Source organism: Prevotellamassilia timonensis (assembly GCF_900106785.1).
GTDB classification, from domain to species: Bacteria; Bacteroidota; Bacteroidia; order Bacteroidales; family Bacteroidaceae; genus Alloprevotella; species Alloprevotella timonensis.
The window spans coordinates 1-57,671 of the sequence record NZ_LT629839.1; the positions used below are offsets into that span (position 1 = coordinate 1).

General features: G+C 55.1%; 30 protein-coding genes, 3 tRNA genes and 1 pseudogene (1 of these 34 running past the window's edge). 17 read left to right on the forward strand and 17 right to left on the reverse strand.

The genetic code is table 11. The annotated features are described in order from the left end of the window. Positions 1-590: 590 nt before the first annotated feature. The 3 genes from BQ5453_RS00865 to BQ5453_RS00875 all read left to right on the forward strand — a co-directional run bounded on the left by BQ5453_RS00865 (position 591) and on the right by BQ5453_RS00875 (position 6,690). Complete coding sequence (locus tag BQ5453_RS00865) at positions 591-1,499, forward strand: glycosyltransferase family 2 protein (RefSeq protein ID WP_071121749.1); 909 nt, start codon at positions 591-593, stop codon at positions 1,497-1,499. Between the two features lie 141 nt (positions 1,500-1,640). Next, positions 1,641-6,482 carry a M60 family metallopeptidase gene (locus tag BQ5453_RS00870; RefSeq protein WP_083361073.1) on the forward strand — a complete coding sequence of 1,614 codons (4,842 nt, stop codon included), beginning with the start codon at positions 1,641-1,643 and terminating at the stop codon, positions 6,480-6,482. A gap of 19 nt (positions 6,483-6,501) precedes the next feature. After that, positions 6,502-6,690, forward strand: coding sequence for a hypothetical protein (locus BQ5453_RS00875; RefSeq protein WP_071121751.1), 189 nt, complete (start codon positions 6,502-6,504; stop codon positions 6,688-6,690). 451 nt (positions 6,691-7,141) lie between these two features. Here the strand turns inward: BQ5453_RS00875 and BQ5453_RS00880 are convergent, their stop codons facing one another. From BQ5453_RS00880 to BQ5453_RS00910, 6 genes are all read right to left on the reverse strand, one after another. Beyond that, positions 7,142-8,575, reverse strand: a complete 1,434-nt coding sequence (locus BQ5453_RS00880) for a VapE domain-containing protein (RefSeq protein WP_071121752.1) — start codon at positions 8,573-8,575, stop codon at positions 7,142-7,144. 918 nt (positions 8,576-9,493) lie between these two features. Further along, positions 9,494-11,086: an ATP-binding protein gene (locus BQ5453_RS00890; protein ID WP_071121754.1), complete on the reverse strand. Its 1,593-nt coding sequence runs from the start codon at positions 11,084-11,086 to the stop codon at positions 9,494-9,496. A 47-nt stretch (positions 11,087-11,133) separates the two neighbouring features. Continuing rightward, a complete protein-coding gene (locus BQ5453_RS00895) occupies positions 11,134-12,726 on the reverse strand; it encodes an ATP-binding protein (RefSeq protein WP_071121755.1) in 1,593 nt (530 codons plus the stop codon). Positions 12,727-12,773: 47 nt separating this feature from the next. Beyond that, positions 12,774-14,366, reverse strand: coding sequence for an ATP-binding protein (locus BQ5453_RS00900; protein WP_071121756.1), 1,593 nt, complete (start codon positions 14,364-14,366; stop codon positions 12,774-12,776). Between the two features lie 164 nt (positions 14,367-14,530). Beyond that, positions 14,531-14,604 (reverse strand) — tRNA-Asn (locus BQ5453_RS00905). A gap of 34 nt (positions 14,605-14,638) precedes the next feature. Continuing rightward, positions 14,639-14,712 (reverse strand) — tRNA-Asn (locus BQ5453_RS00910). Positions 14,713-15,114: 402 nt separating this feature from the next. On the opposite strand from BQ5453_RS00910, the gene BQ5453_RS00915 reads away from it, so the two are divergent. From BQ5453_RS00915 to BQ5453_RS00925, 3 genes are all read left to right on the forward strand, one after another. Continuing rightward, the gene (locus tag BQ5453_RS00915; RefSeq protein WP_235860002.1) at positions 15,115-16,800 is read left to right on the forward strand and encodes a S41 family peptidase; all 1,686 of its coding nucleotides are present in this window, start codon (positions 15,115-15,117) and stop codon (positions 16,798-16,800) included. A gap of 165 nt (positions 16,801-16,965) precedes the next feature. Continuing rightward, positions 16,966-18,945 (forward strand): LTA synthase family protein, encoded by a 1,980-nt coding sequence (locus BQ5453_RS00920; RefSeq protein WP_071121757.1) that lies wholly within the window; start codon positions 16,966-16,968, stop codon positions 18,943-18,945. Positions 18,946-19,238: 293 nt separating this feature from the next. Further along, a complete protein-coding gene (locus tag BQ5453_RS00925) occupies positions 19,239-20,348 on the forward strand; it encodes a Fic family protein (protein ID WP_071121758.1) in 1,110 nt (369 codons plus the stop codon). A gap of 224 nt (positions 20,349-20,572) precedes the next feature. On the opposite strand, the gene BQ5453_RS00930 is transcribed toward BQ5453_RS00925, so the two are convergent. Beyond that, complete coding sequence (locus BQ5453_RS00930) at positions 20,573-21,211, reverse strand: DUF4294 domain-containing protein (protein WP_083361074.1); 639 nt, start codon at positions 21,209-21,211, stop codon at positions 20,573-20,575. Between the two features lie 165 nt (positions 21,212-21,376). Between BQ5453_RS00930 and rnr the strand changes: the two genes are divergently transcribed. Continuing rightward, the gene (gene rnr / locus BQ5453_RS00935) at positions 21,377-23,749 is read left to right on the forward strand and encodes a ribonuclease R (protein ID WP_074027631.1); all 2,373 of its coding nucleotides are present in this window, start codon (positions 21,377-21,379) and stop codon (positions 23,747-23,749) included. An 89-nt stretch (positions 23,750-23,838) separates the two neighbouring features. Next, a complete protein-coding gene (locus BQ5453_RS00940; protein WP_071121759.1) occupies positions 23,839-24,402 on the forward strand; it encodes a hypothetical protein in 564 nt (187 codons plus the stop codon). 1,240 nt (positions 24,403-25,642) lie between these two features. Here the strand turns inward: BQ5453_RS00940 and BQ5453_RS00945 are convergent. The 8 genes from BQ5453_RS00945 to BQ5453_RS00980 form a co-directional block, all read right to left on the reverse strand. Beyond that, a complete protein-coding gene (locus BQ5453_RS00945; RefSeq protein WP_071121760.1) occupies positions 25,643-26,929 on the reverse strand; it encodes a serine/threonine protein kinase in 1,287 nt (428 codons plus the stop codon). Positions 26,930-27,193: 264 nt separating this feature from the next. Further along, the gene (locus tag BQ5453_RS00950) at positions 27,194-28,600 is read right to left on the reverse strand and encodes a C1 family peptidase (RefSeq protein WP_071121835.1); all 1,407 of its coding nucleotides are present in this window, start codon (positions 28,598-28,600) and stop codon (positions 27,194-27,196) included. Between the two features lie 236 nt (positions 28,601-28,836). After that, on the reverse strand, positions 28,837-29,796 hold the full coding sequence (locus tag BQ5453_RS00955; protein ID WP_071121761.1) for a phosphatase PAP2 family protein: 960 nt from the start codon (positions 29,794-29,796) through the stop codon (positions 28,837-28,839). A gap of 170 nt (positions 29,797-29,966) precedes the next feature. Then, positions 29,967-30,974, reverse strand: a complete 1,008-nt coding sequence (locus BQ5453_RS00960) for an NAD-dependent epimerase/dehydratase family protein (protein ID WP_071121762.1) — start codon at positions 30,972-30,974, stop codon at positions 29,967-29,969. A 410-nt stretch (positions 30,975-31,384) separates the two neighbouring features. Next, on the reverse strand, positions 31,385-33,283 hold the full coding sequence (locus BQ5453_RS00965) for an LTA synthase family protein (protein ID WP_083361076.1): 1,899 nt from the start codon (positions 33,281-33,283) through the stop codon (positions 31,385-31,387). A gap of 202 nt (positions 33,284-33,485) precedes the next feature. Further along, a complete protein-coding gene (locus BQ5453_RS00970) occupies positions 33,486-35,321 on the reverse strand; it encodes an ABC transporter ATP-binding protein (protein ID WP_022101527.1) in 1,836 nt (611 codons plus the stop codon). A 423-nt stretch (positions 35,322-35,744) separates the two neighbouring features. Further along, entirely contained in the window at positions 35,745-38,357 is a 2,613-nt protein-coding gene (gene mutS / locus BQ5453_RS00975; protein WP_071121763.1) for a DNA mismatch repair protein MutS, read from the reverse strand. A gap of 359 nt (positions 38,358-38,716) precedes the next feature. Beyond that, positions 38,717-38,788 (reverse strand) — tRNA-Arg (locus BQ5453_RS00980). Between the two features lie 192 nt (positions 38,789-38,980). Here BQ5453_RS00980 and BQ5453_RS00985 point away from each other — a divergent pair. The 7 genes and pseudogenes from BQ5453_RS00985 to BQ5453_RS01015 all read left to right on the forward strand — a co-directional run bounded on the left by BQ5453_RS00985 (position 38,981) and on the right by BQ5453_RS01015 (position 49,816). Next, entirely contained in the window at positions 38,981-39,892 is a 912-nt protein-coding gene (locus tag BQ5453_RS00985) for a phosphate acyltransferase (protein ID WP_071121764.1), read from the forward strand. A gap of 49 nt (positions 39,893-39,941) precedes the next feature. Continuing rightward, positions 39,942-41,015: a butyrate kinase gene (buk, locus tag BQ5453_RS00990; protein ID WP_071121837.1), complete on the forward strand. Its 1,074-nt coding sequence runs from the start codon at positions 39,942-39,944 to the stop codon at positions 41,013-41,015. Between the two features lie 180 nt (positions 41,016-41,195). Further along, complete coding sequence (locus tag BQ5453_RS00995; protein ID WP_071121765.1) at positions 41,196-42,176, forward strand: IS982 family transposase; 981 nt, start codon at positions 41,196-41,198, stop codon at positions 42,174-42,176. Between the two features lie 20 nt (positions 42,177-42,196). Continuing rightward, positions 42,197-42,592, forward strand: a pseudogene (locus BQ5453_RS01000) (IS982-like element IS1187 family transposase); the annotation flags it as partial. 41 nt (positions 42,593-42,633) lie between these two features. After that, positions 42,634-43,470: a DUF4595 domain-containing protein gene (locus BQ5453_RS01005; RefSeq protein WP_071121766.1), complete on the forward strand. Its 837-nt coding sequence runs from the start codon at positions 42,634-42,636 to the stop codon at positions 43,468-43,470. A gap of 1,219 nt (positions 43,471-44,689) precedes the next feature. Then, the gene (locus BQ5453_RS01010; RefSeq protein WP_071121767.1) at positions 44,690-45,937 is read left to right on the forward strand and encodes an exonuclease SbcCD subunit D; all 1,248 of its coding nucleotides are present in this window, start codon (positions 44,690-44,692) and stop codon (positions 45,935-45,937) included. Positions 45,938-45,997: 60 nt separating this feature from the next. Then, positions 45,998-49,816 carry an AAA family ATPase gene (locus tag BQ5453_RS01015; RefSeq protein ID WP_071121768.1) on the forward strand — a complete coding sequence of 1,273 codons (3,819 nt, stop codon included), beginning with the start codon at positions 45,998-46,000 and terminating at the stop codon, positions 49,814-49,816. 391 nt (positions 49,817-50,207) lie between these two features. Here the strand turns inward: BQ5453_RS01015 and metG are convergent, their stop codons facing one another. After that, on the reverse strand, positions 50,208-52,247 hold the full coding sequence (metG, locus tag BQ5453_RS01020; RefSeq protein ID WP_071121769.1) for a methionine--tRNA ligase: 2,040 nt from the start codon (positions 52,245-52,247) through the stop codon (positions 50,208-50,210). Positions 52,248-52,854: 607 nt separating this feature from the next. On the opposite strand from metG, the gene secDF reads away from it, so the two are divergent. Further along, a complete protein-coding gene (gene secDF / locus BQ5453_RS01025; protein ID WP_071121770.1) occupies positions 52,855-55,785 on the forward strand; it encodes a protein translocase subunit SecDF in 2,931 nt (976 codons plus the stop codon). A 546-nt stretch (positions 55,786-56,331) separates the two neighbouring features. Here the strand turns inward: secDF and prmC are convergent. Beyond that, entirely contained in the window at positions 56,332-57,201 is an 870-nt protein-coding gene (gene prmC / locus BQ5453_RS01030; protein WP_071121771.1) for a peptide chain release factor N(5)-glutamine methyltransferase, read from the reverse strand. A 25-nt stretch (positions 57,202-57,226) separates the two neighbouring features. Between prmC and ribD the strand changes: the two genes are divergently transcribed. Then, positions 57,227-57,671, forward strand: partial view of a bifunctional diaminohydroxyphosphoribosylaminopyrimidine deaminase/5-amino-6-(5-phosphoribosylamino)uracil reductase RibD gene (gene ribD, locus BQ5453_RS01035; RefSeq protein WP_071121772.1) — the 5' end (the start) only. 527 nt of this gene lie beyond the right edge of the window; the window shows 445 of its 972 coding nt (coding positions 1-445); it begins with the start codon at positions 57,227-57,229; its stop codon lies off the right edge, out of view.

Genomic DNA, 57,671 nt, shown 5'->3' on the forward strand with positions numbered 1-57,671 from the left:
GAAGTTAAGCCCAACCGCGCCGATGGTACTGCACACCCGCGGGAGAGTAGGTCGCCGCCAACTTTATTTTCACAGCCTCTTTCAGTGTCACAACTGAGAGAGGCTTTTTATTGTCCCAACATCTCTGCGCGTTTGCACATCTGCATATTTGCACACGTATTTGCACATCATCTCCTGCACTTCCCCAAGCACAAAACGCAAGCACTAATGGGGGCGACGCGTCTCGCGTCGGGACAGAGAAAGGAAGGTAAAATGAACTCTACTAAATAATAGCTGCATCTTTTTCCGACGCGAGACGCGTCGCCCCCATTAGAGCTAGCGTTTTGAGCTAACGTTTAGAGTTAGCGTTTAGAGTTAGCGTTTGGTGATAGCGTTTAGTGCTTGCGCTTTCATTCAGATTGACAGGTTGAAAAGTGGATTAAGGACGCAAGCATTGCCTATCTGTACATCAGCACATCAGCTCGCGATAACGAGCATGAGTGTCTGACCATTAGCATATTACACACATTGTCATATTAGCCATTCGTACCTCTGCACATTTGCGAGCGATAGCGAGCGTTACCACAATTATTTTTATTAACTTTGCACTCATGATAGCTACGCTTTCAATAGTCATTCCAACTTATAACCGCGAATGCACAACATTGGTGCGTTCACTTCAGCTGCAGGCCGAGAATATAGACGGCTTGCACTATGAGGTATTGGTAGCCGACGACGGGTCGACCGACAGTGCGGTGAAGCAAGCCAACCGCATGATACGCGATTGGGACAACTGCCGTATGATAGAGTTGGAACAGAACATTGGAAGGGCATGTATACGCAATTATTTGGCACGCGAGGCCAAGTACCCCTACTTGTTGTTCCTCGACAGCGATGTGCAGGTTGTCGTGCCCGACTACCTGTCGCGTTATTTGCGCTGCAAGGGCGATGACGTAGTGTATGGTGGCGTGTGCATTGTGCCCAATGCCGAGCTTGCCGCACACAACTTGCGCTACCGCTATGAGTTGGCTTGTGAGCCACGCCACAGCGTAGAGCGCCGCAAGGTGTCACCCTATCAAGGCTTTCGTACGAGCAATTTCCTCATGCGTCGTGACGTGCTGCTTTCGCACCCCTTCGACGAGCGCATAAGGCATTACGGCTATGAGGACGTGCTCTTTGGTCGCACACTGTTGGCCGAGGGCATACCCGTCAAGCACATTGACAACCCTGTGGCCGTTGATGACTTTGAATCAAACGAGGCATTTCTCAACAAAACCGATGAAGGCCTGCGCACACTCTTGACGTTAGCCCCCGAAATGCGCGACTACACCAACATATTGCGTTGTGCAGACAAATTGCACCGCTGGCATGTGGTGACGCCCCTCCTGCTGTATTACCGCATCTTTGGCGGCTGCATGCGTCGCAACCTGACTGGCACACAACCCAGTGTCCGGCTTTACAACCTGTACAGGCTCTGCAATTACCTGTTGTTGCAGCAAAGTAAGAGCCGCGAAGCATGAAGTTGTAAACCTATTGTATAATAATCACATAATTATATTATCGTCAGCACATTACCTAATCGTAGTGTGCTGTTTTCTCGTTTATATATCCTACCTTTGTGGGTGGTTATTGTATAGAGAAGGAAAACAAATATAAACAATATGAACAAATCCCCATTCTTAACGATGTTACAGTCCGTGCTCTTATTGTGTATAGGGCTGTGCATGAGCTTGCCCGTCAGTGCGCAACTCAAGCAAGTGACCCAGCTCAAGAGCGGTACCTATTACCGCATCAAGACGGGTAATCACAATTCTGGGCAAACTGCGCAGCAAACCCCGTATCTGGCCGATGTGGCAGGTGTTGTCAAGACACAGGCGCTCAACACCACCTCGGGCGATGCCGACGCACAACTGTGGCTGGTGAAAGCCGTAGCCGGAAAGTCCGATTACTACACTGTACAGAACAAGCAGACGCTGAAATATCTGCAAGGCACCAACGACAACGCTTCGCAGATAACGACCGTTGACGCCGCGACCGAAGTCTATGTGCCCAAAAACACCAAAACGGGCGACGCCCGCACATGGTTCAACATCATGACCAGTGCCAGTGCCACTTACAGCTATAATTGGCGCGGCGACAACACCGTGCGCGGTTGGCAGCCAAATGACGGCGGAACGACGGGTTTGACAGGTTCGGAGTGGGGCTTTATGTACGACTATACCGAGGCTGAAATCGACGAGGAACTTGCCGCTTTAGGCCAAGTGCGCCCCGTGGCAGGTGACAAAGTGTACCGCATATTCAACTATTCGAGCAAGTTCGCCACAAATACACTCTATGAGTACAACGGCATGCTGGGCAGTGTGACCGATGGCACCGAAACCGATGCGCAGTATTGGCAACTCATTGACCAAGGTGACGGCACCATAGCCTTGCAAAACCTTATGACGGGCCACTATGTGCAGTCGCTCAATGGTACGAAAGACGTGCAGTTCCAAATGGGTACCCAGGCTTATGGCTTCAGCATAGGCATGAACATGAAAGTTTTTGCCACAGGATATGCATACGACATAGCCGATACGGAATCGGGTGGCAGCATGTTAGGTCTGAATTGTACAGACAAGCCCAATGGTGCCATATATAGCTGGACATTGAGTGATGGTAATACTGACCTCAACTCGCTGTGGGTGTTCAAGCCTGCGGAGCTGACAGACGCCCAGATAGCCACCATCAAGGCCAAGCGCACCAACTATGTAAAGGACGACTATCTGACCGATTTGCTGCAATATGGCAAGATGCGCATCAAGTCGCGCCGTGCTGTAGATGCTTCGTTAATGCCTTATGTAACAGACATAACAGGTTTGACAACCGACGATACCTCAAACGGCACCTGCCGCATGCGCGCTGCCCTGACTGATGCCAGTGAGGCCAACCGCCAGGTGTGGATAGCCGAAAAGACCAGTGACGGGGGCTACACCTTCCGCAATTACTATACGGGCAAGTACCTCAACTATACCAATACGGGCGAAGCCCGCACCTTCTACATACGCTACAATCCCGACAATGCCGACAGCCAGTACTACGTACACCTGTCTGATAAAGCCGATTTTTCAGACAAAGGCCTGCACTATCAAGTGTATGGTGATGTGGTGATGGGTTGGAATGTCAATGAAGTCAAAGACTATGCGGGCTGCGACTGGTTGTTCGAAAAGGTAGACGACTTGACAGACGATGTAGTGCGCAATCACTTTGATGCGCAGAACGACCGCTTGACAGCAGTGCCCGACGCCAACCAATGGGTGACTCTGCGCGATATATATGGCACCGTGATGGCCGAAAACCTTGCTACGGGCCAGGGTGACGCCGCCACGTATAATGCAGCGAAATTTGCCCAATATTGGCGTTTCGTGCCAGTTGAGGGCAAGGAAGGCCATTATCAGTTGCAAAATGCCTTGACGCAGCACTACATGAATGCTGCGGCCTTCAACGCGCGCAACTATGTGACGGAGAATGAAACCGATGGTGGCTTCAAGGTGGCCCAGGTAAGCAGCTTCTCGCGCTTCTCTACCCACTTCGACATAACCCTCAATCAGCAGCCCACGCATGCACTGCACAGTTCGCAGGGGCGTATCGTGGTGTGGAACAGTTATGCCCATGACCGCTCAAGTGCTTCGGTGTGGAGCATTGAGGCAACCAGCTTTACAGATGACGAACTGGCTGCCGCACGCCAGGAGTATCTTGCCAACAATGGCGAATTGGGCAATGCCGATACTTATAACACAGCTCTCGCCACCTTCTTTACCGATGCCGCATGCACCCAGTTGGCCAGCGCATACCAAAGCATGACCGACAACGAGCTCAAGCAGGCCATGAACACGGCCGGCATTACCTCATCAGTACTGCAGGACATGGCGCTCAAGGTAAAGAACAACTCGTGGGCCAAGTGGGAGAAAATATTCCGCGTGCGCAACATTGAGCCATACACCAATCCCGACACATGGAACAGCATTCTTAAGATAGGCTATCCCTACAGCTACCTCAGCAACCCGACGGGCATTTGGGGCAAACTCAATCAATTGGTTTACGTGTTTGTGGGAGCCGACATTCCCGAAGGCAGCACCGTCAACCTGCGTGCTGTGACCAAAACCGACAGCCAGGGCAACAGCACTCAGCTCAAAAAGGGACTCAACATTGTGCGCCTCGACGATGCCTCGGCCCTGTACGTACACTACGAGGTAGCCACGAGCGATGCCGCCAACTCAAAGAAGTGGCGCGACTATCCCGACATTCCCGTCCACATCGAGGGTGGTGAGGTAGACGGCTACTTTGATGCCACACGTGCCGGCATCGACACCGACGAGGCCTGGCAGCAGATGGTGAAGGACGGCCTCTTTGTCAAGCCTTTTGCCATGATGAAGGGCACCAACGTCATTTACCAAATGAACTGCGATTTGACCAAAAATATCATTCCCGTAAAGATGCGTGAGATAGTAGACTTTTGGGACTGGATGGTGGGCGTGCAGCACAGCATGATGGCTGTAAACGAGTATAAAGACCGCTGGCGCAACATGCTCGGTTTCTACTCAGTTACTTACAACTACATGTTCGCCTCAAGCTATGGCACCTATTACAATGAGAGCACGCTTGGCGAAATTCTCAACTACGACAAAATGTCTGTGGGCGGCGGTTCGCTCTGGGGTCCGGCCCACGAGGTGGGACACAACCACCAGGGGCTGATCAACATGATTGGCTGTACCGAAATATCAAACAACCTCTTTGCACAAGCCGTGGTACACCAAAACGGCAGGACCTCAACCCGCCTCCAGCATCGCAAATTCCGTGATGTGGCTAACCTCTACGCCGCAGGCACAAGCTGGCACGACTACAATCTGTGGGACCGCAACACCATGTACCTCAAGCTCTACCTCTACTACGAGGTGGCAGGCCACTATCCCGGCTTCTGCAGCGAACTCTTCCGCCAGCTGCGCAAGGACCCCCTCAACCACGGCAGAGGCTCGCAGCAAAATCCCATACCGGCCTCGGAGGACTTTCTGAAATTCGCCGTCAAGGTGTCAGACATAGTGAAGGAAGACCTCTCAGAGTTCTTCCAGGCCTACGGTTTCTTTGTGCCGTTCAGCACTCGCGTCATAGGCGACTACGGCAACTATTACACCGTTTGTACGCAGGAGATGATTGATGCCGCCAAGGCGCACATGAAGCAGTACAGCAAGCCCAAGGGCAACCTGCTCTTTATTGAGAACCACATCAAGCACGAGCCAGCCCAGGACCACGACGGCAATTATCTGTACGACAAGTCAGGCAACCTCATACTGCGCACCGATTTTGACTCTGAAGATGCAGTAGGCAAGTGCGGCGATGTAGGCTCATACTCCGACTTCACTGCCGGCCACTACGCCTCGGGCTACACCTACACCCGCCGCGACAGCACCATCACCATGAAGGGCGAGGGCGCAGTAGGCTACAAGGTGTACGACAACGAGGGCAACCTGCTCTACTTTGCCAACACCAACACCTTCACTCTGCCGCAAAGTGTGGTCAATGCCCTGGCCGCCGACGGCAAGAGCATGGTAGTAAAGGTAGCACAGCCCGATGGCACAGACGTTACTCTGCCCGCACCGGGTGCCACCACCTACACGCTCAAGGTGTACCATGCCGACGCCCTGTCTGCCGACAAGAGCAACACCGTCTACACCGATGGCACAGTCGCCACACTGCCTACCCTCGAGGGCAATACCCTGGCCTACATACAGCCCAGTGCCAACGCCTTGCCCGCCACCTTGACCGAGGCAGCCAACATCGTTGACGCCGCTACTGCCACCGCGCAGAATGTAGTCATCACCGACAAGGCCGACTTCTACGCCCCCACCGACTTCACGGCTGCCACACTCACCTACAACCGCCAGAACACGGCCGGCTACAACAGCGTGTGCTTGCCCTTTACCACCGAACCTGCCGACTTTGGCACGGGAGCGATAATCGAGCAGTTCAGCGCCCTCACCACCGGCACCGACGGAGCAGAGGCACTGCAGTTCATAGCCGCTAACGGCGAACAACCCGCAGGCCAGCCCTGCCTGGTATACAGTCCCGACAATGTGACCGAATGGCAAATAACCAAGCACGATGCCGCCGTAGTGGCCAATCCGCTCAACACCCCAGCCGCCGAAGGCACATTCACAGGCACCTTTGTCAACGGCACCATAGGCGCTGGCAAGTACAAGCTCAATGCCTCAGGCACCGCCTTTGGTGTCACCACCCCGGCCGGTCGCGTCACAGCCTTCCGCTGCTACTACGCCCCGTCGACTGCAGCCTCGCAGCGCGCCCTGCAGGTAATCCATGCCGACGGCACCGTTACAGCCCTACCCAGTGCCCTTGCCGGCACCCCCACCACTCCCGTCACCATTCACGACCTCAGCGGCCGCCGCATCAGCACCCCCGCTATCCCCGGTCTGTACATCATGAATGGCAAAAAGGTAATAATAAAGTAAACGCAACACCACCTCTATAATGAAAAAGAAACACTACGAACGTCCCCACTCACAGGGCGTATTCCTCCACACCGAAGGCCTCATAGCCACAAGTGGCGGCAATGGCACAGCGAACCTCCTCATCAAGCCCAATGAGAATCCTGATGATTCCGACAAAAGTCCCTCCCAATTATTCGGCACCACCACAGGGTGGGGCGGTGAAGAATAAAGCACTAACCGGATAGTAATATAGGCCACGGCCGCGCAATCCTTCTATGATTGTGCGGCTGTGGTGTTTATTGGTGCGATGTCTTACCGCACAATAGCCACCATTGCCATCACCCCACAAAATAGTAAGTTAACTAATAGGGTGTTCAGAATAGGCATCAAAAGCGAGACCATTTTTTGGGCATTTTAAGTTGCCAGAAACGCGCTACCACCCAACGCAAGCTCTAATGGGGGCGACGCGTCTCGCGTCGGGATAGAGAATAAAGAAAGGAGGGAAATACGAACTCTACTAAATAATAGCTGCATCTTTCCCCGCGGGACGAGGCTGCTGAAAAAGACCCGACGCGGGACGCGTCGCCCCCATTAGAGCTTGCGTTTCTTCAAGCGCCCAACGCTACTACCAAACGCAAGCTCTAATGGGGGCGCAGTTAGTGTGCAATGCTTTGTCCCTCTCACTCCTTCCTCTTTACCCAATACATAGTGCCGCGGCTGCTGCGCTTGCGCGGCACGCCGAGTTGTATCAGTTCGCGCCCAAGCGTGGTGGGGGCTGCATTGCGCACCAGACCACGCATATCGCGCTTTAATGATTGGAATATGGCGGTGGCCGTCAACCATTCGCCGCCAGCCACATATCCTTCGCTCACCTCGTAACAACGTACAAAACACTCGCGTATGGGCGACGATTGGTAGAACAGGCGGTTGTGCTGCTGTATGGCCGCCTCCTCGGCGTGGGTAAAATAAACCGGCTCGCCCGACAACACCTCGTGTAGCAGCTGCGCGTAGAGTTGTGCATAATCAAGAGGCGTGTCGCAGTCAATCACCTCACGCACCTCCTGACAGTAAAAACGGCGGCTGCCCGAGGGGTCGGTCAGCAGGTCGTAGCGGTTGCTTGTGCCAATGAACGAGGCCACACGTGGCAGTTCGCTGAACCCGCTGGCATAGGGGCGGCGCGACTGCATGGTGCCAAGTTGCACCAGGTTCTTGAGCTTGGCGGCATGACGCTGGCTGTAACGGTCAAACTCGTCTAAGTTGACAAGTGCAAAACGCGACAAGGCCAGTTCGAGTCTGTCGTTGCCCGCCAATTCAAATTTGTCGGTGTAATAGCGGCGCAAGTCATCGGGCAGCAACATACGGCAGAACGTGCTCTTGCGCAAGCCTTGCTCCTCGCTCACAAGCAGCGGAATCATGGCATTGCCCCCTGTGGCATTGGCCGCGGTGCTGAAAGGCGAGCCGCAAGCAGTACCCCGTCCGGCACCATACCAGCCCGCCACCATGCCGCGCAACCAGCGGTGGAACACGGTACACCATAGTGCATCGTGGCTCACACGCATGGCCAGGGGCGTCACGCGGTCGCGCCCGTCCCATGCGGGCAATGATTTCAAGTAACTCGTAAAGGGGTGGTAAGGCGTCATATAGCTTGACTCCAATATGCGGTCGACGTCGTTGTTCCACACCATGCAGCCGCGTTTGTGCAGGTCGATGACAATGGTGTTGCGCACCAGTTTGCTCACAGGCACAAAGGGTGCATCAGCATCGTTGTGATGGCGTATTTCGGCCACACGGTCCAGCACATTGTAGCGTGTGTCGTACATCTCGTCAACCATCTGCATGGCACGTTCTGTCAGGGTGCACGAGGTTTCGCACGCGCTATCTTCATTCGTGGCGTGTGGTGTGATGTCCGAGGTGTTCAGTGCTTGCACATTGTTTGCCGCAATGGGGCTGTTGGTGGCTGGGGGCTGTACAGTTGCCTCCACGCCCTGTTGTTTTGCCGCGTTTCGCTCGTCAAGTCGTTCAATCACGCGGCACGCTATGCGGTCAATCAAGGCATCAATGCCTTCGTGCATAATTTGCTGCACAAATTGCAGCATGGTTTGTTTTGTTGTCATGGGTATTATACAATTTGGTTAGTTCAACGGCAATAGAGGGCTGCATTGCCGTAATTTTCAAGCATCGCAAATCAGCTATTCTTAAATGTGAATGCAAAGATACTGCACGAGGCAGTGCAGATGCAAAAATAGTGTACAACTTGTACACTATTTTTTGCTTCAGATGCCATTATGTGTTTCCCCTTCAAACTGTCTGCATATTGCACTCTGTGGCGTAATGCGCTGATTATCAGTCGAATTTAGTGTGTATGTATCATGCAAATCAACCCACACAACCATTTGCGTCATACACTCACGACGGGTAGTGAAAACACTTATGGGCATGAGAAATGTCAGTTGCTCTGACTGATATTTCCCATGCCCATAAGTGTCATGCCGGGGTGCTGCTGCCCGAATGCCTTTAGCCGTGTGTTGCACGGGTGGTGTGCAGGTGGTGTGCATGCACATTAAGCATATACATACACTGCGTATTGTGTTGTAAATCAAGCGTTTTAAGCAATAAGTGCAGTGTGCAGGCAGTTTCGTGTTTTTTTGTGTGTAGTGTGTTTAGGTTGGTGTTCAGAATTATTTTAGACTATTGCTGTGTGGTAAAGATCCGATGGGTAGGGAGTTCAAAATTGGCATCAAAAATGAGACCGTTTTTGGGGTGTTTTAAGTTGCCTGAAACACGCTGCAAAAAAACGCAAGCACCAAACGCAAGCACTAATGGGGGCGACGCGTCCCGCGTCGGGATAGAGAGAAGGGAAATACGGACTATACTAAATAATAGCTGAATATTTTCCCGACGCGGGACGCGTCGCCCCCATTAGAGGTAGCGTTTGGTGCTTGAGTCCGTTTGCATGTTTATGTTTTACCGGACAGTCATATTTTTGGGGCACCTGCTTAACAGCTCGATAGATGAAACTTTGAGGTGTCGCGTCAGTCCTCCACCAGCCACTCCTCGATGGTGCCCGTTTGCGACGAAAAGCTTGCTCCCACCTTGTGCAGGTGGCGCTTGTCGGCAGCATAGGGGCGGGCGTAGCCACAGGTCTCAATTTGTGCCAGGGCCTCGGCCGCTGTGCCGTCCAGTTTGAACTCAAATATGTACACGTGTTCGGGTGTTTCGATAATGCAGTCGGCGCGTCCCTCGCTCTGCTGTTTTTCAGTCAGCACAAGGTAGGTGCTCATCAGTCTGAACATCAGGTAGAAAGTGTAGTGAAAGTAGCGCTCCCTTTCACGCTCATTCTCCTTGCGCCGCATCGAGTAGGGAATGCTTGCAAAGAATGCCGTGAGCTGCTTGTGCAGCAAGTTGAGGTCGCCACTTTCGAGCGTCGTCACCCAGTCCATGGCCGTGGTAGCCGTGTCGCGTCTGATTTGCAGATAGCTGTTGGCCAGCAGACTCACGAATCCCTCCTTCACCTCGTTGTTCGGCAAGTCGAGCATGTAGGTGCCAAACCTCGGGTTGTAGCTTTTGATGGTGAGGTAGCCGCTTTGGTAAATCATGGCCAGCGGGTTCTCGATGTCCGCCTTGTAGTCCACAAAGTCGGCCGGCCGGTAGTAGTGCCCTGTCAGGTCGTTAAGGTTCTCGTGGTTATGCTTGAGCAGTCTGATGAGGTAGGTTGGTGTGCCCGTGGCAAACCAGTAGCTTCTCAGTTCCTGTTCGTTCAGCGCATTGAGCACGCTGAAAGGGTTGAACATGTCCACCATGCCCCGGCTGAAGTGGTAGCCGTCGTATTGCTTGACCAGGCGTTCGATCATCTCCTCCTTGTCCAGCCCCAAGGCCAGTGCCATGTTGGCCACCGGCTCGTCGAGCTGCGTTATCAGTTCGTCCTTGGTAATGCCGCAAATGGCATCGTACTGGCGGTTCATGCTGATGTCCATTGGCTGGTTAAAGCCGCTGAACACGCTCACCTGCGAGAACTTGGTCACGCCCGTGAGCAGCACAAACTGCAAGTGCGCATCGGCCGCCTTGAAGGTGGAGTAGAAGCCCTTGAGCGTCTCGCGGTTGCAATCCTCGATAAGGCGCATTTCGCCGTTCATCTCCATTTTGAAGTCCGTGTCCATCACGTCGAGCAGCGGCTTGTCGTACTCGTCAATCAGCACCACGCAGCGTTTGCCCGTGGTGTTGTGCACGTGTGCCAGCAATTCGCAAAACCTTTGGCCGTAGGTATAATCTGTGTTAGGCTGAAAGCCATATTGCTTTTCCCAACTCTCGACAAGTCCCTTCACAATGCCTTGCAAGGCCCCGGCCTCAGTAAAGTTCGTGCCGTTAAAGTCCACATGAAACACCGGGTAACTTTCCCAATCCTTCTCCAGCGCATCGATGGCCAATCCCTTGAACAGTTCGCGCTCCCCCTTAAAGTAGTATTCGAGCGTCGACACAAGCAGGCTCTTGCCAAATCGCCTCGGGCGACTCAGAAAGTAGGTCTTTCCGCCTTTCACGAGCTGGTAAACCAAGTCGGTCTTGTCTATGTAGAGATATCCATCTTTGATGATGCTCTTAAAGTCTTGTATGCCAATGGGAAATTTCATAATTTCAGAGATTATAGGTTTATCGGTTCAAAACGGTTCACCATGCGTCAGTCCTCCACCAGCCACTCCTCGATGGTGCCCGTTTGCGACGAAAAGCTTGCTCCCACCTTGTGCAGGTGGCGCTTGTCGGCAGCATAGGGGCGGTTGTAGCCACAGGTCTCAATTTGTGCCAGGGCCTCGGCCGCTGTGCCGTCCAGTTTGAACTCAAATATGTACACGTGTTCGGGTGTTTCGATAATGCAGTCGGCGCGTCCCTCGCTCTGCTGTTTTTCAGTCAGCACAAGGTAGGTGCTCATCAGTCTGAACATCAGGTAGAAAGTGTAGTGAAAGTAGCGCTCCCTTTCACGCTCATTCTCCTTGCGCCGCATCGAGTAGGGAATGCTTGCAAAGAATGCCGTGAGCTGCTTGTGCAGCAAGTTGAGGTCGCCACTTTCGAGCGTCGTCACCCAGTCCATGGCCGTGGTAGCCGTGTCGCGTCTGATTTGCAGATAGCTGTTGGCCAGCAGACTCACGAATCCCTCCTTCACCTCGTTGTTCGGCAAGTCGAGCATGTAGGTGCCAAACCTCGGGTTGTAGCTTTTGATGGTGAGGTAGCCGCTTTGGTAAATCATGGCCAGCGGGTTCTCGATGTCCGCCTTGTAGTCCACAAAGTCGGCCGGCCGGTAGTAGTGCCCTGTCAGGTCGTTAAGGTTCTCGTGGTTATGCTTGAGCAGTCTGATGAGGTAGGTTGGTGTGCCCGTGGCAAACCAGTAGCTTCTCAGTTCCTGTTCGTTCAGCGCATTGAGCACGCTGAAAGGGTTGAACATGTCCACCATGCCCCGGCTGAAGTGGTAGCCGTCGTATTGCTTGACCAGGCGTTCGATCATCTCCTCCTTGTCCAGCCCCAAGGCCAGTGCCATGTTGGCCACCGGCTCGTCGAGCTGCGTTATCAGTTCGTCCTTGGTAATGCCGCAAATGGCATCGTACTGGCGGTTCATGCTGATGTCCATTGGCTGGTTAAAGCCGCTGAACACGCTCACCTGCGAGAACTTGGTCACGCCCGTGAGCAGCACAAACTGCAAGTGCGCATCGGCCGCCTTGAAGGTGGAGTAGAAGCCCTTGAGCGTCTCGCGGTTGCAATCCTCGATAAGGCGCATTTCGCCGTTCATCTCCATTTTGAAGTCCGTGTCCATCACGTCGAGCAGCGGCTTGTCGTACTCGTCAATCAGCACCACGCAGCGTTTGCCCGTGGTGTTGTGCACGTGTGCCAGCAATTCGCAAAACCTTTGGCCGTAGGTATAATCTGTGTTAGGCTGAAAGCCATATTGCTTTTCCCAACTCTCGACAAGTCCCTTCACAATGCCTTGCAAGGCCCCGGCCTCAGTAAAGTTCGTGCCGTTAAAGTCCACATGAAACACCGGGTAACTTTCCCAATCCTTCTCCAGCGCATCGATGGCCAATCCCTTGAACAGTTCGCGCTCCCCCTTAAAGTAGTATTCGAGCGTCGACACAAGCAGGCTCTTGCCAAATCGCCTCGGGCGACTCAGAAAGTAGGTCTTTCCGCCTTTCACGAGCTGGTAAACCAAGTCGGTCTTGTCTATGTAGAGATATCCATCTTTGATGATGCTCTTAAAGTCTTGTATGCCAATGGGAAATTTCATAATTTCAGAGATTATAGGTTTATCGGTTCAAAACGGTTCACCATGCGTCAGTCCTCCACCAGCCACTCCTCGATGGTGCCCGTTTGCGACGAAAAGCTTGCTCCCACCTTGTGCAGGTGGCGCTTGTCGGCAGCATAGGGGCGGTTGTAGCCACAGGCCTCAATTTGTGCCAGGGCCTCGGCAGCTGTGCCGTCCAGTTTGAACTCAAATATGTACACGTGTTTGGGTGTTTCGATAATGCAGTCGGCGCGTCCCTCACTCTGCTGTTTTTCAGTCAGCACAAGGTAGGTGCTCATCAGTCTGAACATCAGGTAGAAAGTGTAGTGAAAGTAGCGCTCCCTTTCACGCTCGTTCTCCTTGCGACGCATCGAGTAGGGAATGCTCGCAAAGAATGCCGTGAGCTGCTTGTGCAGCAAGTTGAGGTCGCCCTTGGCCAACGAGTGAATCATGCCCGTCAGTTCGGTCGTGACGGGAGTGGGCGTATTAAGGTAATTGTTGGCCAGTGCGGTGATAAAGCCGCGTTTCACCTCGTTGTTTGGCAGGTCGAGCAGGAACGTCTCCGTCAGTTCGTCATAGCCCTTTACAGTGAGGTAGCCACTCTGATAAATCATGGGCAGCGGGCGCTCCACATCGGCCTTGTAGTCCACAAAGTCGGCCGCGGCATAGTATCGTCCCGTCAGGTCGTTAAGGTTCTCGTGGTTGTGTGCCAGCAGGCGTATGAGGTAAGTGGGCGTGCCCGTGCGGAACCAGTAATCCTTCAGTTCCCTGTTTTTCAATGCAGAGAGCAGGCTGAAGGGGTTGTAAATGTCGAGCATCTTGCTGTTAAAGTGGTAGCCGTCGTAGCGGTCCTTCAGTTTGAGCGCCATCTCCTCAGCCGACACGTTATATTCTTTCGCCATCTCGGCCACCTCGCCGCCCAGGCAGTTGTCCAATTCGTGCTGCGTAATGCCGCACAAGGCCTGGAAAGCGGCACTCATGCTGATGTCGTCGGGCTGGTTAAAGCCGCTGAACACGCTCACCTGCGAGAACTTGGTCACGCCCGTGAGCAGCACAAACTGCAGATGCGCGTCGGCCGCCTTGAAGGTGGAGTAGAAGCCTTTGAGAATGCTGCGATTGTAGTCCTCGATGAGGCGCTCCTCGCCGTTCACCTTCACTTTAAGCCCCGTGTCCATCACGTCGAGCAGCGGCTTGTCATACTCGTCAATCAGCACCACGCAGCGTTTGCCCGTGGTATTGTGCACATGCGCCAGCAGCTGCGCAAAGCGGTCGCCTGCGCCCAACTGCTTGTTGGCGGCAAAGTTATATTGCGCTTCCCACTCGGTCACATAATCCTCCACCTTGTTGGCCAGTGTCATGCCGTCCTCAAAGTTCGTGCCGTTAAAGTCCACGTGAAACACCGGGTAGCTTTCCCAATCCTTCTCCAGCGCATCAATGGCCAGCCCCTTGAACAGTTCGCGCTCCCCCTTAAAGTAGTATTCGAGCGTGGATACAAGCAGGCTCTTGCCAAATCGCCTCGGGCGACTCAGAAAGTAGGTCTTTCCGCCTTTCACGAGCTGGTAAACCAAGTCGGTCTTGTCTATGTAGAGATATCCATCTTTGATGATGCTCTTAAAGTCTTGTATGCCAATGGGAAATTTCATAATTTCAGAGTATAAAGCGGTTGTGTTTGCGAAGATACGAATAAAAGGCGGTTGCGCCAAGTCCGCACATTTTCAATAAAAGCCCCCAAGGGCGCACAAATCGTACAAAAAGAAGAGGCCCTTGCAATAAATCATTGCAAGGGCCCGAAAGAGATTGAAAGATGCGCTTCAGGATGGGCTTGAACCAACGACCCCCTGATTAACAGTCAGGTGCTCTAACCAACTGAGCTACTGAAGCCTAACAATACGGCTGTGATAAATTCTACTAAGTGCGCTTCAGGATGGGCTTGAACCAACGACCCCCTGATTAACAGTCAGGTGCTCTAACCAACTGAGCTACTGAAGCAGTGTGTAATAAAAACTTACCACTTTTTGCCGAATTGCGGTGCAAAGGTAAGGTATAATTTTGAAATAAGCTATATCTTTGCACAGAAATTTTCAAAAAAAATTACGATGAAGCGAATACGGGGTGTTGGAAATGCCTATGCAGATGTTCATGTATGAGTAGGAAACGCTCTGAAAATCAGCGAAATCTATTTACGAAAAGCTTCAATCAGCCCATTAATGCGGCGCACTACATACAAGAGGCGGCAAGGCGCTAATGTCATGTTGCTTGTCGGCGACGACCAGTCCGCTGGCGTGGCCTCCGCCTTTATCACCCCCTCCCGGCGCCACATGGCGCAAAATAAAACGGCACCCTGCCCGCACGGTGCCACACACTACCCACAGAAACACCAACCATTACGCAATGAACAAGATACGTTGCATCATCACCATTTGCCTTGCTGCCATGACCATGGCTGCCAGCGCACAGACCGCCACCTCGAACCACAACTTTGAGGTGGCCAAGAACCTCGACATATTCAATGCCCTGTACCGCGACCTCGACCTTTACTATGTCGACACCCTCGATGCGGCCAAGAACATTGACAATGCCGCCAACTACATGCTCGAAATGCTCGACCCCTACACCGAGTATTATGCCGAGGACAATTCCGCCGACCTGCGCCAGCTCACCACAGGCAAGTATGTGGGCATAGGCGCCCTCACCACCTTCCGTCCCGACCTCAAGCGCTGCATCGTGGCCCAACCCTTTGCCGGCATGCCGGCCGACCAGGTGGGCATATTGCCAGGCGACATAATAATGGCCATTGACGGCAAGCAGCTTGACCCCTGCACCTCGGCCGACAAAAAAGCACAGACCGACTACGCTAACAGTGTGACCAACCAGCTGCGCGGCGAGCCGGGCACCACCTTCGAACTCAAGGTGCGCCGCCCCACCACCGGCCGTACGTACACTTACAAAATTACGCGGCGCAACATCACGCGCCCCAGTGTGACACTTGCCGCCATGGTGGCCGACAGTGTGGGCTACATACGCCTGTCGCAGTTTATTGACGGCACGTCAAACGAAATACGCCGTGCCCTGGTCGACCTCAAGCAGCGGGGTGCCCGTCGTCTTGTGCTCGACCTGCGCAACAACCCCGGCGGGGTGCTCGAGGAGGCTGTCAAGACCGTCAACCTGTTCATACCCCGAGGCCGCGAGGTGGTGACCACACGCAGCAAGGTGAAGGAGCTCAACCACACCTACAAGACCACCCTCGACGCACAAGATACCGACCTGCCCATCATAGTGCTCACCAACGAGGGTTCGGCCTCGGCAGCCGAAATTACGAGCGGCGCCTTGCAGGACTACGACCGCGCCCTCATCATGGGCCGCCGCACCTATGGCAAGGGCCTTGTGCAGCAAAGCCGCGAACTGCCCTACAAGGGCATACTCAAGCTCACCACGGGCAAGTACTACATACCCTCGGGCCGCTGTGTGCAGGCTTACAAGTTTGAGGACGGGTTGCCCGTGCACCTGCCCGACTCGCTGGCGCACGAGTTCCGCACTGCTGCCGGACGCATTGTGCGCGACGGTGGCGGCATCACGCCCGACGTGATAACCCCGGCCGACAGTGTGCCCAACCTGCTCATCTACCTGCAGGAGAGCACCCAACTCTTCGACTACTGTGTGCAGTACCGCGCCGCCCATGCCAACATAGCCGGTCCCACAAAGTTCAAGCTCACCGACGAGGAGTATGCCGACTTTTGTGCCTACATGAAAAAGCACAACTTCAGCTACGACCGCCAGAGCCTCAAACTGCTGTCGACCCTGCGCAAGATGGCACGCTTCGAGGGCTACGAAACCGAGGCCAAGGCTGAACTTGATGCGCTCGAGAGCAAGCTCACGCACAACGAGGATTACGACTTTAAGCGTTGGGAGCGCGAGATACGTGGCATAGTGGAGGGGGCCATTATCGAACACTTCTACTATGAGGCCGGACGCGAGGAGCACGACCTCAAGAATGACAAAGATGTGCAACAGGCTGTCAAGATGTTTGGCACCCCACATCAGATGCACAAAATATTGAGCGGCGAGCCTGATGCGTGACACTCGCTGATTATTGGTTGACGGGGTGACGAGTTAACGAGTTAACAAGTAAGTATGCCCTGCACATTATGATGTTAAAGTAAGAATGACAAGAAACTTGGCAAACTTACCCGTTACCCCGTCAACCAATATCCCCCCCGTATCCCATACTAAAACAAAATCCCTGTGAAATACTTTATCAAGCCCATAGCCTACCTGTTGGGCATTCACCTTGCGGCCCTTGTGCTGCTCACGCTCATGCGCGTGTGTTTTTATTTGTCGGTCAGCCACATGCTCACCCCCGACGTAGCCGGTCAGCCCGCCCTTGTGGCCACCGCCTTTGTGCGCGGTCTGTGGTTTGACAATGTGATAGCCTGCTACATCATGGCCCTGCCCCTTGTGGTGGGGTGTGTGGCCGGTGCCTTTGGCCTTGTGCGCAAATGGATGCTGCGTGCCGCGGGCGTGTGGTTTGGTGTGTGGTACACGCTGGTGTTCATGGCCACAGCCGGCAACATACCCTACTTTGTTTACTTCTCAAAGGTGCTCAACGCCTCAATATGGAACTGGGCCGGCTATGGCGGCACCACCCTTGGCATGATATTTGGCGAGCCTTCATACTATCTGTACATAGTTCTGTTTGTGGTGGCCACCGCCCTGTTTTCGGTCTTTTTGTGGTATATGCGACGCCGTGCGCTCAAGCATTGGCCCGAGGTCGTGCCCCCCGCCGCGTATGACTTGAAAAGTGTGCGGTGGTGGCTTTCCGCCGGTGGCAAACTGCTGGTGGCCCTGGCCCTGTGCGGCGCCTGCTTCCTGGGCATTCGCGGCCGTTTGGGTTACAATCCCATCAAGGTGAGCGCCGCCTACTTCTGCAGCAGTCCGGTGCTCAACAATGTGGGCGTCAACCCCATGTTCTGCCTGCTCAACAGCACGCTCGACGACCTGCGTCCTGAAAATCGCACCTTGCACCTCATGCCCGATGCTGAGGCCATACGCCTGGTGCAGCAGTACTATGGACGCACAGGCATCAAGGGCATATCGCCCATAGCGCGGCGGGTGGAGCCCGACAGCCAGCCCGTGCGCCGCAATGTGGTGGTGGTGCTCATGGAGTCGATGTCGGCCAAACTGATGGGCCGCTTTGGCTGCAAGGCCGGCCTCACCCCCTGTCTTGACTCGCTGTACAGCCACTCGCTGAGTTTTGCCAACTGCTATTCGGCCGGCAACCACACCAACCACGGCCTTTATGCCACGCTCTACTCCTTTCCGTCCATCATGTTCCGCAATGCCATGAAGGGCTCGAGCATACCTTGTTACACGGGGTTGCCCAACACCTTGAAGCAGGCTGGCTACAGCACCATGTTCTTTATGACACACGAGAGCCAGTACGACAACATGAACGCCTTTTTCCGCACCAACGGCTATGACGAGATATATGCTCAAGAGAACTATCCCAAAAACCGTGTGGTGAACCACTTTGGTGTGCCCGACGACTATTTGTTCAGCTATGCCCTGCCAGTGTTGCGCCGTCATGCGGCCAGTGGCAAGCCATTCTTTGCCACGCTGCTCACCATCAGCAACCACCCGCCCTTTGTGGTGCCTGCCGAGTTTCAGACACCAGGACTTGCTCCCGAGCAGCAGATAGTGCGTTATGCCGACCACTGCATAGGGCAGTTTATGCAGGCTGTGAGCAAGGAGCCTTGGGCGCGCAACACGCTGTTTGTGTTCCTTGGCGACCATGGCAAGTTGCTGGGTCAGACCGATGCCGAACTGCCGGAGTCGTTTAACCACATTCCGCTCATATTCCATGCCTCGTGGCTCAAGCCCGCCGAGCGCACACAGTTTGCGGGCCAGGTAGATGTGGCACCCACCATATTAGGCCTGTTGCGTTTGCCTTATGTGCAGAACAACTTTGGCCTCGACTTGTTGCACGACGCGCCGCGTCCGGCAGCCTTTTACACGGCCGACAAGATGATAGCCGCGCGCAACGCCCGCCAGCTCTTCCTTTACAATGCTGAGCTGAAACAGACCTATTGCTATAACATAGCGCCCGACGGGCGGCCTGTGCCCACCAGTTTCTCGCCAGCTTTTGCGCCATTGCGGCAGTATGTGTTTGCCTTGCTGCAAACCACAGAGTATATGGTGCAGCATGGCATGACGCGCACGCACTGATGCAGTGCGTCGGCTAATGTGCAGATGATTGTGTTATAACAAAATGCTAAAGTAACCCGTTGACGAAGAGATCCGCCAACGGGTTACTTTATGACTCTAAAAACGGGTGAACAGAAGCCCCCTATAACAGAAGTGGCGAAAATCCATCCGCCCTATTTCCGCCTCGCTCTTAATTTAATCTCCGCACATTTTGCGGAGATTAAGGCGTCTATTCTCCGCAAAAGTGCGTGCTTTTCCGCTTTATGCACTATATTTGCATGTAATTGTAAGCAATACTCATTAAAAGGACAGGCATGACAAGAGCAAACATATATATATGGCAGCAGCCCGATTGGCCTCATTTTACATGGGATAGCACGTCCTTTAGCCAGTCGTTGGCTATGGTGAATATGCTCCGTGGCAAACTCTTGGGCAGAATTTCGATGTTCGGACTTGAAGCACAAAGCGAGTCGGTGCTCAACTCTGTGTCCGAAGAGATTATTCACTCTGCCCAAATAGAGGGCGAAATCCTTAATTGTGATAGCGTCCGTTCATCTGTGGCCAAGCAGTTAGGATTGAAGTACGAAGGATTACCCACTGCCGATCACTACGTGGAGGGCGTTGTGCAAGTGATGGTAGATGCTATTACCCAATATGCTGCGCCTCTCAGCGATCAGCGTTTGTTTGCTTGGCACGCGGCCTTGTTCCCCATGGGCCGAAGTGGACTTTATAAGATAGATGTAGGGCAATGGCGAAGAGGCGAGGAACCCATGCAAGTGGTATCGGGCGTAATGGGGCATGAAACGGTACACTATGAAGCTCCACCAAGCGACGATGTACCCTATATGATGCAGGAATTCCTAACTTGGGTGAATACCTCGCAGCCCATCGACCCTGTTGTCAAAGCCGCCATTGCTCATCTATGGTTTGTTAGCATACACCCTTTCGACGATGGTAACGGACGCATCTGTCGCACCATCACCGAACTTCTGCTCTCGCAGGCCGATCAAACCTCGCAGCGTTATTATAGTCTGTCTACCGAGATTTTGACGCATCGTAAGGACTATTACGTGCAATTAGAGCGTGCGCAACATGGTGGAGCCGATGTAACGCAATGGATATCATGGTTTCTGCACACTTTGCAGCAAGCTCTTCAAACTGCTCTGCTCAAGACAGAGAATGTGGTGCGTAAAGTGAAGTTTTGGCAGGAACATCGCTTAACTCCTATCAACAATCGGCAGCGCAAAGTTGTAAATATGCTTTTTGATGGCTTCGAGGGCAAGCTCACATCTTCAAAATGGTATAAGATTAACCATTGCTCGCAAGATACTGCCACACGCGACATCAATGATTTGATAAAGAAAGGCATATTGCAACCAGCTGCCGAGGGTGGACGTAGCACAAGTTATACGTTGGTGGAATGATTATGTGATTTTCGTGCGTTAGGACACCCTCATAACACACGTATTATTTCACAAATGCGAGGTGTCTTACAATCAAGAGGGTGTGTCAAAACTCGATTTGTGCGGGCTGAATCATCGGCTGCGGCTCAGCAATTCAAGCAAGCTTGATTGCATTCGCCTTGCACGATGATTCAGCCCGCACAAATTGAGTTTTGACACACCCTCTCAACAGCAAAGGCGGCCTTTTATATCAAACCAGCCTCCACCATGCGCACCACGCGCTCCGTGTACCGGTCGTCGCCGTCGGGGTCATACTTCTTGTTGAGGCTGTTGCCAAACAGCACGGCAATGCCCTGGTACAGGTTGGCCTTGAACGGGCCGATAAAAGCCTTGGCTATGGCGTAGCCCGTCTGGTTGCACTCGCGGTTGACCAGCTTGATGAGCAGGCGCCCCTGCGAGCGCGTCAGCTTTTTAAGCGCCGGGCCATATTGCGCCTTCAGTCCGCGCTCCACCTCCTTGATGTGGGCATCGCGCGAGCGCTTGTCGGGCAGCTGGTCGAGCACCTCCACCGTTTCGATAATGGTAAGTTTGGCCAGTTTGGCCCATGGCAGCACCTTCTTTACGTTGTACACCAGGCGGTTGTACTCCGCCCGCTCGCGGTCGTTCTTAAACGTGAGCGGTGCATACTTTGGCAGCGCCGGCATGATAATGTGCGGAATGGTCTTGCCCTTGTACTGCACGGTGCCCATCTGCGTCATAATGGGCACCTCCACCTCCTCCACCTCCGTATTCTGCTTTGCAGCATCGTCGGTGGGCTGCTGCGCCAGCATGGGGGCGCAGGGGGCAAGCAGCATGAATAGCATGACTATTATTTTGTATAACATCTGATAGTATACTGTTATTGGCTTATTTGGCAACAAAAGTACGAAGTTTGTATCTCTTACAGCGTTATTATATATTAAAGACTTTGCACTTTCCCGAAAAATATCGTTACTTTGTAAGTATTAAGCCCGCTCTTGGGAGCAGCTGTAAAACAAAACCATGAAATTATGGCAAAGAAAGATAAAAAGGGAGGCTCTGGCTCGCGCCTTAAGAAAAAGGCCGTGGCACAGCAACTCGTCGACCTGTTCAACGAGTTCCCTGAGAAAGAATATGACGTGAAGGACCTGTTTGCCCACTTCAAGGCAAGCAACCACCCGGCCAAAATGATAGTGATGGACGCACTCAACGATTTGGTGCTCGACGATTATGTAACCTCCGACGGACAGGGGCACTACCGCAATGCTGTGCGCTCTAACGTGATGGAGGGCACATTTGTGCGCAAGCGCAACGGGCGCAACTCGTTTGTGCCCGACGATGGCGGCAAGAGCATACTGGTGTGTGAGCGCAACTCGCTGCACGCGCTCGACGGCGACCGCGTGAGAGTGACCATGCTGGCACGCCGCGCCGGACACACACGCGAGGCTGAGGTGACCGAAATACTTGAACGCGCCAACGACACCTTTGTAGGACAACTGCAGGTGGAGCGTGGCTACGGCTTTCTTGTGACAGAGAGCCGCTCGCTGGCCAACGACATCTTCATACCCAAAGACAAGCTCAACGGCGGACAGAACGGCGACAAGGCCGTGGTAAAGATTATTGAGTGGCCCAGCGACTCGAAAAGCCCCATTGGCAAGGTGGTGGACATACTTGGCAAGCAGGGCGAGAACAATGCCGAGATGCATGCCATACTGGCGCAGTACGGACTGCCGTACACCTACCCCGAAAAGGTGGAGAAGGCGGCCGAGAAACTCTCGCCCGACATCACGCCCGAGGAGATAGCACGCCGCGAGGACTTTAGAGAGGTGACAACCTTTACCATCGACCCGCACGACGCCAAGGACTTTGACGATGCGCTGTCAATACGCCAGCTGCAAAAGGGCCTGTGGGAGGTGGGTGTGCATATTGCTGATGTGTCGCACTATGTGAAGGAGGGCGACATCATTGACAAGGAGGCCGTGAAGCGTGCCACCAGTGTGTACCTCGTTGACCGCACCATACCCATGCTGCCCGAGCGCTTGTGCAACTTTATATGCTCGCTGCGACCCGATGAGGAGAAACTGGCTTACTCTACCATATTCCACATCAACGACAAGGGTGAGATAAAGGACTGGCACCTGGCACACACGGTGATCAAGAGCAACCGCCGCTTTACCTACGAGGAGGTGCAAACCATACTCGAGCGCAACGGCGTGGCCTCAGAGGCCGACCTCAACCTGCCGGGCGAACACCCCGAACCACTACCCGCTGGCGCTGAGCCCGAGGGCGAATATGCGGCCGAACTCATACAACTTGACAAATTTGCCAAGATACTGCGCGCCAAACGCTTCAAAAACGGCTCAATAGGCTTTGACCGCTCAGAGGTGCGCTTTGAGGTGGACGAAAAGGGGCACCCCATCAGCACTTATGTCAAGGTGGCCAAGGACGCCAACAAGCTGGTTGAGGAGTTTATGTTGCTGGCCAACCGCAGTGTGGCACAGATGATAGCCGTAGTGCCGCGCGGCCGGAAGCCAAAGGTGTTTGTCTACCGTATTCACGATGTGCCCGACCCCGAAAAGATGGAGAAACTCAGCGGCTTTGTGGCACGCTTTGGCTATAAAATACGCACCGAGGGCACCAAAACCGAGGTGAGCAAGAGCCTTAACCGCCTGCTCTCAGACATTAAGGGCAAAAAGGAGGAAGAGGTGGTTGAAATGGTGGCGCTGCGTGCCATGATGAAGGCGCGCTACAGCACACACAACATTGGCCACTACGGCTTGATGTTTGACTATTACACCCACTTTACATCGCCCATACGACGCTATCCCGACACCATGGTGCACCGCTTGCTCACACGCTATGCTGAGGGCGGACGCTCGGTGAGCCAGACAAAATATGAGGACTTGTGCGAGCACGCCTCGAACATGGAGCAGCTGGCTGCCACGGCTGAGCGCGCCTCTATCAAGTATAAGCAGGTTGAGTTCATGGCCGACCGCATTGGCCAGGAGTTCGACGGCACAGTGAGCGGTGTGACAGAGTTTGGCTTGTATGTGGAGATTACCGAGAACTCGTGCGAGGGCATGGTTCCGCTGCGCTTGTTGCTCGACGACTACTATGAGTTCGACGAGCGCAACTTCTGCCTGGTGGGCCGCCGCTACCGCAAGCGTTACAGCCTGGGCGACAAGGTGCGCATACGCGTGGAGCGCGCTAACCTTGAGCGTCGCCAGCTCGACTTTGCCCTGGTGGGCGACGAGGGGGGTGACATAAAGCCCGAAAAGGCTGCCAAGGGTGGGGGCGCACCCGTGCCGCCACCTGAAGCCAAAAAGGCTAAGGGCGGCAAAAAGAACTATGCCAAGAAGAATAAGCGTCCGCGCGCTGGCCGTGCCAAACGCGCGGCAAAATAAAGACACGTGAGGGCCAGGGGCTGCCGGGTATGACGGTGTATGCGCCTGGCTCTCAATCTCCTTTCCTTGACCTTATATTCTAACCTTTTATGCAGAATACTTTAACCAGCGAAATAGAGCGGCACGTGCAGCGTGCCATGAACACGCACTCCGACTTTGTGTGGCTCAGCCAGTTGCTGCACAATGCAACTGGCGAATATATCAGTCCTACTACGCTCAAGCGGTTGTGGGGCCACCAAACGGACTATTGCCACCCGAGCCCTTATACGCTCAATCTGCTCTCGCGCTATTTGGGCTATGCCGACTACGAGGCCTTTAAGCGGGGGCTGCATGCCGACTATGCGTCGAGCGCCATACAAACACGCTGCTACATGTCGGCAAACTTGAGCGAGGGCGATGTGCTCACGCTCACGTGGCGCCCCGACCGCCGTATGCTGGTGCGCTATGTGGGCAACGACAGTTTTGAGGTGGTGGAGGTTGAGAACTCTAAGTTATATGTGGGCGACACCTTTACTTGCCAGTCGTTTGTTGAGGGCGAAATGGCTGTGCTCAGCAATTTGCGACATCAGGGCAAAGGTCCCTTTGTTTACCTCATAGGCAAGCAGGGCGGCGTGGGCATCACGCCCGATTTTACCCCCCCCATCAGCAAGTGACAGATGTGCTTTTTGACTGACGGACAGCCTAACTTGGGTATGCCGCTAACGCGGGAGACATAAGAACATAAGGACAAAAGAACATAAGATATAACGTTTGTGTTAACCGCTTACCGCGGAGACATAAGAACATAAGCTACATAAGAAACATATAAGGCCGCTACGCGGCTGACGGCCACGGACTATCGTCCGGGTGGCCTCAAGAAACATAAGGGCTGACGCCGTAGTATTACATATAGTAACGCTACGGCGTCAGCCCTTATGTTCTTATGTTCTTATGTTCTTCTGTTTGCCGCGTTAGCGGCTGCCAAGGCACGCTACGGCGTCAGCCCTTATGTTTCTTGAGGCCACCCGGACGTAGTCCGTGGCCGTCAGCCGCGCAGCGGCCTTATATGTTTCTTATGTAGCTTATGTTCTTATGTTCCCGCGGTAAGCGGCAAACACGAACGTTATCTTATGTTCTTTTGTCCTTATGTTCTTCTGTTTACCGCGTTAGCGGCTAACACTTGCGCTTAACAACAAACAAGAAACACAAAAGTGCCTGCACCCTGCACTTTTTGCTTTTAACAAGCTGAATATCAGAGCATTACGCAGTGTATGCACGCTTGCACTATGCCTACACAGTGCATGCACTTACCTACACTTTACTTGCACTTACCTACACAACACTTGCACTATACTTGCACTTACATCACTGCTACATATCACAACATAGGGAGGTGGAAAGAGCTTTCGGAGCAACCGAATATTCTACCTCCCCATACACAAACACCGCCATGTCACAACCATAAATACGCCAGGGCGTGCAAGCATCTTGTGCAGGCAGGCGTGTACACAAAAACGGCTACTACCTACACACACGAAAGCGATGATTACCAACGCGTTACGACAAAAAGTGCAAGGTGCAGGCAAAATCACCAAACAAATATTTCAGGGCTGTGCACCTGCACTTTGTGCACCAATAACTCACTAACTGCACAAGCACCAAGCGCTACCTCACAACGCTACCTCACAACGCAAGCACTAATGGGGGCGACGCGTCTCGCGTCGGGTAAGGCAAAGGCTCACAGACAAGCGTGTAATTACTGCTGTCTGCGAGCCTTTATTCTGTGTATGAACATAGCATTTTTCCGACGCGGGACGCGTCGCCCCCATTAGTGCTTGCGTTTTGTGCTTGCGTCTTGAAGTAGCGTTTGGTGCTTGAACCCCTTCGCCTAATAATGTGTGTGCTATTGCGAGCCTACTTGACGACAGGCTTGATATGCTTGAATTTGCTCCATGCGCTGCGGCGGTACAACTGCAGTTGTGCGGCAGGCACGTAGAGTGTGACGTCGTTGTAGTGGTGCGCGTCGAATAGCGAGTCGATGGGGCACTTCCATATATCGCTGCCAATACCTACGAACTTGCTCGATATGAGGTATAGCTCCTTCAGATTGTTGCACCCTTTGAAGCCTCCCGCCAGTATGTTCATAGTGTCGGCCTCGCACAGCACTACAGCCTTGCGCAGCAGAGTGTCGTGCCTGAAACTGTTGAAGCCCAATTCGCTCACCAAGTATGTCAGCCCGTCGTGAGTGACGCTTGCTGGCACTACAACGTTCTTCTCTTTGGCGTAGGCCAACTGTGCCGATGCGACCAGCCCGCCCCACGAGGTGTATTTTATGTTGGCCACTTGGAACTGTGCCACCTGCTCAAAGCGCGGCCGTCCGTTATCCTCCTGCGACAGGTACACTCCCCAGCCGGCCAGTGCCAGCAGTATGGCTGCCACGGTGGCAGTCACGGCACGGCTAATGCGTTGCTTGCGCTTGCGCAGCTGCTTGAGTGCTGCAATGCTTGGCAGGCGCTGCTTGATGGGCGCTTTGCAGCGCTGCGCCAGGGCGTTGTAGAGGCGGCCCAGGTGCAGGTCGGTGATGATGCAGCCAAGGCTGTAGATGTCGTTGCGGCAGTCGGTGGTGCGCTCTACACGCTGCTCGGGCGACACATAGCCCTTTGTGCCCGATGGCTGCTTGAAGTCGGAGTAGCTGTCGGTGTCGGCCAGTCCAAAGTCTATGAGCTTGACGTTATGGCCGTTGCGCGTGATCATCACATTTTCGGGCTTGAGGTCGCGGTGCACCACCTGGCGGCTGTGCAGACACTCAATGGCGTCGACAAGTTGGCGCAGCACCTTGAGCCTTTCGCGCCGGCGGGGCTTGGTGGCAAGCCATTGGCGCAAGTTGAGGCCGTCAACCCACTCCATCACAATGCAGCGCCCGTAGCCGGGCACCTCTTCAAGGCTGTAGGCTTGTGCTATGTGTGGGTGGTCAAACTGATGTTGTATGTCGTACTCCTTTTGCTGCAGGTTGCGGTACAGGTCGAGCTGGCGGCAAGCCGGGCTCAGGGCCTTGATCACCCACCACTTTCCGTCGCGCCTGGCGCGCAACAGCATGGTAGTGGCGCCGCTGTACGTCACCTCCATATCCATGAAGTCTTGACTCAGTGTGCCATCGTCTGTGCAGAACAATTCTGATCCTTCGCTATCCGGTTTCATCATTCCTGTGATAAGAATTGCGTATTGGTTAATTTTGGAGAATGCACCTCGGCAGTTAATTGCTTACCTTTGCAACATCAATACATAGCGCAAAGCGTTGCCGCGTGTATGCAATGTAACTGTAAGTGATTATAAAAATCGCAAGAAAGAGATGCAAAAACTATTGGCAGAGCCCTGTTAGGAAAGGGGGCTCTGCCACTTTTTTGTGTCTTGTCGTGTCACGCCTTTGGGCTTGTATGCTGAGGCGTGGCGGCGCGGCGCGCGGAGTTATTCCTCGCCGGCAAAGAGGGGGGCCCAGGCGGGCAGTTTGACGGGCTTTTGCTTGAGCAACTCGAGCGTGGCGGCCGGCACATACTTTTTGTCTACTACCAGGCGGAACATGTACTCGTCAAACCATTCGTCGGTCATGATAAGGTGGCCGTTGTAGCCCGACGAGGCGCCCCACGAGTTTTCGACCATCCACTTTCTGGGCTTGCCCTGTGCATTGAGGTCAACAGCCATAAGTGTCATGGCGTGGCTCGAGGCAGAGGCAAATGTGCTGATGCGCTCGGCCTTGGTCATGGGGAAGGTGGTGCCGAAGAGCGACTCGTAGTCGTAGTTCTTGAGCGAGAGCACACCCGTTTTTGAGTCGAGATATTTGCCCACATCGCACGAGAAGTACATCATCACCGAGTCCTTGATAGAGGCTATGGCCATGGCCTTGATTTCGTCGACGGGCAGGTTGAGGTATGTCCATTGCATGCCGTCGTATGAGTGGCGGTCCATGTCGATGGTGTACGTTTTGTGGTAGGGGCGCGAGGGGTCGTTCATGAGCATGACATACGAGCCCTTGAGGTCGGTGCCCACATACTTCTTATAGAACTCCTGGGGCGTGTACAGCTGTGGCTCGGCCAGAGCCTTGCCGCTGGCGTCGCGCGGTGTCCACGTAAACTGCTGCACGGGCTCGCCAAGGCATATTGACAGTATGTGGTAAACGGTGGCAAGCATCTGCACCTTCTGCTTTTCGAGTTCGGCACCCTTCTTGCCCGCAGCGGCCATTTTGCGCAGTGTAAGGCCGTACTCGCGCAGTTTGAGGCTCAGTATCGAGGCCATGCGCTGTGTGTTGTTGGCATTGTACGACTCGGGCATGGCCTCGGCAGGCACAAGGCCGTACTTGCTCACCACGTCAATCACACCGCAAAAGGTGCCGCCGTCGCTCAGTGGATTTTTGAAGAGCCACTCTACCAACTTGTCGTCCATGGGTTTGCTGGCATTGTCTATCACAGCCTGAAGGAAGAGGTTCGACTTTTCCAACTGGTCGTAGAAGAAGTTGTAGCTCTGCGAGAACTGGAAACTGCCCAGCCCCTGTTGTTGTATCATCTTGGCGCGCATCACGTTGAGGCCAGTGAACAGCCAGCAGCGTCCCGAGCTCTTTTGGTCGGTAATGCCTTTGCCTGGCACCTCGTTGCTGAAGTGTGTGTCGTGTGCGTCGACATTGTCGGCATTGGTGGCAAGCTGGTTGATGCTTGTGCCGGCCAGGGCGTTGCGCAGTGCGCGGTCGGCCGGGTTTGTCTTGTTAGCTTTTTTGATTTGTTGCAGCATTTCGGTAGTGATGCCGCCTTTGCCCGCGCTCACCGTCTGTGCGGCAGCGCCAAGCGTCATGGCCGCCAGGGCCAAGGTAATAATGGGCTTGATAGTCATGTTGATAGTGGGGGTTAATGGGTTAGTGGGTTAGGAGGTTAAAGGGTTAGGGGGTTAATGGGTTAATGGGTTAGGAGGTTAAAGGGTTAGGGGGTTAAGGGGTTATTGGGTTAAAGGGTTAAGAGGTTAGGGGGTTAGTGGGTTAAAAAGTAACTCTTGTGGGTAAGACTGGATGTACTACCAATCTTGGGGGCAATAAGCCAAAGTGCCTTTTTAACCCCCTAACCCTCTTAACCCTCTACTCTAATCTTCCGCCATCTCGTGTACGTCCAATCTGTCAGTTTGAAGAAGATGAGGGCGGTTACCAAACCACCGAACACGTCGACCAGATAGTGTGCCTGAATATATACTGTGGCGCAGCACAGGAATATGTAGAACGGAAAGGCTATGGCAAACAGGTAGCGGCGGTTGCGCCACAACAGCAGCATGAGCACCGTGCTCATGCCCACATGGCTTGACGGAAAGGCTGCCGTGGGGCGCTCGCCCGTCTTTTGGGTGTTCTCAACCAACTCGCGGAAGAATCCATCGGGGCCAGGCGAGGGAGACAGCTCTGTGTGGTAGCGGAAGTAGTTGCCGAGCTGTGGAAAGTGGGCGCTCTGTATCACGTCCGTGCCCACGGCATGAAAGTAGTATTGGGGGCCGGCCACGGGCAGGAACAGGTAGATGAGGTAGTAGAGGAAGAAGCTGGCAAGCACCACAAAGGCCGTGCGGCTGAACTGGCTGCGGTCGGTGAAGAGGGGGGCGAGCACTGTGAGGAATATGAGCGGATAGTAGGCAAAGTAGCCCATGTGGAACAACTCACTCCACACCTTTTGGGGTAACCACTGTGCAAAGGTTATGCTCGGCTGGCAACCAAACAGGGCATGGTCGGCCGCGGCAAACAAATAGTCGAGGTTGGGAAACAACTGGCAGAACTCGTAGGTGTCGGGGTACCAGTAGCCGAGCAGCGACAGGGGGAAGATGTAGCGCAGCAGCAGTATGTACTTGTTGGGGCGCAGGTGGTAGAACAACCACAGCAGCGCCATGCCGCCCACTACCATGCAACGCCCTTCGAGCAGCTGCAGCGGGTTGCCCATTTGTGACCAAAACAGCACAATGAGCAGTGTGGTGAACAGGGTGTATGCTAATGTGGCCCACTCTACGAGTATGGGACCTTGATGTGTGCGTGTGGTGACTGGTGTGTCAGACATATAATATATATGGTGTGGTGATACCTGTTGGCGGAATTATGGGTTGACGGGTAAGTATGCGATACACTTTATTATGTTAAAGTATGAATGGTAAGAAGGCAAACTTACCTGTCAACCTGTACACTTGTCAACTTGTTTACTAAATCCGCTAACGCGTTGGTAATGAATATCTAAATACTTTGTGCGCCGAATGTGGCTTTAACGCCCCTCACGAGCGGCCATTGCGGGCGGTAGCCCAGTTCGTTGCGTGCGGGCGATATGTCGCAGCGCCAGTTGCGTTGGCGCATGATGCGGTATTTGTCGGAGTTAAGCGTCGAGGTGCGTCCGGCAAGGCGGGCCACCCGTTCGGCCACCCAGCTTACGGTCCGCAGCACCCACAGCGGGGCTGTGATGTGCAGCACGTGTTGCACACCGAGCTCCATTTGTATCAGGTCGCTAAAGGTGCGGCTTGTATACTCCTTGCCATCTGTCAGAAAGTATTGGCGTCCGCTCTTGCCATGTGTCAGTGCCAGGAAGGCGGCCTCCACCAGGTCGGCCACGTAGATGAAGGTGATGACCTGTGGCTTGTAGCCCACGGCAAAGTCGATGTGGCGGCGTATGCTGTCGGCCATCATGGCATAGTCGCGTTCACGCGGGCCATACACCCCCGTTGGGCGCAGCACCACGTAGTTGAGGCCCTTTATGTCGGCCAGCAAGGCTTCGGCCTGCAGTTTTGAGGCCCCGTATGCTGTGTTGGGGCGTGCCAGGTCGGCTTCGCAGATGGGCTTATAATCCTTTTCGTGTATGGGGCCCATCACGCTCAGCGAGCTGATGAACACCAGTCGGCCGGTCTCAGTCAGGGCTCCTGTGGCGAGCAGACACGTGGCCAGGCGTTCTGTGCCTTCGGCATTGATGCTGAAAAAATCCTCGGCACGCCGGCACTTGGTGGCTCCTGCGGCGTGAATGACGTAGTCGAAGCTGCGTCCGTTCTGTGCCTGCAGGTGCTCGTCGAGCTGTTGGTGCAGATGTGTGCTGTTGGCCAGGTCGAGTTCGATAAAGTTGATGCGGCCGTCTTGCAGGTAGCGTCGGCTGCTCGTGGGTCGCACGGCGGCCCACACCTCCATGCCTTCGGCAAGGGCGCGTTCAACCATGAAACTGCCTATGAAACCGGACGCGCCGGTAATGAGTATCTTGTGCATCGTGTGGGGGAGGAGGGGTTATGAGGTTATGAGGGGAGGGGGTTATGAGTTTAGAGGTTATGAGGTTATAAAGTAACTCTTGTGAGCAGGGTTGGGGGAGGGGGAGGTTATAAGGTTAATGGGTTATAAGGTTATGAGGTTAAAAAGTAACCTTTGTGAGCAGGACGCTCCCAATCTCTAATGGGGGCGACGCGTCCCGCGTCGGTGAAATGGACAACGCTCACAATCACCAACGTAACAGTTTGTGCCCGAGGCGGGACGCCTCGCCCCCATTTGAGCGAGCGTGGCTTGGAGGGGTTAAAAAGCAGCCTTTGTGATTTAGAACCCTCGTGCAAGTAGAAACAGGAGGCTATCCTGCAAGTCAGAGTGCCTTTTTAACCCTCTAACCTAACCTCCTAACCCAATCACCCTCATAACCCCCTAAAGTGGTCGTAGGCCGTTTGCAGCAAAGCCTTGGCCGCATTGACACGCTGTTGCGAGGCGTGGGGTGCCTCGCGCATCACGCTGGCCGGCTGAGTGAGCAGGTTAACCACCGAAATGCCCGAGTTGTCCATGTAGTAAGTGCCCTCCTGCCATGTGTGTACGGCCGAGGGATGAGTATAGGTGCGGCTCAGCACATCGCGGCTCATGCCAAACTGCTTGTGTGGCAGTTGCAGTTGGCCCAGCAGTGTGGCAGCCAAGTCCGTTTGGTTACATATTTGCGTCACCACGCGCGGGCCCTTGAGTGCGCCCCCCGCCATGATGATGGGAATGTGGCTCCGGCGCTCGTCGGCATCGCTGATGCCCTCGGGATAGTTCACCCCGTGGTCGGGCAGCATCACCACCAGCGTGTTGCGCCACAGGGCCGACTGCCGCAGACGGCTGATAAAGGTGCCAATGCAGTGGTCGAGATAAGCCATGGAGTTGGCCACCTTGTCGCCCTTGATGCGGTTGTAGGGCACAATCCAAGGCTCGTGGCTGGCCAGTGTCTGAAAGGTGACGTGCCACGGGCGGCCTTGCGGCAGACGCATGATGCGCTGGTAGAGTGTGTCAAAGGCGATGGCGTCGGTCACGCCCCAGTTGTGTGTGCGGCGCACCGCCACCGGAAAGCTCTCGTCGCCCTCAATGCGGTCGTAGCCAGTGCTTTGCAGGTAGCCCCTCATGTTGGTAAAGTTGGCATCGCCGCCGTACAGATAGGCAGTGGCATAGCCCGCCCCCTTGAGCGATGAGGCAATGCTTGGCAGGTGTTCGCAGCGCGAGGGCATCTTCATCACACTAAGGTCGGGAAACGATGGGAAACCGCTCAGTGCGCACACCGTGCCGCGGTCGGTGCGGTAGGAGTTGGCATAGGCTTGGGTAAACACCACCCCCTCGTGTGCCAGACGGTTGAGGTTAGGTGTGATGCGCGGGTCGCTCTTGGGGTCGACGGCATTGACAAAGGTGCCGCCGCAGCCCTCCATCAGTATAATCAGCACATTGGGCCGTGTGGTGTTGAGCAGCGGCTCGGTGTCGAGGCTCTCGGTGTTGTAGCCCAGCATGCTGTAGATGCGTTTGCGCTCGTCGTGGCTAAAAAAGTGAGCCTGCCGCCCGTAGTCGCCCGCCTTGAGAGTGGACGATATGAGGCTGAAGGCCGGATTGACCGCCGTGTGGTTAAGAAAGGCGTTGGGGCTGAAGTACACCATACCCACATTGGCCGTGCCCTTGCCCACACCGCCGCGAATGCCCAGAAATATCAGTCCGCCGGCCACGAGCCACGCAGCGGTCCACCACCCCCTTGTGCGGCGTGTGGCCCCCTTGCGGCTGGGCGCGTGTGCAGCCTTGCGGCGTGGCACAAAGGTGAGCACCTGCAGGTAATAGAGCAGCACCGCCACGGCCACCACGGCCAATGTGGCGCACAGGGCGTAGCCCATGCTCACACTTTGCAGCGCGCCCTCGGGCTGTGCCAGATAGTTCCACACCGTGGCGTCGAGTTTGGTGTGCCAAAAGCCATACAGACAGGCATCGCCCACCAGCACCAGTGCCAGGGCGGCTCCCACCACAGCGGCCCACACCTTGTAGGCCACGCGCCAGCCGCGCAGCCTCACCCACAGGCCCAGGCCGCACAGCAGCCATACGGGTGCAATGAGGTAGCCCGCTGTGGCCACATCGAGCAGCAAGCCGTGCAGCATGGCCTGGCCTATGCCGCTCCAGCCCGTGCTGCCGCTAACGGCGGCGGGCTGTGCAAGCACAAACAGCGGTTTGGCCAGTGTGCCGGCCAGCACGAGTGCTAAATAGAGCAGCACCAGGCGCATAGCCTGGCGCAGTATGGGGTTATGATTGTTGTTGGGCATAGTGCGCAGGTAGTGTTACATTTCCTTAAGCCACTTCTTGCCCCGGTTGCTATTAAGCCACACTATAAAAGCGAATGTAGGGATAAGTGTGATGCAAAATGTGATGATTAGAGGCATGGTCAGTCCTTTTTAGTGATTTTATATGCAATATAGGCAAAAGCAATGGTTTGCATGATGCCTAAAATGGTAATGCACGAAACTATTACAGTTGTTGCATGTCGTTCAGCCTCTTGTAGTATCCGCCGAGTTTCAGCAGCTCCTCGTGTGTGCCGCGTTCCACGATGCGTCCTTCGTAGAGCACACATATCTCGTCAGCATTCTTGATAGTCGACAGGCGGTGGGCAATGGCTATGGTAGTGCGTGTGCTCATCAGCCTTTCGAGCGCCTCCTGCACCAGTCGTTCGCTTTCGGTGTCGAGCGCCGAGGTAGCCTCGTCAAGAATAAGAATGTCGGGGTTCTTGAGCACGGCGCGGGCAATAGAGATGCGCTGGCGCTGTCCGCCCGACAGTTTGCAGCCGCGGTCGCCCACCTTGGTGTTGTAGCCCTGCTCGCTCTCCATTATAAAGTCGTGTGCATTGGCCACCTTGGCAGCCTCCACCACCTGCTCCATGGTGGCATTCTCCACCCCGAAGGTAATGTTGTTGTAGAAGGTGTCGTTAAACAGAATGGCCTCCTGGTTGACATTGCCAATGAGTTGTCGCAGGTCCGACAGGGCAAGCGCCTTGACGTTGACGCCGTCGATGGTAATTTCGCCCCCCGTCACATCGTGGTAGCGTGGCAGCAGGTCGACCAGTGTCGACTTGCCCGAGCCGCTCTGGCCCACAAGGGCGATGGTTTCGCCGCGGCGCACCTTGAGGTCGACCCCTTGCAGCACGGGGGTGGTGCCGTTGTATGAGAAACTTACGTTTTTGAACACTATTTCGTCCTTCAACCCCTCAGTGTGTACAGGCTCGGCAGCCTCCTTGATGGGATTTTCAGCATTCAGAATTTTGTTGACACGCTCAACCGAGGCCATGCCCTTGGGTATGGCATACGAAGCCTTTGAAAAGTCCTTCAAGGGCTGTATGATGCTGTAGAGTATGACCATGTAGAAGATGAACGTGGGCGCGTCGATGGGCGAGTGGTCTGAAAAGATGAGCGTGCCGCCGTACCACAGCACCAGCACAATGAGTGCCGTGCCCAAAAATTCGCTCACCGGGTGTGCCGAGGCCTGACGTATGGCCACGCGGTTCGAGGCATCGCGAAAGTCGTTGGTTGAGCGGTCAAAGCGTGCGGTCATTTTGTGCTCGGCCGTAAAAGCCTTGATAATGCGCATGCCGCCCAGCGTCTCCTCGAGCTGTGCCATTGTTTCGCTCCACTTGTTCTGTGCGTCGAGGCTTTGGTGCTTGAGCTTGCGCCCGATGCGCCCCATGAGCCAGCCCATGAGCGGCAGCACGATGATGGTGAACAGCGTGAGCTGCCACGAGGTGTAGATGAGCACCCCAAAGTAGCAAGTGAGCAGAATGGGGTTTTTGATGAGCATGTCGAGTGAGCCGGTAATAGAGTTCTCAATCTCGTTGACATCGCCGCTCATGCGTGCAATGATGTCGCCCTTGCGCTCGTCGCTGAAAAAGGACAGTGGCAGCGACACGATTTTGTGATACACCTGGGTGCGGATGTCGCGCACAATGCCGGTGCGCAGCGGCACCATTATAGCCACCGAGGCAAAGTAGCAGCCCGTTTTGAGCAGTGTGGCCGTCACCAGAAACAAGCCAATGAGCAGCAGTGCCGTGGCGGCGCCATATTGGTCCATCAGCTCGGTGGTGTACCAATACATGTTGTTTACGGCAATGTCTTTGATGCTCATGCCGGCGGCCGACCATGGTATGAACTCGTAGCGGTTCTGGTCAATGCCAAAGAGCATTTGCAGCATGGGAATGATGGATACGAATGAGAACACGTTCAGTATTGCCGACAGCAGGTTGAACACGAGTGAGCCAGCGAGGTAGCCCTTGTATGGTGTGACGAAGTGCCGCATGACGCGGAAAAACTCTTTCATGCGCTGAGTATGTGTGTGATTGAGCGTTATAATGGATATTGCGGCAAATTTACGAAATAATGTGCGAATGTGCTAATGTGTAAACGGTAAAACGTCAATATGCTAACGGCCTCAAGCACTAAACGCAAGCGCCAAACGCAAGCACTAAACGCTACCACCAAACGCAAGCACTAAACGCTACCACCAAACGCTACCACTAAACACAAGTACTAAACGCAAGCACACAACGCAAGCACTAATGGGGGCGACGCGTCCCGCGTCGGGCATCAAGGCAAAGGCTCACAGGCAGTCATGTAATTAGTGCTGTCTGTGAGCCTTTTTTGTGTATGAACATTGCATTTTTCCCGACGCGGGACGCGTCGCCCCCATTAGAGCTTGCGTTTAGTGCTTGCGTTTGGTGCTTGCGTTTGGTGCAGCGTGTTGTCACCCCTTCAGTATGCGTTTGATGTCGTTCAGCTTGTTGAGTGCTTCGAGCGGTGTGAGGTTGTTGACGTCGAGGCCTAACAGTTCGTCGCGTATTTGGCCCAGCACGGGGTCGTCGAGTTGGAAAAAGCTGAGCTGCATGCCCTCCTGCTGCTGTGTGCGGCTTTCGGCCTTTGGTACCTTTGAGCCAGCCTTGGCTCCGGCCTCCTCAAGGTCGGCAAGTATCTGTGTGGCGCGGTTGACGATGCTCTGCGGCATGCCCGCCAGGCGTGCCACGTGTATGCCGAAGGAGTGTTCCGAACCGCCGCGTTGCAACTTGCGCAGAAACACCACGCGGCCGTTAACCTCGCGCACCGACACGTTCCAGTTTTTGATGCGTGGAAACAGGCGTTCCATTTCGTTAAGCTCGTGGTAGTGGGTGGCAAAGAGCGTGCGTGCGTGCGCCTTGGCGTTTTCGTGAATGTACTCTACTATGGCCCACGCTATGGATATGCCGTCGTAGGTAGATGTGCCGCGTCCCAGCTCGTCGAACAGCACAAGCGAGCGCTCCGTCAGGTTGTTCATGATGTTGGCAGCCTCGCTCATTTCGACCATGAAGGTGCTCTCGCCCACCGATATGTTGTCGCTTGCACCCACACGCGTGAATATCTTGTCCACCAATCCGATGTGTGCCGATGCGGCGGGCACAAATGAGCCGGTCTGTGCCATGAGGGTGATGAGGGCCGTTTGGCGCAGCAGGGCGCTTTTACCCGCCATGTTGGGACCGGTAACGATGATTATTTGCTGGCCCTTGGTGTCGAGCTCTACACTGTTCGACACATACTCCTCGCCCGGCGGCATGAGCGTTTCGATTACGGGGTGGCGCCCCTCGTGTATGTCGATGACGAGGCTGTCGTCAACCACGGGTCGCACGTAGTGGCGCTCGCGTGCCACGGCGGCCAGACTCTGCAGGCAGTCGAGGTGGCTCAGGGCGGCGGCAGTGTGCTGCAGTGGGGTGATGTATTGCGACACCTCGGCCACGAGGTCGGCATAGAGGCGTGCCTCGAGGTCGAGAATGCGGTCCTCGGCACCCAATATTTTGTCTTCAAGTTCCTTCAGCTCCTGTGTGATGTAGCGTTCGGCCTGAGCCAGAGTTTGCTTGCGCACCCACTCTTGTGGCACTTTGTCCTTGTAGGTGTTGCGCACCTCGATGTAGTAGCCAAACACGTTGTTGAAGCCAATCTTGAGGCTCGGTATGCCGGTGGCGTCGCTCTCGCGCTGCTGTATTTGCAGCAGGAACTCCTTGCTCGATGTTTGTATGTGGCGCAGTTCGTCCAGCTCGGCACTCACGCCGGCAGCTATCACGCCGCCCTTGTTGACGAGCACCGGCGGGTCGGGGCACAGCGTGGCCTTGATGTGGTCGCGCAGTGGGGCCAGGGGGTTGAGCTGGCTGCCCACCTGTGCTATGGCCTGGCAGCCGTCGGCGTGGTCGCAGGCATACTTGAGCGTGGCGGTGCTTTCGAGTGCGCAGCGCAGTTGCTGCAGTTCACGCGGATTGGCGCGCGCCACTGCCACCTTGCTCACTATGCGCTCCATGTCGCCTATTTTGGGCAGTTCCATCTCGCAGAGCTCGCGAAAGTCGGGGTGCTTGAAGAAGTGCTCCACACCGTCCTGCCGCGCCACGATGGCCTGCACCGAGCGCAGTGGGAACACCAGCCAGCGGCGCAGCATGCGGGCACCCATGGGGGTGAGGGTGCGGTCGATAACGGCGAGCAGCGGTGTGCCGCCTTCGGCCATGGGGGCTACCAGCTCGAGGTTGCGTGTGGTAAAGCGGTCGAGCCTTACGTAGCCGTCCTCCTCGATACGGCGCAGGGTGGTGATGTGCGAAGTGTGCTTGTGTTGGGTTATTTCGAGGTAACACATGATGGCGCCGGCGGCCACCACGCCGTCCTTCAGGTGGTCTACCCCAAAGCCCTTGAGGTTGCGCACCTGGAAGTGGCGCGTGAGTTTTTCGTTAGCTGTTTGTGTGGTGAAGGCCCAGTCGTCGAGGTCGAACACAAAGTACTTTTGACCGTACAACCCCTTGAAGCGCCCTTTCAACCCGTGCTGCACGAGCACCTCTTTCGGTGCAAAGCCAGCCAGCAGTTTGTCAATGTACTCGGTGGTGCCTTCGGCCACGAGGAACTCGCCCGTCGATATGTCGAGCAGCGATATGCCTACGGCCTGTGCGCCAAAGTGTACGGCAGCCAGAAAGTTGTTCTCGCGGGCGTTGAGCACATTGTCGGCCATGGCCACACCGGGTGTTACAAGCTCGGTAATGCCGCGTTTGACAAGCTTTTTGGCCAGTTTGGGGTCCTCAAGCTGGTCGCAGATGGCCACGCGGTAGCCTGCACGTATGAGCCTGGGCAGGTAAGTGTCGAGTGCGTGGTAGGGAAAGCCAGCCATCTCGGTGCTTGCCGCCTGCCCCTTGTTGTTGCGGCGTGTCAGGGTGATGCCCAGCACCTTCGAAGCGGTTTGGGCATCGTTGTCGTAGGTTTCGTAAAAGTCGCCGCAGCGGAATAGCAGTATGGCGTCGGGGTTTTTGGCCTTCAGTTCATAGAACTGCTTCATCATCGGTGTAAGAGTCTCAGCCATGGGGTAGGGGTATGTGCAGGGGGGAATATTTGATGTGTGTATATATATGTGTAAATGCGCAAATGTGCAAATGCAGAGCGGCCTGGCGTGCTGACAATATAAGGTATATATTATCGGCCTGTCGGCACATCTTTACATTTGCACATCTGCATTGCGGCGGACCGCTTTAGGGTGGTTCTAATAATTCTGAAATAGGGATTTGTGCGCTATCGGAAGTGTATTTTTGAAAGTATGTAAGGGAGCATAGCGGGCTATGTGAGCGAACATACTTTCAAAAAGGCACTTTCGAGAGCGTGCAAATCACATTTCAGAATAGCAGAACTCTAAAAACAGAATTTTTAGAACCACCCTTTACACAGTACCCCCGCTGAGAATCGAACTCAGATCACTGCTTTAGGAGAGCGGTGTTCTATCCATTGAACTACGGGGGCTCGTGGTTTTGGTAGGGCAAAAGTAGCAATTTTTTGTCGAATGCGCGTTACAGTCCCCGCAAAACGCCGCAAAAGTGTGCCGAATGTTGCATATTAGGCGGCCAAGTGTGCAATATTTGCCGCTTTATTTGTAGTTTTGCGCTTAGCAAACACTATACCGATGCCCAGCATCGTGTTAATACCTACTTACCAATGCAACCTATCCGAACTTTTGATGACATGACAGCCCACCTGGCCGGTTTGCGCCGCGTGTGCCGTTTGGCTGTGGTGTGCGGCAGCGATGCCTCCACGGCCGGTGCCGTGATGCGTGCGGTTGAGGCCGGATTTGTCGAGGCCCTGTTTGTGGGCGATTGTGCGGCAGTCAGGCAGCAGCCTTGCGTCAGTGCATGGTCGGGCGGCCGTGTGAGCTACATCGAGGCCGGCTCGCAGATAGAGGCCGCCGAGCTGGCTGTGACCATGGTGCGCCAGGGCCAGGCCGACCTGTTGATGAAGGGACTGCTGCACACCGACACACTGCTGCGCGCCGTGCTCAACAAGGAGTGGGGCATACTGCCGCGTGGCGAGGTGCTCACCCACATAGCCGTGGCGCAAATACCAAGCTATCACAAACTGCTGTTTTTCAGCGACGCCGCCGTCATACCTTATCCCACCCAGGCGCAGCGCATGGCCCAAGTGGGCTACATGGCGCAGATGCTCCACGCCTTTGGCATAGACGAGCCGCGCATAGCTCTGGTGCACTGTGCCGAGACGGTGAGCGACAAGTTTCCGCACACCATGGGCTATGGCGACATTTGCAGCCGTGCCGCCCGTGGCGAGTGGGGGCGTGTGATAGTTGACGGTCCGCTCGACCTGCGCACCGCATGCGACCCTGTGGCCCTTGCCGTAAAGGGCATAACCTCGCCCGTGGGTGGTGAGGCCGATGCCGTGATATTGCCCGACATCGAGGCAGGCAACCTGATGTACAAGGCCCTGCCATTGTTTGCCTCGGCCCGGGTGGCCGGCACATTGCAGGGCACCACGGCCCCTGTGGTGCTGCCCTCGCGCGGCGACTCGCTCGAGGCAAAATACCACAGTCTTGCCCTTGCCGCCATGAGCCTTAATTAGCACATTGACAACTGCCGCCCCCCCCCCACACACACCTCCTTTCAACCCCATGCCTCCATACCATATACTTGTAATCAACCCCGGCTCCACCTCCACCAAGGTGGCCGTCTATGAAGACGAGCGCCCCCTCTGCGTGAGCACCATACGCCACACCCCCGACGAGCTGGCTGCCTACACCCAAATAATTGACCAGCACGACTTCCGCCGCCAACTCGTGACCGACTGGCTGGCGCAGAACAACATACCTTTGCGCTTCGACGCCATTATAGGTCGGGGCGGACTGATAAAGCCCATTCCCGGCGGCGTGTACCGCGTCAACCGCAAAATGTGCTTTGAAACCTACTATGCCCTGCGCAAGCACGCCTGTAACCTGGGCTGCATACTGGCCTATGAACTGGCCAAGGAGCAGGGTGGCGGGTGCCAGGCTTACATAGCCGACCCCGTGACGGTGGACGAACTCGTGCCCGAGGCCCGGGTGAGCGGTTCGCCTCTCATGCCGCGTCTGGCCATTTGGCATGCGCTCAACCAGCGCGCCATTGCCCGCCGCTATGCGCGTCAGGTGGGTTGCAGCTACAACGACCTCAACCTCATTGTCTGCCATCTGGGTGGAGGCATATCCGTGGCGGCGCATGAGCACGGGCGCGCCATCGATGCCAACAATGCCCTCGACGGCGAGGGGCCGCTCTCGCCCGAAAGAGCCGGCACACTGCCCGCTGCCGACCTCATACACCTGTGCTACAGCGGGCGCTACACCGAGGAGCAACTCAAAAAGCGTGTGGCCGGACAGGCCGGACTGATGGCGCACCTCGGCACAACCGACATATTGCAAATAATGCAGATGATAGAGCAGGGCAACGAGCGTGCACGCTTGCTCATCAACGCCATGATATTCCACACCGCCAAGCAGATTGCTGCCGAGGGTGCCGTGCTCTGCGGCCGGGTAGACGCCATTCTGCTCACTGGCGGCATGGCCCATTCGACCTACATCACCGAGGGCATCAAGCAGCGCGTAAGCTATCTGGCACCGGTGCACGTGTTTCCGGGTGAGGACGAGATGGAGGCCCTTGCGCTCAATGCGCTGGCTGTGTTGCGCGGCGAGTGTCAGGCCAAGGAGTATGAGTGAGAGGGCAGCGAGTGGGCACGACAGTGTGCACACGTACGCTACAGTTTGCAAAAAGTTTGACAACCGCCGGCGATTTGTGTCAAGGCGGAGCACGCTATGTCGGCAAAATTGCCTAAGTTTGTGCACACTTAATATACCTATATATAAACCCGTTGGCGGAATTAATTTAAGTTGATAAATATGAGTAAAAAGTTGCACATATCGCTGATTTTTAGTAACTTAGTGGTGTTCAAAACATTAAGTCCAAACCATCGTATGTACAACCTTTATACAAAATTCGTCAAAATACTCGAGATATGCAAGCAATTCTCTGAAAATCTCGTCAATGAATCGGGTAATGTTCCACGTCGTGGTCCTGTTCCCAAGTTTTCGGATTTGGAAGTGGTGGCGCTATCCTTGACGGCAGAGACCGAGAGCATTGATAGTGAGAAGTGGTTGTTCGACTATAAATTGCAAGAGTACAAGGACAACATTCCTAATCTCATATCAAGGAGACAGTTCAATGACCGCAGGAAGAAAACGGCAGGCCTGTGTGAGGAACTGCGCAAGCGGATTGCCATGGAAATGGATGGCGGAGAGGAACAATTCTTTGTTGACTCCAAGCCGATAGAGGTCTGTAGGGTTGCAAGAGGAAAACGTTGCAAGATGGGACGTACCGGCAATTTCTCGCAAGCTCCCGACTTCGGCTTCTGTGCTTCGCAGAACACGTATTATTTTGGTTATAAGTTACACGCTCTCTGTGGGTTAAGTGGAGTTATCCATTCCTATGATCTGTCAAAGGCAAGTGTGGCGGACCTCCATTATATGAAGGATGTAAAACATACTTATCACGACTGTAGCATCTATGGTGACAAAGGGTATATTGGAGCTGACGTACAGCTTGACTTGTTCGAAACCGCACACATAAGACTGGAGTGTCCGTATCGGCTCAACCAAAAGGATTGGAAACCGACATTCATTCCGTTTGCAAAGGCAAGAAAGAGGATTGAGACAATATTCTCACAACTTACAGACCAGTTCTTGGTCATCAGGAACTATGCGAAAATAACGAATGGTTTGTTTGCCAGGATCATTGGCAAAATTAGTGCACTTACCATTCTGCAATACGTAAACTTCATTAACGACAAGCCCATTGGCAGAATTAAGTATGCACTAAATTAATTCCGCCAACAGGTATANCCTATGATCTGTCAAAGGCAAGTGTGGCGGACCTCCATTATATGAAGGATGTAAAACATACTTATCACGACTGTAGCATCTATGGTGACAAAGGGTATATTGGAGCTGACGTACAGCTTGACTTGTTCGAAACCGCACACATAAGACTGGAGTGTCCGTATCGGCTCAACCAAAAGGATTGGAAACCGACATTCATTCCGTTTGCAAAGGCAAGAAAGAGGATTGAGACAATATTCTCACAACTTACAGACCAGTTCTTGGTCATCAGGAACTATGCGAAAATAACGAATGGTTTGTTTGCCAGGATCATTGGCAAAATTAGTGCACTTACCATTCTGCAATACGTAAACTTCATTAACGACAAGCCCATTGGCAGAATTAAGTATGCACTAAATTAATTCCGCCAACAGGTATATATAATATATATAACACAACTATCATGATACTGAAACACCCCCTTGCCTTCATACTTACCGCCACCCTTGCTCTTGGCACATTTACTGCCTGCAGCAACGACGACCCCGCCCCCATGCGCCCCAACCTGCCCGCCACCACGGGCAAGGCCGTGCGCAGCATCAGCCGTCTGGGAAGCATTGAGAGCGGTTACGACTGGACATTCACCTACAACGACGGCCGTCTGACCCAGGCCGCAGGCACATTGCGCAAACCAAGCGCCGACACCGACCGCACCTTCAGCTACACCAGCACCCTCAGCTACGGCCCCACATCGGTGAAAATGAGCAACACGAGTGGCGAGCGCGTTGGACTGCAACTCAACATGCAGGGCCTTGTGGGCCAAATGACGGTAAACCGCAACGTGTACCACTTTCAGTACAACAGCGACGGCCGCATGGTGTCGTGGACGCGTACCATATTCGAGAGTTCGCTGGGCGAGCTGACAGAGTACAGGTCGTCGGCCACCATCAGCTACACCCCGGCAGGTGCGCTGCAGCAGATTGTGTACAATGGCACCGACAACCGCCGCGTGTTGCTCACCTTTACGCAGTCGGCGCAGCAAAATGTGAATGGCCACATGCCGCCCACCGTGAGCAAGGAAATGGGCATCGACGGCTTTGAACACCTCTACTACGCCGGCCTGCTTGGCAAGGCACCCACCATGCTGCCGCAGAGCATTACCTACGAGTATCCCGATGCCGCGGTGCCTACGGCCGCTACCACCACTACCTTTGAGTATGGTGTGCATGCCAACAACGTGACATTGTGCAACTACCATGTGGCCTCTGGCGCTGTGGCGAGTGTGAGCTACGGATATTGAGCGCGCAAGGCGGGTCTTGCTCGCTGATGTGCAAATATTGTTTGTGAGTTATGAGATCTGCCGCTAACGCGGAAACAGAAGAACATAAGGACATAAGAACATAAGATAACGTTCGTGTTAGCCGCTTAGCGCGGAAAACATAAGCAACATAAGTTTACATAAGAAACACATAAGGCCGTTGCGCGGCTAACGGCCACGGACTAACGTCCGGGTGGCCTCAAGAGACATAAGGGCTGACGCCGTAGCGTGCCTTGGTAGCCGCTAACGCGGTAAACATAAGAACATAAGGACATAAGGGCTGACGCCGTAGCGTTACTATATGTAATACTACGGCGTCAGCCCTTATGTCTCTTGAGGCCACCCGGACGTTAGTCCGTGGCCGTCAGCCGCGCAGCGGCCTTATATGTATCTTATGAAAACTTATGTTCTTATGTTCCCGCGGTAAGCGGCTAACACGAACGTTATCTTCTGTTCTTATGTCCTTCTGTTCTCCGCGTTAGCGGCTGCCAAGCCACGCAACGGCCTTTTGTTCTTATGCCCTCCGCGTTAGCGGCAAATCTCATTGAGCACCACATTCTCCCGGCCTCGTCACTTTCAACTTGTACACAAATATTTATTCTCTCCCCGTCAGCCTACCTATAAACGAGTGTATGTACTTTTACTGCCATCTTACACTTTTCGTGCGTAACAAGTTGATATACAATGGTTCCGAGAGTGTAAGATAATTTCAAAGCATCATACACACCCCTGCATACATCTTACACATCACACCCCGCAGCCATGCAGCCGATTGGGACGTATGCGGCGGGGTTTACACCATAGGGACGTAGAGAAATCTGTTGGAGCAACAGACTTTTCTGTTCCCCTATGCCATGATATCGCCCTCCCGTGCTTGTGCTGTGTGGCAGTATGTGCGGTGTGTAGGTTGCGTGTAGGTGGATTTGGTAGTATCCTACACCGAGTAAAGTGTTGATAGTCAACAAGTTGCAGCGTGTTAGTGTAAGATGTAAGATACTCGGCAAGTAAAGCTTTTGTAGTATGGTAAAGGTTCCGCTACCACTAAACACAAGCACAAAACGCTACTATAATCTGCACATCTTCGTATCTGCACACCGGCACATTCGCGAGCGAAAGCGCACGACACATTTTTCCTGTCATTTCTTCTGTTTTCTGTTACTTTGCAGTACCTTTGCTCACCAATAAATAACAACATTGCACAATGAAGATACTGCATACAGCCGACTGGCACCTGGGCAACACCTTTCACGCCCACAGCCGGCTCAATGAACACAAGCATTTCCTCAGATGGCTGCTCGGTGTGCTCAAGGAGCGACAGCCCGACGCACTACTCATTACGGGCGACGTGTTCGACTCGCCAAACCCCTCTGCCGCGGCCGAGGAACTGCTCTACGACTTCTTGCTGCGTGCCACACTCACCGTGCCGGGCCTGCAGGTGGTGATGACCGCTGGCAACCACGACTCAGCCGGACGCCTCGAGGCCCCCGCACCACTGCTCAAAACACACAACATATACGTGCGCGGCACCATGCACTACACCCCGCAGGGCGAGCCCGACTTCGACTATTACCTGCTTCCCCTTGCCGAGCGCGCCACGGGCCAGGCTGCCTGTGTGTGCATGGCTGTGCCCTATCTGCGCAGTGCCGACTACCCCATGGGCATGACTCCCGAGCAAGGGCTGCGTTATGTGTTTGGCGAGCTGCACAAGCACCTGCGCCAGTCAGAGTTCAAGGGTCTGCCCATTGTAGTGGGCGCCCACTTCTATGCCGCCGGCGCCGAGGTGTGTCAGAGCGGCCACTCAGAGCGCCTTGTGGTGGGCGGACAAGATTGTGTCAACGCCGACGTGGTGGGCAGCAATGTGAGCTACACCGCCTTAGGGCACATACATAAGGCGCAACCCGTGGGCAAGAGCGGCAAGGCATGGTATGCAGGCAGCGCCTTGCCCATGTCGTTTGCCGAGACAGGCTACAGCCATGGTGTGCAGTGGGTAGAGATTGACCACCAGGGCGAGGCCGTGGTAGAGCGCATAAAGTATGAACCGCTGCGCCGCCTTATCACCATACCGGCCAAAGCACGCGCCGTGAGTGCTGCCGAGGCCATGGAGCAAATAGCCGCACTGCCCAAGCGCGCCAAGGGCGACATGGGCGAGGCGTGGCCCTACCTTGAGTTGCACATCGAGGAAAAGCAGCCCGAACCATCACTCATGCACGACGTGATGGAGGCCCTGGCCGACCGTGCCGTGCACTTTTGCCGCATACAGCGCGTGATGCCCGCCACCGCCGCTGCCAAGGCCGACAAGCAAGATGCCCCCTCGGCCGACGCCCTCACCACCATGCAGCCGCTCGACCTGGCCCGCCGCTACTTCGAGTCGCGCTACAACGAGCCTATGCCCGACCCCCTGGTGACGCGTTTTGAACAAGCCTGCCACGAGGGCGCACCACAGGCATAGTCTCATGGGGCCATAGCCCCACCTTTTTATACCACCGAACTTTACTAAACTCTCACACTTGTGAAGATAGACAAGATAACTCTCTGCAATCTGACGTCGATTGAGGGAGAACAAACCATCGATTTTACCGAAGAACCCCTGCGCTCGGCCGGCCTCTTTGCCATAACAGGCGATGTAGGCTCGGGCAAGAGCACCATACTCGACGCCATCTGTCTGGCACTTTACAACCGTGCACCCCGTTTCGACAACGTGGAGCGCATACCGGCCGACGACCTCAAGCTCGTCACCGACAAGGCACAGCAGGTGCAGGCCACCAACACGGCCAGCATATTGCGCCGCGGACAAAAGCAGGGCTGGGTGAGCGTGACCTTCACCACCACCAAGGGCCACACCTACGAGGCCACGTGGAGCGTGCGTGTAAAGCGCAGCGGCACCATAGCCTCGCCCGAACGCCAGCTCACACAGCTCGCCCCCGAACATCAGGTGGTGGACAAGGCACAGCTGCAAGCCTGCATCGACGAGGTCGTAGGGCTAACCTACGAGCAGTTTACACGCACCGTGATACTGGCACAGAACTCCTTTGCCAACTTCCTGCGTGCCAAACAGGCCGACAAGGCAGCCCTGCTCGAAAAGTTGACTGGCACAGAGGTGTACAGCGCCGTGAGTGAGCGCATATTCCGTCTGGCACAACAGGCCGAGGCCAATGTGGCCGCCCTGCAGAGCGAGATGCAAGGCTTGCTCCACACTCGCCTCGACGCCCACCTGCTGGCCGAGCAGCAAGAGCGCGCCCGTCTGCTCGAGGCACAACACCAAAATGCCGCCGACGAGGCGCAGCGCACCGAACGGCAGCTGGAGTGGATAGCCCGTTTCGACCAAGCGTCGGCACATGTGGCCCAGTGCGAGGAGGCTTATGACACAGCCACCAAAGCCTGTGTCAAGGCACGTGCCGACGAAATGCGCCTGCAGCGCTACGATGCCGTGCTCGACATGCAGCCACTCTACCAGGCCATCAAGATGCGCCGTGCCGACGTAGAGCACATCAAGGCCGACGAGGCTGCCAATGCACAGGCGCTCAACGAGGCCCGTCAGCAACTCGACAAACTGAGCCAGCAGCTCGATGTGGCGTGCGAGCGCACTGCCGATGCCGAAAAGCGGCTCGACGAGCGCCGCCCCGCCATCAACCGCGGCTATGCCCTGACGGGCGAGATAAAGGTGGCCAACGAGCAACTCAAGCGCTTGGACGAGCAACTTGTGGCTGCCACCCAAACCTATGGCAAGCGCCAGGCCACCCTGCAGACCAAGCAAGAGGAGCAGGCCAAGGTGGCCGACACCATCAAGCGCCACCAGCTGCACAAGCAGTCGCTCGAGGCACACCGCCAGATGTTCGACAAGTTCGACCTTATCATGAACAAGCTCCCCACACTCGGCGATGAAACACGCCGCAATGTAGAGAGCCACAACAAGCAGACCGAGTTGCGCAAGCGCCAGACCGAGCTGCGCGCACAAGGCGAAAAGGCAGAGCAAGAGCAGCACAACAAGCAGGCACGCCTCAATGCCCTGAAGAGCGAACTGCTCATTCACCGCCAAACCAACCAGGGACACGACTCGGCCAAACTGCAAAAGACTGCGGCCGACAACCGCAGCCGCCTTACCGCACTCGAGCGTGCCGCCATGCTGTGGCAGCACATCAGCGATGGGTATGCCCGCATCTCTGAAAAGACGGCCACCCAGCGCCGCGAAGAGACCGAGCTGGCACAAAAGCAAACTACCGCCGCCCGCATGGAGGTGGAGGTAAAGGTGGCCGAGGAGGCTTTCTCGCGCATAGCCACCACCTACACCCTGAGCCAGTCGCAAAACATTGTGCAGCTGCGCAAACAGCTCAAGGAGGGTACCGCCTGCCCCGTGTGCGGTGCCACACACCACCCCTACCACACCGAGACCGAGCGCGAGCTGGGCGAACTGCTCAGCAGCATGGCCAAGGAGTATGCCGACCTGCAGCAAGACCTCCTGCTCAAGCGTGAGCGCCTGGCCGCCATGCGCGAGGAGATAGCCGCCGATTCCGCACGCATCGAGGCCGACGGCCGTGCGCTCGACGACCTCAAGCGCCGCCAGCAGGCCGATGTAGAGGAGTGGCAGCAGTGCGCCTACCTCGACAACTCATTTGCCGACTGCTCGGCCACCGTCAACCGCGACGCACGCCGCATGATGATACAGCTGCTCATCGACAACACCACGCGCGCTGCCGACGAGGCCGACAAGGAACTGGAGGCTTACAACTTCCATCAAGGCCACATCAACCGTTTGAACGAGGAGATTGACGTGCTCAAAGCCGAGATGGAGACGAACCAAACCTATCTCGACAATGTGCGCACGGCCGCCCGCATAGCCTCCGCATCGGCCGAGGAGCTGCAGCAAGTCATCAACGAGTCAGATCGCGCCTGCTCCGAACTGTACACCGACCTCGACGAGATGATAACCCTCTCGGGCTGGTTTGCAGAGTGGAAGAACAATTCCGACGGGCTGCGTCTGCGCTTGACCAACCTGCATGCCGACTGGAACAACACGTGCAAGATGCTCGACGAGGCTGAGCGCCAGCAAACGTTGCTGCATGAGGAGATAAAGAATGCTGAGGCCAATGTGGCCGAAGAGCAGCGCCATGTGGCGGCATGCCGCGAGAGCCGCGATGCCACACGCGAGGCGCTGGGCGAAAAGGACGAGGAGCTGCGCCGCCTCATGCCCGACACCACGCCCCAAAAGGTGGCCGAGGCGCTCGAGGCCGAAATAGCTGCCACACGTGCCGCCGAGGGCCGCGTGCGCAAGGCTTGCGAGGAGGTGAAAGGCACCTTGCGCCAGCTCGAGGGACACCGCGACAATTTGCTGAAGACGCGCCTCGACAGCCAGGCCGAGCAGCAAAAGCAGCAGCAGGAGCTCGACCTCATGATACTGCGCTTTAACGGCACGCACTCGCCGGTGCAGTTTGCCGAACTCGACAGCATATTCACCGACACCACCGACTGGAAAGCCCTGCGCCAGCAGCTCAGCACCTTGAGCAATGCCCGCCTTGTGGCCGACAACAACCTGCAACAGGCCCGCAAAGCCTTGCAAGCTCTGCAAGGCGATGCCGCCCGTCCGGCCACCGTGCCCCTTGTCTCTGCCGCCGATGAGGCTGAGGCAGAGCAGCCCGCCGATGGCAGCCGTGCCTACTATGCCGCTTTGCAGCACACGCTCGAGCAGACACTCGATGACGCCCGCAAGCGCTTGGCCGACCTTGCCGCCCAACTCTCTGAGGTGAACGCCCGCCTGTTGGCGCACCGCGACAGCAGCGAGCGTGCCGAGGCCATGCAGCAGCGTCTTGATGCCGCCCAGACCGATGCACGCGAGTGGGCAAGGCTCAACGCCATGTTTGGCTCGGCCGATGGCAAAAAGTTCCGCACCATGGCCCAAAGCTACACCTTTGGCTACCTTGTGGCCCATGCCAACCGCCACCTGCAGCAACTCTCGCCCCGCTATGAGTTGCGCAACATACCCGGCACCCTCACGCTCGAGATAATCGACCACGACATGTTCGACGAGCACCGCTATGTCACCTCCCTCTCGGGTGGCGAAACCTTTGTGGTGTCGTTAGCCCTTGCCTTGGGACTTGCCTCGTTGTCGGGCTCGGGCCTGGTGATAGGTTCGCTCTTCATCGACGAGGGTTTTGGCAATCTCGACCGCGAGTCGCTCGACCTTGTGATGCTTGCGCTCTCCAACCTCGAGAACACCCAGGGCCGCAAGGTGGGCGTGATAAGCCACACCGAGCAGATACGTTCGCAAATACAGCCACAGGTTGTGTTGTGCCGTCGGCCGGGGGGCAGTAGTTACATGATAGACGTCCGCTGACGCGGCATGTGCTAATATGTCAATATGCTAATGGGCTGACGCCGTAGCGTGGCTTGGCAGCCGCTAACGCGGTAAACAAAAGAACATAAGGACATAAGAACAAAAGGGCTGACGCCGTAGTATTACTAAGTAGTAACGCTACGGCGTCAGCCCTTTTGTTTCTTATAGTCTGGAACGCAGTTCCCAGACTCCAAATTATGTCTCTTATGTAGCTTATGTTCTTATGTTATCGCGGTAAGCGCTTCAAAAGTCCGCCCCTCGGCGTCAGCCCTTATGTCCTTATGCTCTTATGTCCTTATGTTTACCGCGTTAGCGGCTGCCAAGTCACGCCTCGGCGTCAGCCCATAAGCAAGCATAAGCACATTGACATATTGCCACATTAGCCTCGGCATCAGCCCACCTGGCTACCGGCCACCACCTTGCGGTCAACCGTCACCACCGAGAGCGAGTCGTCAAAGTTGACGGCCGACAAAATCATGCCTTGGCTCTCGATACCATTGATAGTGCGTGGAGCCAAGTTAGCCACAAAGCAAACCTGCTTGCCCACCAAGTCCTCAGGCTGGTAGTACTGCGCAATACCGCTTACGATAGTGCGGTTCTCGGCACCGTCGGCAATCTCAAACTTCAGCAGCTTCTTGCTCTTCTTCACCTTCTCGCACGAAAGCACAGTGCCCACGCGCACATCAAGCTTTTCAAACTGCTCGAAGGGGATATTCTCCTTCACCGGTGCAGCCTTAAAGTTAGCCGCCTCGTTAGCCTTCTTGGTGTCGAGCAACTTCTGCACCTGAGCTTCCACCACGCTGTCCTCAATCTTTTCAAACAGCAAGGCCGGTTCGCCAAGCACGTGTCCCTCGGGCAGCAAGTCAGTAGCCCCCAGGCGGTCCCATTGCGCCTCGTCGATGTGCAACATCTGACGCAGTTTCTCGCTCGAGAAGGGCAAGAACGGTTCAAAAGCAATAGCCAGGTTAGCCACAAGCTGCAATGACAGGTTAAGCACCGTCTTCACACGCTCGGGGTCAGTCTTGATCACCTTCCAAGGCTCAGAGTCAGCCAGATACTTGTTGCCGATGCGGGCCAGGTTCATAGCCTCCTTCTGCGCGTCGCGGAAGCGGAAACCCTCAATCAGGCGCTCCACCTCAGCCTTCACGTCCTTAAATTCCTCAATAGTCTGGCGGTCGTAGTCAGTCAGTTCGCCGGCAGCCGGCACCACCCCGTTGTAGTACTTCTTGGTAAGTTGCAGCGCACGGTTCACAAAGTTGCCGTACACAGCCACCAGCTCGTTGTTGTTGCGAGCCTGAAAGTCCTTCCACGTAAAGTTGTTATCCTTCGTTTCGGGTGCATTTGCTGTAAGCACATAGCGCAGCACGTCCTGTTTGCCGGGCAAGTCCTTCAGGTACTCATCGAGCCATACCGCCCAGTTGCGTGAGGTCGAAATTTTGTCGTCCTCAAGATTGAGGAACTCGTTGGCAGGCACATTGTCGGGCAGAATGTATGAGCCTTCAGCCTTCAGCATGGCCGGGAACACGATGCAGTGGAACACGATGTTGTCCTTGCCAATAAAGTGGATAAGGCGTGTGTCGTCGCTCTTCCACCACTTCTCCCAGTCGTTGGGCAGCAGTTCCTTGGTGTTGCTGATGTAGCCAATAGGCGCGTCGAACCACACATAGAGCACTTTGCCCTCAGCCCCCTCAACCGGCACCGGAATGCCCCATTCAAGGTCGCGGCTCACGGCGCGCGGTTTCAGTCCCATGTCAAACCAACTCTTACACTGTCCCATCACATTGCTGCGCCACTCTTTGTGCTGCTCCGTAATCCACGGCTCGAGCCACTTTTGGTGCTTGTCGAGCGGCAAGTACCAGTGCTTGGTTTTGCGCAGCACCGGTTTCGACCCGCTCACGGTAGAGCGCGGGTTAATCAGTTCGGTAGGCGAGAGCGCCGTGCCACACTTTTCGCATTGGTCGCCATAAGCCCCCTCAGCGTGGCAGTGCGGACATTCGCCCGTAATGTATCGGTCGGCCAGGAAGGTGTGCGCTTCCTCGTCGTAGTACTGTTCGCTCTCCTGCTCCACAAACTCTCCCTTGTCGTAGAGCTTGCGGAAAAAGTCCGAAGCCGTCTTTTTGTGCACCTCCGAGGTGGTGCGTCCGAACACGTCGAACGAGATGCCAAAGCCCTCAAACGACTCGCGTATAATCTTGTTGTAGCGGTCAACCACCTCTTGCGGTGTGCAGCCCTCCTTGCGGGCGCGTATGGTGACGGGCACGCCATGCTCGTCGCTACCGCAGACAAACAGCACGTCACGTTTCTTCAGGCGCAAGTAGCGCACATAAATGTCGGCAGGCACATACACCCCGGCCAGGTGGCCGATGTGCACACCGCCATTAGCGTATGGCAAGGCGGCGGTAACCAGCGTACGGTTAAATTTCTTTTCCATTATATCTTGTTATATTATATATGCGTGTAAAACTTTGTGCAAAATTACTGCAAAGTGAGAGATATGCAAAATAAGTGGGCTGTAAAGTCCACTTATTTTCATATCCGAGCTGCCGCGTAATTTATTCAAAATAACTGCAAAGTGAGAGATATGCAAAATAAGTGGGCCTTTATCTGCTTACAAAACAGACTTTTTAGCGAGACCCTTTTGGGGAATTTTTAAGTTGCTTGAAACGCGCTGCAAAAAACGCAAGCACTAATGGGGGCGACGCGTCCCGCGTCGGGAAAATGCCATGTCCTTGCCCCAAATAAAGGCTCTCAGACAGTACTAATACACTTCTGTCTGTGAGCTTTTGCCTTGATGCCCGACGCGGGACGCGTCGCCATTAGAGGTAGCGTTGGGCGCTTTGAACGCCCTGACTGTAAGGGCACAGGTGCGGGCAAAACGGCTGTCCTTTAACAAAAAGAGGGTAAAAGCCCTGTCTTTCAAAAAAATCGCGTATATTTGCACGTTCAAAGGCGTGCCGTTAGGAGTAATTGTGCCCGGGCGCGACTTGACGGACTGGAAAAACAATAAATAAAAATAATAATTACACAATCACACACTAATGCAAAACAAAGGATTTGTTAAAGTAATTGCAGTGCTGCTATCCTTGATTTGCCTCATGTACCTCAGCTTCTCGTACCCCACTCACAAGTACGAGGCCAAAGCCGAGCAAATGACGGCACAGGGCAAGGACGGCGCCGCCTACCTTGACTCCATGCGTAACGAGACCGTATGGCTCGGCAAGACACTCAAGGACTGCGAGGCATTGCAAATCGGCCTGGGTCTCGACCTCAAGGGCGGTATGAACGTAGTGCTTGAGGTGAGCGTGCCCGACGTGGTGAAGAACCTCGCCGGCGAGAGCGCCAACGACCCCAAGTTTAAGGAAGCCTACAGCAAGGCAGTGGCTCAGGCCAAGAAGGGCGATATCGACTTTGTCGACGCCTTCGTGAGCGCCTACCAGCAGCTTAACGGCACGAACAAGCTTGGCGGCATATTCGCCTCAAAGCTTGGCGAGAAGAACATCTCGTACAACTCGAGCGACGCCGACGTGAAGAAGGTGCTCAACGAGGAGGTGAATGCAGCCGTTGAAAACTCCAACAAGGTGGTACGCTCGCGTATCGACCGTTTTGGTGTGGCACAGCCCAACATTCAAATCCTGCGCGGCAAGGGCCAGATAGGCCAGATTATGGTAGAAATGCCGGGTATCAAGGAACCCGAGCGTGTGCGCAAGCTCCTTCAGGGTAGCGCCAACCTCGAGTTCTGGGAGACTTACACCCTTGGCGAGACCATGTCGTCGCTCACAGCCCTCGACAAGCGTCTGGCCGGTGCCGATGCCAAGGACTCTGCCGCTGCCGACAGCACAAAAGCCAAGGCTGCCAAAGCCAAGAGCGGTGCCGAACAGCACCCCCTCTTTAGCAAGCTCATCATGATACAGGGCATGCAGCCCACCAACTGCGTGGTAGGTTATGCCATTGCCAAGGATACAGCCGCCATCAACGCCATGGTCAACAGCGAGGCCGCCAAGAGCATTCTGCCTGCCGACCTCAAACTGGCTTGGGGTGTGAAGAACGCCAGCGGCATGAAGGCCAATGTGTTTGAGCTTTATGCCTTGCGTGCCAACAACGGCCAGCCCTCAATGCAGGGCGACGTGATAGCCGACGCCAAGGACGAGTTTGACCAGAACCACCGCCCCATTGTGAGCATGACCATGACCACAAGCGGTGCACGCGACTGGGCCACACTCACCAAGAAGAACCTCAAGAAGTGCGTGGCCATCGTGCTCGACGGCTACGTGTACAGCGCCCCTGTGGTGCAGAACGAGATAACCGGTGGCAACTCACAGATTTCGGGTAACTTCACTACCGACGATACCCGCGACCTTGCCAACGTGCTCAAGAGCGGTAAGATGCCCGCCCCCACCAAGATTGTACAGGAGGAGACAGTAGGCCCGAGCCTCGGTGCCGCCTCTATCCAGGCAGGTTTCACCGCTTGTGTGGTAGCCTTTGTGCTCTTGATGGTGTTCATGTGCTGCTTCTACGGCATTATTCCGGGTATGGTGGCCAATGTGGCATTGATTCTCAACTTCTTCTTCACCTTCGGTATCCTCACCTCGTTCCAGGCTGCCCTCACCATGAGTGGTATTGCCGGTATGGTGCTCTCGCTCGGTATGGCGGTTGATGCCAACGTGCTTATTTACGAGCGTACCAAGGAGGAACTCAAGGCCGGCAAGGGCATCAAGACAGCCTTGGCCGAGGGTTATGGCAATGCCTTCTCAGCCATCTTCGACTCCAACCTTACCTCAATCATTACAGCCGTAATTCTTTACAACTTCGGTACAGGTCCTATCCGTGGTTTTGCCATGACACTGGGCATCGGTATTGTATGTTCGTTCTTTACCGCCGTATGGGTGAGCCGTATTGTGTTTGAGCACTTCCTCAACAAGGACAAGTGGCTTGGTCTTACCTTCACCACTGGCATGTCGAAGAATTTCCTGAGCAACGCCAACGTCAACTTTATGAAGATGGGCCGCCGCTCAATCTACGTGTTCATCATTGGTGCCGTTATCGCTATCGGCTTCCTGGCCACCCGTGGTTTGTCGAGCGGTATCGACTTTACCGGTGGTCGCAACTACGTGATAGAGTTTGAGCAGAAGGGTGTAACCCCCGAACAGGTGCAGAAGGCTGTGGCAGCCAAGGTTAATGCCAAGGATCCCAACGCCAGCGTGAGTGCCATTGCCATTACTACTACGAGCAATGCTGCTGTGCGTTTGTCAACCAACTACCGCATCGACGACGACAACGAGAGCATCGACCAGGATGTTGAGCACTTCATCTACGACGCTCTGCACGAGGCCAAGCTCATCAAGGCCGACTACAATACGTTTATCGACCGCGACAACCACACTGGTGGTTCAATCATCTCGGCCCAGAAGGTAGGTCCTACCGTGGCCAACGACATGGTGCGCGGTGCCATTACAGCCGTGTTGCTCTCATTGGCCGCCATCTTTGTTTACATATTGATACGTTTCCGCAACGTGGCCTTCTCGGTAGGTTCGGTTGTGGCCCTTGTGTTCGACACACTGCTTGTGGTGGGTGTCTACTCAATTTGCTGGGGCTGGATAGGCTTCTCTCTCGAAGTTGACCAAACCTTTATCGGTGCCATTCTTACGGTGATAGGTTATTCTATCAACGATAAGGTGGTGGTGTTCGACCGTATGCGTGAAAATCTTCAGTTGCACCCGCGCATGAAGTACTTCGACTTGTTTAACATGTCGTTGAACAGCACGCTTACTCGTACGGTGATGACTTCGGCCACTACCTTCCTCGTGTTGTTGTGCATCTTTATTTTGGGTGGCGACAGCATTCGCTCATTCGCCTTTGCCATGATACTGGGTGTCATCTTCGGCACACTTTCATCTATTTTCCTTGCAGCGCCCATCGCTTACCGTACGCTGAGCCGCAAGCAGAAGGGTGAGGAGGAGAAGATTTGCTAATATGACAATTTGATAATGGGCTGACGCCGTGGTGTTACAGGTAGTAACGCTACGGCGTCAGTTTTGTTTGCGTATTAGTCCATTGTCCTCGGCGTCAGCCCTTATGTTCTTATGTCCTTATATCCTTATGTTTACCGCGTTAGCGGCTGCCAAGCCACGCTACGGCGTCAGTTTTATTTGCGTATTGCATCGCTCGCTTTGGCCGCTGCGCGGAAAACATAAGGATATAAGAACAGAAGGACATAAGGCCGCTGCGCGGCTGACGGCCACGGACTATCGTCCGGGTGGCCTCAAGAGACATAAGGGCTGACGCCGTAGCGTGGCTCGGCAGCCGCTAACGCGGTAAACATAAGAACATAAGGACATAAGAACATAAGGCCGTTTCGCGGCTGAAGACCACGGACTAACGTCCGCGTGGCCTCAAGAACATAAGGGCTGACGCCGTAGTATTACTAAATAGTAGCACTACGGCGTCAGCCCTTATGTCCTTATGTTCTTATGTTCTTCTGTTTACCGCGTTAGCGGCTGCCAGGCAGCGCTACGGCGTCAGCCCATTGGCATACTGGTGCGTCCTCCCACCATGCGGTCGAGGCCGAAGGCGTCCTGCCGCAGTTGCACGTGTTGCAGCCCCAGTGCGGTAAACAGGCGGGCCGTGCCAGGGCCGTAGGCACTGTTGATTTCAACCAGCAGATGGCCGCCTGGCGAGAGGCTGGCCTTGGCATGATGGCACAAGGCACGGTAAAAGCGCAAGGGGTCGGCGTCGGGTACAAACAAGGCCGTGTGAGGCTCGTGCTGGGTGACATGGGCCTCCATGCTGGACTGCTCACACTCGCAAATGTAGGGCGGATTGCTTACAATGATGTCGTAACACGTGGCCGCATCGGGCGGTGCCAGTATGTCGCGCTGCTCAAAGTGCACGTCGGCACCAAGTGTGCGCGTATTGTCACGTGCCACATTGAGCGCCTCGGGCGATATGTCCCAGGCCGTGACATCGGCATCGGGCAGCGCCAGTTTGAGGCTCACCGCTATGCAGCCCGAACCCGTGCCGGCATCGAGCAGTCGCAAGGGCCGTCCCTCGGGGCGCGGCATCAGTCTTGCCACATCGGTGGCCCATGCCACAAGTTCCTCGGTTTCGGGACGCGGAATGAGCACAGCGGGCGACACGGCGAATGTGTGGCCGCAAAATGAGGCCTTGCCCAGCACATACTGCACGGGCACACCCTTGGTCAAAAGTTGGCACATATTGTTGAGGCGTGCGCGCTCATCTTCAGAAAATTGCCTAACTTTGTCGGCATAAATATCGGTACGGCTCACGCCGAATGCGTCCTCGTAGAGCATGAAGGCAATGGCGCGTGCCTCGCCTTCGCCGTAGAGTGGGGCAAGGCTTTGGCGCAGGGCTGTAAACTGGGTATCCATCAGTGTATATATTATAAGGTATATTATGCAAGTTAACGAACGATATATGCGCCGCTGCATAGAGCTGGCGCGCTACGGCCAGATGCACGCTGCACCCAACCCCATGGTGGGTGCTGTTATTGTGCATGGCGACCGCATCATAGGCGAGGGCTACCATGCCGTGTGTGGCAAGGGTCATGCCGAGGTGAATGCCATAGCCAGTGTGCGTGCTGCCGACCGTGCGCTGCTGTGCGACAGCACGATGTATGTGAGCTTGGAGCCTTGTGCCCATTATGGCAAGACGCCGCCTTGTGCCCGCTTGATAGTGAAGACGGGCATTCCGCGTGTGGTGGTGGGGTGTGTCGACCCCTTTGCCAAGGTGCAGGGCCGCGGCATTGCCATACTGCGTGAGGCTGGCGTTGAGGTGGAGGTGGGTGTGCTCGATGCTGAATGTCGTGCACTGAACCGTCGCTTTATAACGGCTCAGACCA

What these genes read in the sequence shown, in the direction of transcription:
- BQ5453_RS00915 (WP_235860002.1), top strand. Translation starts at nt 15,115, where the DNA reads ATGAACAAGATACGTTGCATCATCACCATTTGCCTTGCTGCCATGACC.
- BQ5453_RS00925 (WP_071121758.1), top strand. Translation starts at nt 19,239, where the DNA reads ATGACAAGAGCAAACATATATATATGGCAGCAGCCCGATTGGCCTCAT.
- BQ5453_RS00930 (WP_083361074.1), bottom strand. Translation starts at nt 21,211, where the DNA reads ATGTTATACAAAATAATAGTCATGCTATTCATGCTGCTTGCCCCCTGC.
- BQ5453_RS01010 (WP_071121767.1), top strand. Translation starts at nt 44,690, where the DNA reads ATGAAGATACTGCATACAGCCGACTGGCACCTGGGCAACACCTTTCAC.
- BQ5453_RS00985 (WP_071121764.1), top strand. Translation starts at nt 38,981, where the DNA reads ATGCAACCTATCCGAACTTTTGATGACATGACAGCCCACCTGGCCGGT.
- BQ5453_RS00865 (WP_071121749.1), top strand. Translation starts at nt 591, where the DNA reads ATGATAGCTACGCTTTCAATAGTCATTCCAACTTATAACCGCGAATGC.
- BQ5453_RS00895 (WP_071121755.1), bottom strand. Translation starts at nt 12,726, where the DNA reads ATGAAATTTCCCATTGGCATACAAGACTTTAAGAGCATCATCAAAGAT.
- BQ5453_RS00955 (WP_071121761.1), bottom strand. Translation starts at nt 29,796, where the DNA reads ATGTCTGACACACCAGTCACCACACGCACACATCAAGGTCCCATACTC.
- secDF (WP_071121770.1), top strand. Translation starts at nt 52,855, where the DNA reads ATGCAAAACAAAGGATTTGTTAAAGTAATTGCAGTGCTGCTATCCTTG.
- BQ5453_RS00965 (WP_083361076.1), bottom strand. Translation starts at nt 33,283, where the DNA reads ATGCCCAACAACAATCATAACCCCATACTGCGCCAGGCTATGCGCCTG.
- BQ5453_RS00900 (WP_071121756.1), bottom strand. Translation starts at nt 14,366, where the DNA reads ATGAAATTTCCCATTGGCATACAAGACTTTAAGAGCATCATCAAAGAT.
- mutS (WP_071121763.1), bottom strand. Translation starts at nt 38,357, where the DNA reads ATGGCTGAGACTCTTACACCGATGATGAAGCAGTTCTATGAACTGAAG.
- buk (WP_071121837.1), top strand. Translation starts at nt 39,942, where the DNA reads ATGCCTCCATACCATATACTTGTAATCAACCCCGGCTCCACCTCCACC.
- BQ5453_RS01005 (WP_071121766.1), top strand. Translation starts at nt 42,634, where the DNA reads ATGATACTGAAACACCCCCTTGCCTTCATACTTACCGCCACCCTTGCT.
- BQ5453_RS00940 (WP_071121759.1), top strand. Translation starts at nt 23,839, where the DNA reads ATGCAGAATACTTTAACCAGCGAAATAGAGCGGCACGTGCAGCGTGCC.
- BQ5453_RS00870 (WP_083361073.1), top strand. Translation starts at nt 1,641, where the DNA reads ATGAACAAATCCCCATTCTTAACGATGTTACAGTCCGTGCTCTTATTG.
- BQ5453_RS00875 (WP_071121751.1), top strand. Translation starts at nt 6,502, where the DNA reads ATGAAAAAGAAACACTACGAACGTCCCCACTCACAGGGCGTATTCCTC.
- BQ5453_RS00960 (WP_071121762.1), bottom strand. Translation starts at nt 30,974, where the DNA reads ATGCACAAGATACTCATTACCGGCGCGTCCGGTTTCATAGGCAGTTTC.
- metG (WP_071121769.1), bottom strand. Translation starts at nt 52,247, where the DNA reads ATGGAAAAGAAATTTAACCGTACGCTGGTTACCGCCGCCTTGCCATAC.
- rnr (WP_074027631.1), top strand. Translation starts at nt 21,377, where the DNA reads ATGGCAAAGAAAGATAAAAAGGGAGGCTCTGGCTCGCGCCTTAAGAAA.
- BQ5453_RS00995 (WP_071121765.1), top strand. Translation starts at nt 41,196, where the DNA reads ATGAGTAAAAAGTTGCACATATCGCTGATTTTTAGTAACTTAGTGGTG.
- BQ5453_RS00945 (WP_071121760.1), bottom strand. Translation starts at nt 26,929, where the DNA reads ATGATGAAACCGGATAGCGAAGGATCAGAATTGTTCTGCACAGACGAT.
- BQ5453_RS00890 (WP_071121754.1), bottom strand. Translation starts at nt 11,086, where the DNA reads ATGAAATTTCCCATTGGCATACAAGACTTTAAGAGCATCATCAAAGAT.
- BQ5453_RS00970 (WP_022101527.1), bottom strand. Translation starts at nt 35,321, where the DNA reads ATGAAAGAGTTTTTCCGCGTCATGCGGCACTTCGTCACACCATACAAG.
- prmC (WP_071121771.1), bottom strand. Translation starts at nt 57,201, where the DNA reads ATGGATACCCAGTTTACAGCCCTGCGCCAAAGCCTTGCCCCACTCTAC.
- BQ5453_RS00880 (WP_071121752.1), bottom strand. Translation starts at nt 8,575, where the DNA reads ATGACAACAAAACAAACCATGCTGCAATTTGTGCAGCAAATTATGCAC.